This is a genomic window from Pseudomonas sp. RGM2987 (assembly GCF_022952855.1).
Taxonomy (GTDB): domain Bacteria; phylum Pseudomonadota; class Gammaproteobacteria; order Pseudomonadales; family Pseudomonadaceae; genus Aquipseudomonas.
In genome coordinates, this window is record NZ_JALJDX010000182.1 from 1 (window position 1) to 44,552 (window position 44,552).

44 protein-coding genes are annotated in these 44,552 nt (G+C 61.2%); 15 read left to right on the forward strand and 29 right to left on the reverse strand.

The window, feature by feature from the left end; translation table 11 throughout:
- Positions 1–134 precede the first annotated feature (134 nt).
- The 3 genes from ccoM to RGM2987_RS11130 form a co-directional block, all read right to left on the reverse strand.
- A complete protein-coding gene (gene ccoM / locus RGM2987_RS27545; protein WP_280639898.1) occupies positions 135–251 on the reverse strand; it encodes a cytochrome c oxidase subunit CcoM in 117 nt (38 codons plus the stop codon).
- Positions 252–396: 145 nt separating this feature from the next.
- Entirely contained in the window at positions 397–558 is a 162-nt protein-coding gene (locus RGM2987_RS11125; RefSeq protein ID WP_003184513.1) for a hypothetical protein, read from the reverse strand.
- An 83-nt stretch (positions 559–641) separates the two neighbouring features.
- On the reverse strand, positions 642–983 hold the full coding sequence (locus RGM2987_RS11130; protein ID WP_245140835.1) for an aspartate-semialdehyde dehydrogenase: 342 nt from the start codon (positions 981–983) through the stop codon (positions 642–644).
- A 248-nt stretch (positions 984–1,231) separates the two neighbouring features.
- Between RGM2987_RS11130 and rapA the strand changes: the two genes are divergently transcribed.
- On the forward strand, positions 1,232–4,078 hold the full coding sequence (gene rapA / locus RGM2987_RS11135; protein WP_245140837.1) for an RNA polymerase-associated protein RapA: 2,847 nt from the start codon (positions 1,232–1,234) through the stop codon (positions 4,076–4,078).
- Positions 4,079–4,305: 227 nt separating this feature from the next.
- Here rapA and RGM2987_RS11140 read toward each other — a convergent pair whose 3' ends face one another.
- The 4 genes from RGM2987_RS11140 to RGM2987_RS11155 all read right to left on the reverse strand — a co-directional run bounded on the left by RGM2987_RS11140 (position 4,306) and on the right by RGM2987_RS11155 (position 8,389).
- Positions 4,306–5,148 carry a cache domain-containing protein gene (locus RGM2987_RS11140; protein ID WP_245140839.1) on the reverse strand — a complete coding sequence of 281 codons (843 nt, stop codon included), beginning with the start codon at positions 5,146–5,148 and terminating at the stop codon, positions 4,306–4,308.
- 305 nt (positions 5,149–5,453) lie between these two features.
- Complete coding sequence (locus RGM2987_RS11145) at positions 5,454–6,326, reverse strand: ATPase (RefSeq protein ID WP_245140841.1); 873 nt, start codon at positions 6,324–6,326, stop codon at positions 5,454–5,456.
- Between the two features lie 107 nt (positions 6,327–6,433).
- Positions 6,434–7,426, reverse strand: a complete 993-nt coding sequence (locus RGM2987_RS11150; protein ID WP_245140844.1) for an NAD(P)-dependent oxidoreductase — start codon at positions 7,424–7,426, stop codon at positions 6,434–6,436.
- A 63-nt stretch (positions 7,427–7,489) separates the two neighbouring features.
- Entirely contained in the window at positions 7,490–8,389 is a 900-nt protein-coding gene (locus tag RGM2987_RS11155) for a LysR family transcriptional regulator ArgP (RefSeq protein WP_245140847.1), read from the reverse strand.
- Between the two features lie 96 nt (positions 8,390–8,485).
- On the opposite strand from RGM2987_RS11155, the gene RGM2987_RS11160 reads away from it, so the two are divergent.
- From RGM2987_RS11160 to RGM2987_RS11175, 4 genes are all read left to right on the forward strand, one after another.
- Positions 8,486–9,088 (forward strand): LysE/ArgO family amino acid transporter, encoded by a 603-nt coding sequence (locus RGM2987_RS11160; protein WP_245140850.1) that lies wholly within the window; start codon positions 8,486–8,488, stop codon positions 9,086–9,088.
- A 174-nt stretch (positions 9,089–9,262) separates the two neighbouring features.
- Complete coding sequence (locus RGM2987_RS11165) at positions 9,263–9,859, forward strand: Fe-Mn family superoxide dismutase (RefSeq protein WP_245140852.1); 597 nt, start codon at positions 9,263–9,265, stop codon at positions 9,857–9,859.
- Between the two features lie 305 nt (positions 9,860–10,164).
- Positions 10,165–12,216: a GGDEF domain-containing phosphodiesterase gene (locus tag RGM2987_RS11170; protein WP_245140855.1), complete on the forward strand. Its 2,052-nt coding sequence runs from the start codon at positions 10,165–10,167 to the stop codon at positions 12,214–12,216.
- 185 nt (positions 12,217–12,401) lie between these two features.
- A complete protein-coding gene (locus RGM2987_RS11175) occupies positions 12,402–13,745 on the forward strand; it encodes an imelysin family protein (protein WP_245140857.1) in 1,344 nt (447 codons plus the stop codon).
- A gap of 182 nt (positions 13,746–13,927) precedes the next feature.
- Here RGM2987_RS11175 and RGM2987_RS11180 read toward each other — a convergent pair whose 3' ends face one another.
- The 4 genes from RGM2987_RS11180 to RGM2987_RS11195 form a co-directional block, all read right to left on the reverse strand.
- Positions 13,928–15,163: an RNA polymerase sigma factor gene (locus tag RGM2987_RS11180; RefSeq protein WP_245140859.1), complete on the reverse strand. Its 1,236-nt coding sequence runs from the start codon at positions 15,161–15,163 to the stop codon at positions 13,928–13,930.
- Positions 15,163–15,639: an SRPBCC family protein gene (locus RGM2987_RS11185; RefSeq protein WP_245140862.1), complete on the reverse strand. Its 477-nt coding sequence runs from the start codon at positions 15,637–15,639 to the stop codon at positions 15,163–15,165. Before RGM2987_RS11185 ends, RGM2987_RS11180 begins: the two co-directional genes overlap by 1 nt.
- Before the next feature lie 27 nt (positions 15,640–15,666).
- Positions 15,667–16,011, reverse strand: coding sequence for a YciI family protein (locus tag RGM2987_RS11190; RefSeq protein WP_245140864.1), 345 nt, complete (start codon positions 16,009–16,011; stop codon positions 15,667–15,669).
- Positions 16,012–16,078: 67 nt separating this feature from the next.
- On the reverse strand, positions 16,079–16,513 hold the full coding sequence (locus RGM2987_RS11195; RefSeq protein ID WP_245140867.1) for a nuclear transport factor 2 family protein: 435 nt from the start codon (positions 16,511–16,513) through the stop codon (positions 16,079–16,081).
- Positions 16,514–16,654: 141 nt separating this feature from the next.
- Between RGM2987_RS11195 and RGM2987_RS11200 the strand changes: the two genes are divergently transcribed.
- Positions 16,655–17,143, forward strand: a complete 489-nt coding sequence (locus RGM2987_RS11200; protein WP_245140869.1) for a GNAT family N-acetyltransferase — start codon at positions 16,655–16,657, stop codon at positions 17,141–17,143.
- Positions 17,144–17,276: 133 nt separating this feature from the next.
- Here RGM2987_RS11200 and RGM2987_RS11205 read toward each other — a convergent pair whose 3' ends face one another.
- A complete protein-coding gene (locus RGM2987_RS11205) occupies positions 17,277–17,762 on the reverse strand; it encodes a GyrI-like domain-containing protein (protein WP_245140871.1) in 486 nt (161 codons plus the stop codon).
- Between the two features lie 78 nt (positions 17,763–17,840).
- The gene (locus tag RGM2987_RS11210; protein ID WP_245140874.1) at positions 17,841–18,503 is read right to left on the reverse strand and encodes a LysE family translocator; all 663 of its coding nucleotides are present in this window, start codon (positions 18,501–18,503) and stop codon (positions 17,841–17,843) included.
- A gap of 207 nt (positions 18,504–18,710) precedes the next feature.
- On the opposite strand from RGM2987_RS11210, the gene alaC reads away from it, so the two are divergent.
- Complete coding sequence (gene alaC / locus RGM2987_RS11215; protein WP_245140876.1) at positions 18,711–19,928, forward strand: alanine transaminase; 1,218 nt, start codon at positions 18,711–18,713, stop codon at positions 19,926–19,928.
- Positions 19,929–20,048: 120 nt separating this feature from the next.
- On the opposite strand, the gene RGM2987_RS11220 is transcribed toward alaC, so the two are convergent.
- Both RGM2987_RS11220 and RGM2987_RS11225 read right to left on the reverse strand, forming a co-directional pair.
- Complete coding sequence (locus RGM2987_RS11220; RefSeq protein WP_245140878.1) at positions 20,049–21,401, reverse strand: GntP family permease; 1,353 nt, start codon at positions 21,399–21,401, stop codon at positions 20,049–20,051.
- Positions 21,402–21,490: 89 nt separating this feature from the next.
- Positions 21,491–22,024, reverse strand: coding sequence for a gluconokinase (locus tag RGM2987_RS11225; protein WP_245140880.1), 534 nt, complete (start codon positions 22,022–22,024; stop codon positions 21,491–21,493).
- Between the two features lie 215 nt (positions 22,025–22,239).
- Between RGM2987_RS11225 and RGM2987_RS11230 the strand changes: the two genes are divergently transcribed.
- Together RGM2987_RS11230 and RGM2987_RS11235 are read left to right on the forward strand one after the other, a co-directional pair.
- Complete coding sequence (locus RGM2987_RS11230; protein WP_245140882.1) at positions 22,240–23,271, forward strand: LacI family DNA-binding transcriptional regulator; 1,032 nt, start codon at positions 22,240–22,242, stop codon at positions 23,269–23,271.
- A 119-nt stretch (positions 23,272–23,390) separates the two neighbouring features.
- The gene (locus RGM2987_RS11235; protein ID WP_245140884.1) at positions 23,391–23,813 is read left to right on the forward strand and encodes a GNAT family N-acetyltransferase; all 423 of its coding nucleotides are present in this window, start codon (positions 23,391–23,393) and stop codon (positions 23,811–23,813) included.
- Between the two features lie 128 nt (positions 23,814–23,941).
- Here the strand turns inward: RGM2987_RS11235 and def are convergent, their stop codons facing one another.
- From def to RGM2987_RS11250, 3 genes are all read right to left on the reverse strand, one after another.
- Complete coding sequence (gene def / locus RGM2987_RS11240; protein ID WP_245140886.1) at positions 23,942–24,481, reverse strand: peptide deformylase; 540 nt, start codon at positions 24,479–24,481, stop codon at positions 23,942–23,944.
- A 2-nt stretch (positions 24,482–24,483) separates the two neighbouring features.
- A complete protein-coding gene (locus RGM2987_RS11245) occupies positions 24,484–25,428 on the reverse strand; it encodes a YihY/virulence factor BrkB family protein (RefSeq protein WP_245140888.1) in 945 nt (314 codons plus the stop codon).
- 149 nt (positions 25,429–25,577) lie between these two features.
- On the reverse strand, positions 25,578–25,769 hold the full coding sequence (locus RGM2987_RS11250; protein WP_245140890.1) for a CsbD family protein: 192 nt from the start codon (positions 25,767–25,769) through the stop codon (positions 25,578–25,580).
- Between the two features lie 197 nt (positions 25,770–25,966).
- Here RGM2987_RS11250 and RGM2987_RS11255 point away from each other — a divergent pair, with 197 nt between their 5' ends.
- Positions 25,967–26,344 (forward strand): hypothetical protein, encoded by a 378-nt coding sequence (locus tag RGM2987_RS11255; protein WP_030139341.1) that lies wholly within the window; start codon positions 25,967–25,969, stop codon positions 26,342–26,344.
- A 185-nt stretch (positions 26,345–26,529) separates the two neighbouring features.
- Here RGM2987_RS11255 and fadD1 read toward each other — a convergent pair whose 3' ends face one another.
- Together fadD1 and fadD2 are read right to left on the reverse strand one after the other, a co-directional pair.
- Positions 26,530–28,221: a long-chain-fatty-acid--CoA ligase FadD1 gene (fadD1, locus tag RGM2987_RS11260; RefSeq protein WP_245140892.1), complete on the reverse strand. Its 1,692-nt coding sequence runs from the start codon at positions 28,219–28,221 to the stop codon at positions 26,530–26,532.
- 379 nt (positions 28,222–28,600) lie between these two features.
- Positions 28,601–30,289 (reverse strand): long-chain-fatty-acid--CoA ligase FadD2, encoded by a 1,689-nt coding sequence (gene fadD2, locus RGM2987_RS11265; protein WP_245140894.1) that lies wholly within the window; start codon positions 30,287–30,289, stop codon positions 28,601–28,603.
- 246 nt (positions 30,290–30,535) lie between these two features.
- Here fadD2 and RGM2987_RS11270 point away from each other — a divergent pair, with 246 nt between their 5' ends.
- Positions 30,536–31,480, forward strand: coding sequence for an alpha/beta hydrolase (locus RGM2987_RS11270; protein WP_245140897.1), 945 nt, complete (start codon positions 30,536–30,538; stop codon positions 31,478–31,480).
- Positions 31,481–31,520: 40 nt separating this feature from the next.
- Positions 31,521–31,991, forward strand: a complete 471-nt coding sequence (locus tag RGM2987_RS11275) for a MaoC family dehydratase (RefSeq protein ID WP_003227420.1) — start codon at positions 31,521–31,523, stop codon at positions 31,989–31,991.
- Positions 31,992–32,158: 167 nt separating this feature from the next.
- On the opposite strand, the gene RGM2987_RS11280 is transcribed toward RGM2987_RS11275, so the two are convergent.
- The 4 genes from RGM2987_RS11280 to RGM2987_RS11295 form a co-directional block, all read right to left on the reverse strand.
- Positions 32,159–33,022, reverse strand: coding sequence for an HlyD family secretion protein (locus RGM2987_RS11280; RefSeq protein ID WP_245140900.1), 864 nt, complete (start codon positions 33,020–33,022; stop codon positions 32,159–32,161).
- A 9-nt stretch (positions 33,023–33,031) separates the two neighbouring features.
- Positions 33,032–33,238, reverse strand: coding sequence for a DUF1656 domain-containing protein (locus RGM2987_RS11285; protein ID WP_003198565.1), 207 nt, complete (start codon positions 33,236–33,238; stop codon positions 33,032–33,034).
- Entirely contained in the window at positions 33,225–35,225 is a 2,001-nt protein-coding gene (locus RGM2987_RS11290; protein ID WP_245140902.1) for an FUSC family protein, read from the reverse strand. The genes RGM2987_RS11285 and RGM2987_RS11290 overlap by 14 nt, the downstream gene beginning before the upstream one ends.
- Before the next feature lie 328 nt (positions 35,226–35,553).
- On the reverse strand, positions 35,554–36,021 hold the full coding sequence (locus tag RGM2987_RS11295) for a PA2169 family four-helix-bundle protein (protein WP_245140904.1): 468 nt from the start codon (positions 36,019–36,021) through the stop codon (positions 35,554–35,556).
- A 205-nt stretch (positions 36,022–36,226) separates the two neighbouring features.
- On the opposite strand from RGM2987_RS11295, the gene RGM2987_RS11300 reads away from it, so the two are divergent.
- Together RGM2987_RS11300 and RGM2987_RS11305 are read left to right on the forward strand one after the other, a co-directional pair.
- The gene (locus RGM2987_RS11300; RefSeq protein ID WP_245140906.1) at positions 36,227–36,463 is read left to right on the forward strand and encodes a DUF3820 family protein; all 237 of its coding nucleotides are present in this window, start codon (positions 36,227–36,229) and stop codon (positions 36,461–36,463) included.
- Between the two features lie 12 nt (positions 36,464–36,475).
- Positions 36,476–37,663, forward strand: a complete 1,188-nt coding sequence (locus RGM2987_RS11305; RefSeq protein WP_245140908.1) for an aminotransferase class V-fold PLP-dependent enzyme — start codon at positions 36,476–36,478, stop codon at positions 37,661–37,663.
- Positions 37,664–37,903: 240 nt separating this feature from the next.
- Here RGM2987_RS11305 and RGM2987_RS11310 read toward each other — a convergent pair whose 3' ends face one another.
- The 3 genes from RGM2987_RS11310 to zwf are packed head-to-tail and all read right to left on the reverse strand — an operon-like array spanning position 37,904 to position 40,756.
- Positions 37,904–38,569 (reverse strand): bifunctional 4-hydroxy-2-oxoglutarate aldolase/2-dehydro-3-deoxy-phosphogluconate aldolase, encoded by a 666-nt coding sequence (locus RGM2987_RS11310; protein WP_245140910.1) that lies wholly within the window; start codon positions 38,567–38,569, stop codon positions 37,904–37,906.
- Between the two features lie 17 nt (positions 38,570–38,586).
- Positions 38,587–39,300: a 6-phosphogluconolactonase gene (gene pgl / locus RGM2987_RS11315; protein WP_245140912.1), complete on the reverse strand. Its 714-nt coding sequence runs from the start codon at positions 39,298–39,300 to the stop codon at positions 38,587–38,589.
- Positions 39,287–40,756, reverse strand: a complete 1,470-nt coding sequence (gene zwf / locus RGM2987_RS11320) for a glucose-6-phosphate dehydrogenase (protein WP_245140914.1) — start codon at positions 40,754–40,756, stop codon at positions 39,287–39,289. Before zwf ends, pgl begins: the two co-directional genes overlap by 14 nt.
- A 196-nt stretch (positions 40,757–40,952) precedes the next feature.
- On the opposite strand from zwf, the gene RGM2987_RS11325 reads away from it, so the two are divergent.
- Complete coding sequence (locus tag RGM2987_RS11325) at positions 40,953–41,813, forward strand: MurR/RpiR family transcriptional regulator (protein ID WP_172679636.1); 861 nt, start codon at positions 40,953–40,955, stop codon at positions 41,811–41,813.
- 130 nt (positions 41,814–41,943) lie between these two features.
- Here the strand turns inward: RGM2987_RS11325 and RGM2987_RS11330 are convergent, their stop codons facing one another.
- Together RGM2987_RS11330 and RGM2987_RS11335 are read right to left on the reverse strand one after the other, a co-directional pair.
- Positions 41,944–42,798: a D-hexose-6-phosphate mutarotase gene (locus tag RGM2987_RS11330; protein ID WP_245140917.1), complete on the reverse strand. Its 855-nt coding sequence runs from the start codon at positions 42,796–42,798 to the stop codon at positions 41,944–41,946.
- A 243-nt stretch (positions 42,799–43,041) separates the two neighbouring features.
- Positions 43,042–44,388, reverse strand: coding sequence for a carbohydrate porin (locus RGM2987_RS11335; protein ID WP_245140919.1), 1,347 nt, complete (start codon positions 44,386–44,388; stop codon positions 43,042–43,044).
- Positions 44,389–44,552 lie beyond the last annotated feature (164 nt).

Consider the following 44,552-nt stretch of genomic DNA (forward strand, 5'->3'; position numbering starts at 1 on the left):
CATTACATGCGTGACTGACACTGCGCCTTCGCGAGCAAGCCCGCTCCCACAGGAGGTATGCGTAAACTGAGATAAAAAAAAGGGCGACCGAAGTCGCCCAAAATGCCTTGCGTGCTCGTTGTAGCCGGAAAGACCTACGGCTTTTTGCGCTTGTGTGCGTCTTTCCAGATGAATAATCCAAAGCCGGCGAAAAACACGAACATGAGGCTGACCGTCAACACACCGGCAAACACCACATTATCGATAAACATGACTGGCCTCCTGGTCTTGCCCCTGTTGCGATGGGTTCAAGTTAACCAATCAGGCCCGCAAGGAAATTGACCAGGGTCAATAACGCCCACGACGGGGCGCAAAGGTGGGGAAATAACTGATCTGTATCAATGGATCGAGGGGGAGTCAGCGCTTTTTCGGTTTGTTCTTGGGTTTCTTCTTGGGCTTACCCAAGGGCATGGCCTGTTCGAAAGCCTGGCGGACTTCGTTGAGGCGTTTTTCATTGAGGTCATGAACGCGCTTGGCGCGCTCGGCGCTGAGGTCGATCAACTTGTCGTCTTGGCTCATGGCGTGTCGGCATCGTGCAGTGAATTGCGGATGCGCCCATGATGCGGGCTGCGCGCGGCGTTGACCAGCCTGCGTGCGTTGGATCAGATCTGGATATCGACCCACAGGCCCTGGCGCGACTCTTCTTCCATCAGCGGCACCACCGGCACGGTGTTGTCAGCGTTGAGTTCGGTGCCCGGCACGGCCAGATGTTCCTCGGGGTCTTCATCGGCTTCGCGGCGGCGCTTGTCGCGATCCTGCCGGCGTTGCTGCTCCTCGCGCAGCAACAGTGCAGCCTCTTCCGGATCACGCTTTTGCAGGTCGATGGTGCTTTCACTGGAGCTTTCCTGCACCGGGACCACGGGCGGTATGTCCGGTCGCTGGCGAACCGGATCCTGCTGCGCGGTGATGGGTACGGCGCTCAATGGGAGCGTAGGTATCAACATAGGAATCTCCTCTCTTCAAGCTGTCGGCTGCAAAGGGGGCAACTTGAACCGCCGGTCTGAAACTTGTGACCCAGTTGGCATTGCCGTAAGACTCAGGTCCAAGCCTGTTGGATCATCAGACAGGCTTAAGTTCCGTGCCATCCGCTCCCCAATCGCCCCGATGGCACCCCGGAACGTGCGTAAGTCCTTTGGTCTGAAGGATCATTCCGTTAAGATAATCGGCTTTTTCAAGGCGGGAGTCAGGCAGCATGGCGCAGCAGTATCAACCGGGGCAACGCTGGATCAGTGACAGCGAAGCCGAGCTGGGTTTAGGCACCGTTCTGGCACAGGATGGCCGCTTGTTGACCGTGCTCTACCCGGCCACTGGCGACACTCGCCAGTACGCGCTACGGAATGCGCCCCTCACCCGTGTACGGTTTTCGCCGGGCGACGTGATCACTCACTTCGAAGGCTGGAAAATGACCGTGCGCGAAGTCGACGACGTCGATGGATTGCTGGTCTATCACGGCCTCAATGGGCAGAACGAAGTCGTCACCCTGCCGGAAACCCAACTGTCGAACTTCATCCAGTTCCGCCTGGCGAGCGACCGTCTGTTTGCCGGCCAGATCGACCCGCTGGCCTGGTTTTCCCTGCGTTATCACACCCTGGAACACACCAGCCGCCAGTTGCAGTCTTCGCTCTGGGGCCTTGGCGGCGTGCGCGCCCAGCCGATCGCCCACCAGTTGCACATCGCCCGTGAAGTGGCCGACAGGATTGCACCACGGGTCTTGCTCGCCGACGAAGTGGGCCTGGGCAAGACCATCGAGGCCGGCCTGGTCATCCACCGCCAGCTGCTTTCCGGCCGCGCCAGCCGCGTGCTGATCCTGGTGCCGGAGAACCTCCAGCACCAGTGGTTGGTGGAAATGCGTCGACGCTTCAACCTGCAGGTTGCGCTGTTCGACGAAGAGCGCTTCATCGAAAGCGATGCCAGCAACCCGTTCGAAGACACCCAACTGGCGCTGGTCGCGCTGGAATGGCTGGTGGACGACGAGAAGGCCCAGGATGCGCTGTTCGCCGCCGGGTGGGACCTGATGGTGGTCGACGAGGCCCATCACCTGGTGTGGCACGAAGATCAAGCCAGCCCGCAATATGCGTTGGTGGAACAGCTGGCCGAGACGATCCCCGGTGTGCTGTTGCTGACCGCGACCCCGGAGCAATTGGGCCAGGACAGTCACTTCGCCCGCCTGCGCCTGTTGGACCCGAACCGTTTCCATGACCTCAAGGCGTTCCGCGCCGAGAGCGAAAACTATCGCCCGGTGGCCGAAGCGGTGCAGGAGCTGCTGGACAAGGGTCGTCTGTCGCCCGAAGCCCACAAGACCATCCAGGGTTTCCTGGGCAACGAAGGCGAAGCCCTGCTGACCGCCGTCAATGATGGCGATGTCGAAGCCAGCGCCCGCCTGGTGCGCGAACTGCTGGACCGCCATGGCACCGGCCGCGTGCTGTTTCGCAATACCCGCGCCGCCGTGCAGGGCTTCCCGGAGCGCAAGCTGCACGCCTACCCGCTGCCGTGCCCGGACGAATACCTCGAGCTGCCGTTGGGCGATCACCCCGAGCTTTACCCGGAAGTCAGCTTCCAGGCCCAGCCGGACGCCAATGAAGAAGAGCGCTGGTGGCGCTTCGACCCGCGGGTCGAGTGGCTGATCGACACCCTGAAAATGCTCAAGCGCACCAAAGTGCTGGTGATCTGCGCCCACGCCGAAACCGCCATGGACCTGGAAGACGCCCTGCGCGTGCGCTCCGGCATCCCGGCCACGGTGTTCCACGAGGGCATGAACATCCTGGAGCGTGACCGCGCCGCGGCCTATTTCGCCGACGAAGAGTTCGGCGCCCAGGTGCTGATCTGCTCGGAAATCGGCAGCGAGGGTCGTAACTTCCAGTTCGCCCATCACCTGGTGCTGTTCGATCTGCCGGCGCACCCGGACCTGCTGGAGCAGCGCATCGGTCGCCTGGACCGGATCGGCCAGAAGCACACCATCGAGCTGCACGCGCCATATCTGGAAAACAGCCCGCAGGCGCGGTTGTTCCAATGGTATCACGAAGCCCTGAATGCGTTCCTCAACACCTGCCCGACCGGCAACGCCCTGCAACATCAGTTCGGCCCGCGCCTGCTGCCGTTGCTGGAAGAAGCCGACGATGGCCAGTGGCAAGCGCTGATCGACGAGGCCCGCGCCGAACGCGAACGTCTGGAAGCCGAGCTGCACACCGGTCGCGACCGTTTGCTGGAGCTCAATTCCGGCGGCGCGGGAGAAGGCGATGCGCTGGTGGAAGCGATTCTGGAGCAGGATGACCAGTTCGCCCTGCCGATCTATATGGAAACCCTGTTCGATGCCTTCGGTATCGACAGCGAAGACCATTCGGATAACGCGCTGATCCTCAAGCCGAGCGAAAAAATGCTCGACGCCAGCTTCCCGCTGGGCGACGACGAAGGCGTGACCATCACTTACGACCGCAACCAGGCGTTGTCCCGCGAAGACATGCAGTTCATCACCTGGGAACACCCGATGGTGCAAGGCGGCATGGACCTGGTGTTGTCCGGCTCCATGGGCAACACCGCCGTGGCGCTGATCAAGAACAAGGCCCTCAAGCCAGGCACCGTGCTGCTGGAACTGCTCTACGTCAGTGAAGTGGTCGCCCCGCGCTCGTTGCAACTGGGCCGTTACCTGCCGCCAGCCGCCCTGCGCTGCCTGCTGGATGCCAATGGCAATGACTTGGCGGCCCGGGTTTCGTTCGAGACCCTGAACGACCAGCTCGAAAGCGTGCCCCGCGCCAGCGCCAACAAGTTCATCCAGGCCCAGCGCGACCAGCTGACGCCGCGGATCAACGCCGGCGAACAGAAGATCGCCCCACGTCACGCCGAACGCGTGGCCGAGGCCCAGCGCCGCCTGGCGGCCGACACCGACGAGGAACTGGCCCGCCTGACCGCCCTGCAAGCGGTCAACCCGACCGTGCGCGACAGCGAACTGGTGGCGTTGCGCAAACAACGCGAGCAAGGCCTGGCGATGCTTGAAAAGGCAGCGTTGCGGTTGGAAGCGATCAGGGTGTTGGTGGCGGGCTGATTGCCTTGAGCTACACAAGAAGCCCGCAGCGATGCGGGCTTTTTTTGTGTCATGTCTAGCGCACAACCTGTGGCGAGGGGATTTATCCCCGCTGGGCTGCGAAGCAGCCCCCCATGATCACGGACCACCGCGACGTATCAGTCAAATGCAGAGGTTGCTGCGCAACCTAGCGGGGATGAATCCCCTCGCCACAAAGGATTCCATTCAACCGGCAGACCTATTCAGCCTCAAGGACTGTAATACCCCACCGCCACCAGGAAATGCCCGACCTTCTTCAGGTACGCGTGCTTGTCCTCGACCTTGCCAGTCACCGGGTTCTTCCAGCGATACTCGTATTCCCCCGCATCCTGCTTGCCGATCAGCGCCAGGATCGGCTCGCCCACCGGCTTGCCGTCCGGATCCTTGATCTTGGCGAAGTCGGTATTGATCAATCGCAGGTTGGTGCCATGGGCGACATAGCGTCGGGTAGCAAGGTCAACGACAAACACATACAGGTCATCCTGCAAATACCCGCCCTTGAGGGAGTTGATCGCCGTCAACGTGGCTTTTTCGTTCTTCTGCAGGTCGCTTGACGCCTTGTCCAGCAACGCCCTGGCCTGTTCGGCAGAGGCCCGCGGCAGGTAGTAACCGACCGCCAGGATCCGCTCGCCGACCCGCTGGAAATACACATGCTTGCGTTCGACTTTGCCATCCGTCCAGTTCTGCCACCGGTACTCGGCTTGCTGGATACCGCTGGCTTCCGGGGTCTGCAAGGCGTCCTTGAAGGCCTTGCGCAAATCCGGCCCCAACACTTCGGAAACGTCGCGCCCGATCAGCGCCGCCGACGGGCCACCGCTGGCGAGCATCACCCCTTTGGTGTCCACCACGAACACATAGCGATCCTGGTCGACAAACTCGCCTTGACGGCTGAACACAGCCAAAGCCTTGTCGCCGTTATCGTGGTAATAGGCCAGGGCCTTTTCCAAGAGCGCCCGGGCCGCCTGGCCATCGTCCGGCGTCGTGGCGTGCGCCTGACCCAGCCCCAGCAACAGCATTGCGGCCAACCAGGCCATCCTGTGAAGAAACCCCATGCGTGCGCCCTCGTTCTTGTTGGTGGTTCAAGAGCTTAGACGGGATGGAGGCAATATAGAAGTATTCAGGGGGATTGCTGGGGTAATACGCGTTCAGAAGAAAACGTTGGGTCAGTCAGTACTGGATTGCCTGCCAGACCACCTTCGCGAGCAAGCCCGCTCCCACACTGGATCGTGGCGTGCGCGAAGCTTGAGTCATGCAGGATCAAATGTGGGAGCGGGCTTGCTCGCGAAGGCGGCTTTAAGTCGCTACCTTTGACAAGCCTGCCATAGCCATCGCGAGCAGGCTCGCTCCCACAAAAGAACTATTGAGCCCGAGCGCTGAGCTGCTGTTGCAGGTGCTGGATCTGCGCCTGCAAGGTGTTGATGTTGCGGGTGACCTGGCCGCGGAAGGCGTCGAATTCGGCGGTGTTGCCGTTATCCTGCTGGCTCTTGAGCACGATGATTTCTTGTTCCAGGCGTTCAATGGCCGAGTTGGAGGTGGCTCTTTTCAGGGCGGTGATGTCAGCGCCGATGCTCTTGAGCTGGGCATCCAGCGCACCACCCTCACCCTGGTTCTTCAGGACGGTCACTTCAGCCGCCAGCGTCTTGACCTGGGCCTGGAGCTCCTTGTTGGCCGCTTGCAGTTGCGTGTTGGTGTTCTGCTGTTCAGTGGCCTGGGCAATGAGCTGGGCCAGTTCCTTGTCCAGGTCGGCGGACGGACCGAACGTGGCTTGTTGCAATTTGTACTGCTCCTGCAGCTTGCCGTCGAATTGCCGGCCCTGTTCCTGCAACTTGGTGTCCAACTGTTTGATCTGCAATTTCAAGGCTTCACTGTCACTCATGACATTGGACTGGCCGGCAACCACCTTGCCGGAAATGTCCTGCAAGCGCCCCGCTGCGTCTTCGCTGATCCGGGCGAAGCTTTCCTGAGTCGCCACCAGTTGCTGTTCCATCAGGGTAATCTGCTGGAAGCTCCACCAGGCCAGGAAGCCGAGCGCGCACAGCAAGGCACCGACCAATGCCCACAACGGCCCGGTGCTGGGACCCTTGACCTTGACCGCTGCAACGGGTGCCGGGCGCGCTTGTACGTGGGGCGCGCGGTTGGGCAGGAAGTCATCGTCATCGGGGACGTCGGCGCGCATCCGCAGGCTCGGTACATCATCGAAGTCGTCATGTTCATCGTTACGCGTGGGCATGGGTTCAACCTTTGAGAAACCGGTGTTGGCTTGATGCGGCGAGTATAACCCCATCGTCCGCCGCACCGATTGACCTCGAACCCGGGAGTCGGTTCATGACGGGCCGATCAGCGGGCGTCCTGGGCTTTCCACCAGACACAGAACTCATCGAGCGCGGTCCACAGGCTGACCTTAGGATCGTAATCGAGATGATGCCGGGCGCGGCCGATGTCCAAGGTGAAATTTTTGTTCATGACCTGCATGCCCAGGCGCGACAGCGTCGGTTCGGGGCGACCCGGCCACAGCTTGCAGAAGCCTTCGTTCAGGGCAGCGACACTGTAAGCCAGGCCGTAGGAGCGATAACGCCTGACCTGCGGGACTTGCATCTGGCGCATCACATAATTGACCACATCCCACAGCGGAACCGGCGCGCCATTGCTGATGTTATAGGCCTTACCCAGGGCAGAATCGGTGGCCAGCAGGCTGCTGAGCAGCGCTTCGTTGAGGTTCTGCACGCTGGTGAAATCCACTTTGTTCAAGCCATTGCCAACAATCGACAAACGACCCTTGCGCTGCATCTTCAGCAACCGCGGGAAAATGCTCATGTCACCGGCACCGGTCACGAAGCGCGGGCGCAAGGCCAGCACTTCGAGGCCGAACTCCTGGGCGCCGAAGACTTTCTGCTCGGCCAGGTACTTGGTCGCGGCGTAAGGGTGCTTGAAGCGCTTGGGCACTTGTTCTTCCTTCAGCCCAAGGTGGTCACCGCCGTCGAAGTAGATTGACGGCGACGACAGGTGCACCAGCCGCCGGACCTTCTGCTTCAGACACGCTTCGACGACGTTTTCCGTGACCTGGACATTGCCCTGGTAAAAATCCTGATAACGCCCCCAGAGCCCGACGGATCCGGCGCAATGCACCACCGCCTCGACATCCAGGCACAGATCGCGGGCCAGCAATGGATCGTTCAGGTCCCCCTGGACAAATTGCGCACCACGCCGCACCAGGTGCTCCACGCTCTCGGCCCGGCGGCCGGTGACCCGTACATCCAGGCCCTGCTCCAGGGCGAAACGCGCAAAGCGCCCGCCAATGAAGCCGCTCGCGCCGGTGACCAGAATTTTCATGCATGCTCCTGAGCTACAACCTGCCAATTGATTCGTGTGCCGCTTTAACTTGCAGCTTGACGTCTATTGCGGCGTCCAAGGCACCAACCACTGCCGGGACGAACGGATCAATTGCTCGGTCAACAAGCCGAGCAATTGCCCACCATTGCGCCAATGATGCCAGTACAGCGGCACATCGATCGGTTTATCCGCGAGCAATTCCAGTAGCGCGCCTCGCTCCAGTTGCTCGCGCACTTGCAACTCCGGCACCAATCCCCAGCCAAGCCCGGCTTCGGTGAGGCGGATAAAGCCTTCGGACGAGGGGCATAGATGGTGCTCGAAACCGCCTTCGACGCCCAGGGACGCCAGGTAGCGGTGTTGCAGGAAATCATCCGGACCGAACACCAGTGCCGGCGTGCGCGCCAGTTGTTCGGCCCGCACGCCGCCGGGAAAGTGCCGGGCGATGAACGCCGGACTGGCCAGCGCCCGGTAACGCATGGCCCCCAGTAACACGCTGCGGGCGCCGGCCACCGGACGCTCGCTGGCACAGACACAGGCGGCCACTTCGCCGGCACGCATGCGCTTGAGCCCGACGGTCTGGTCTTCCACCACCAGGTCGAGCAGCAGATGATGTTCGGCGCAGAAATCCCCCACCGCAGCGGCCCACCAGGTCGCCAGGCTGTCGGCGTTCAACGCAATGCGCAAGCGTTCGGGCAGGCCCTCCTCATCGAGCGCCGGCACCAGACTTTGCAGGTCGCGTTCCAGTAGCCGGACCTGTTGCACGTGGTTGAGCAAACGGCGGCCAATCTCGGTGGGGCCCGGTGGCGTCGCCCGTATCAGCACAGGCTGGCCAACCCGCGCCTCCAGCAGCTTGATGCGTTGGGAAATCGCCGACTGCGACAACCCCAGCACTTGGGCGGCACGCTCGAATCCGGCCTGTTCGACCACCGCGGCCAGGGCAGAAAGCAGTTTGTAATCGAACATCAGTTTTCCTAATGAGCAATCAGCAGTATTGGTTTTTCTTATACAGCTTCGCCCCCGAGAATGGCCAGCATTCAGACACTGATCGGGAAACAACTTATGTGGCAAAGCTATGTGAACGGGCTATTGGTGGCCCTCGGGCTGATCATGGCCATCGGCGCCCAGAACGCCTTTGTACTGGCCCAGAGCCTGCGTCGCGAACATCACTTGCCGGTGGCGGCGGTGTGCGTCACGGCGGATGCGCTGCTGGTGGCTGCCGGTGTCTTCGGCCTGGCGACATTGCTGGCCCAGAGCCCGTTGCTGCTGTCGATTGCCCGCTGGGGCGGCGCGGTTTTCTTGCTCTGGTACGGCAGCCTGGCCTTGCGCCGGGCCTTTTCCAGGCAGAGCCTGCAACAAGGTGAGCACCAGGCCGTGCGTTCGTTGCGCGCCGTGCTGCTCAGCGCGCTGGCGGTGACGCTGCTCAACCCTCACGTCTATCTCGACACCGTGCTGCTGATCGGCTCCCTCGGTGCCCAGCAGAGCGTGCCCGGCGCCTATGTGGTAGGGGCGGCAAGCGCCTCGCTGCTGTGGTTCTTCACCCTGGCGCTCGGCGCCGCTTGGCTGGCGCCCTGGCTCGCCCGCCCCAGCACCTGGCGGATCCTCGACCTGTTGGTGGCGACGATGATGTTTGCCGTGGCAGCGCAATTGATTGTCAGCGGCTGATTATTGCGAACCGCTCTGGAACCTCTATTCCACACAGTTGTTGCGTGGTTATGCCGCACCCCCGGTGCTATGATCCGAGTCTTGCGCCGCAAGGAGTACAAACTCCCGGCGCTAGTCTGGCCGCCCGTGATCGGCCTTGCGCTCACCGCAACTGACCTGATTAGGAGAATCACCATGGCTTTCGAATTGCCGCCGCTGCCTTACCCACACGATGCACTGCAGCCGCACATCTCCAAAGAGACTCTGGAATACCACCACGACAAGCACCACAACACCTACGTCGTGAACCTGAACAACCTGGTGCCTGGCACCGAGTTCGAAGGCAAGACCCTGGAAGAAATCGTCAAGACTTCCTCGGGCGGTATCTTCAACAACGCCGCTCAGGTCTGGAACCACACTTTCTACTGGAACTGCCTGGCGCCAAACGCCGGCGGTCAACCAACCGGCGCGCTGGCCGAAGCCATCAACAAGGCCTTCGGTTCGTTCGACAAGTTCAAGGAAGAGTTCAGCAAAACCTCCATTGGCACCTTCGGTTCCGGCTGGGGCTGGCTGGTCAAGAAAGCTGACGGTTCCCTGGCCCTGGCCAGCACCATCGGCGCCGGCAACCCGCTGACCAGCGGCGACACCCCGCTGCTGACCTGCGACGTTTGGGAACACGCCTACTACATCGACTACCGCAACGTTCGCCCGAAATATGTCGAGGCGTTCTGGAACCTGGTCAACTGGAAATTCGTGGCAGAGCAGTTCGAAGGCAAGCCTTTCACCGCTTGAGCCTGATTGCCAGACAAAGAACCCGGCGCCTTGCCGGGTTTTTTTTGCGCGCTATAAATGACCGGTCATCGACTCGACGGCGCATTACCACACGTCTTGGATCCAAGAAAAAAACACCGAGGGCCTCAAGTTGCGGTGCCTCGCAACCGACACAATAGTCGTAGAGCAATCACTCTGAAAAAACCGTATATCTGCCATGATCCAGGCGAAACCCCTTGTGTTTGATTGTCCCTTTGACTGACATCACAGGATTGCCAATACTCATGGCAACTTGACGCTACCCGCACGGAACAAGGAACCACTCTTTGAAGCTGGAACTCAAGAACAGCTTGTCTGTGAAGTTGCTCCGGGTCGTGCTCCTCTCGGCATTGGTCGTTGGCGTGCTGTTGAGCTGCGCCCAGATCGTATTCGATGCCTACAAGACCAACCAGGCCGTCGCCAGCGACGCCCAGCGCATCCTCGACATGTTCCGCGATCCGTCGACCCAGGCCGTCTACAGCCTGGATCGGGAAATGGGCATGCAAGTGATCGAGGGCCTGTTCCAGGATCGCGCCGTGCGCATGGCCTCCATCGGTCACCCTCGCGAAACCATGCTCGCTGAAAAGACCCGGCCCTTGCAGGAATCGGAAAGCCGCTGGCTGACCGACCTGATCCTGGGCAAGGAACGGACGTTCACCACCCAACTGGTGGGTCGTGGGCCCTACAGTGAATACTACGGCGACCTGAGCATCACCCTCGACACCGCGACCTATGGCGAGGGGTTCATTGTCAGCTCCGTGGTCATCTTCATCTCCGGCATGCTGCGCGCCCTGGCCATGGGCCTGGTGCTGTACCTGGTCTACCACTGGCTGCTGACCAAGCCGCTGTCGCGTATCATCGAGCACCTGACCGAGATCAACCCCGACCGCCCCAGCGCCCACAAGATCCCGCAGTTACCGGGGCACGAGCAAAACGAGCTGGGCCTGTGGATCAATACCGCCAACCAGTTGCTCGAATCCATCGAGCGCAATACTCACCTGCGCCACGAAGCGGAAAACAGTCTGCTGCGCATGGCCCAATACGATTTCCTTACCGGGCTGCCCAATCGACAGCAGTTGCAGGAGCAACTGGACAAGATTCTGGTCGACGCCGGGCGCCTGCAACGCCGGGTGGCGGTGCTGTGCGTGGGGCTGGATGACTTCAAGGGCATCAACGAGCAGTTCAGCTATCAGACCGGCGACCAGTTGCTGCTGGCGCTGGCGGACCGGTTGCGCGCCCATAGCGGTCGCCTCGGCGCCCTGGCGCGGTTGGGCGGCGACCAGTTTGCCCTGGTCCAGGCCGACATCGAGCAGCCGTATGAGGCGGCCGAACTGGCCCAGAGCATTCTCGATGACCTGGAGGCACCGTTCGGCATCGAAGACCAGCAGATCCGCCTGCGGGCCACCATCGGCATCACGCTCTTCCCGGAGGACGGCGACAGCACCGAGAAGCTGTTGCAGAAAGCCGAGCAGACCATGACCCTGGCCAAGAGCCGCTCGCGCAACCGCTATCAGTTCTACATCGCCAGCGTCGACAGCGAAATGCGCCGCCGCCGCGAACTGGAAAAAGACCTGCGCGAAGCCCTGATCCGTGAACAGTTCACCCTGGTGTACCAGCCGCAGATCAGCTATCGCGACCTGCGGGTGGTGGGCACCGAAGCCCTGATCCGCTGGCATCACCCCGAACACGGCCTGGTGCCGCCGGACCTGTTCATTCCCCTGGCCGAGCAGAACGGCACCATCATCGCCATCGGCGAATGGGTGCTGGACCAGGCCTGCCGGCAATTGCGCGAATGGCACGACCAGGGCTTCGTCGACCTGCGCATGGCCGTCAACCTGTCGACCGTGCAACTGCACCACTCCGAGCTGCCACGGGTGGTGAACAACTTGCTGCAAATGTACCGGCTGCCCCCTCGCAGCCTTGAGCTGGAAGTCACCGAAACCGGCCTGATGGAAGACATCACCACCGCCGCCCAGCATCTGCTGAGCCTGCGCCGCTCCGGGGCGCTGATCGCCATCGACGACTTCGGGACCGGCTATTCGTCCCTGAGTTATCTCAAGAGCCTGCCGCTGGACAAGATCAAGATCGACAAGAGCTTCGTCCAGGACCTGCTCGACGACGAAGACGACGCCACTATCGTCCGGGCCATCATCCAACTGGGCAAGAGCCTGGGGATGCAGGTCATTGCCGAGGGCGTCGAGACGGTCGAGCAGGAAGCCTACATCATCGCCGAGGGCTGCCACGAAGGTCAGGGGTACTACTACAGCAAACCGCTGCCGGCGCGGGAATTGAGCGCTTATCTGAAGCAGGCTGAGCGCAGCAAGGCCTTCATTCTCTGATTGCCGGAAGATCGTAGCCCTGGGCGGCACCGGCAAGCGGTGCCGAAGGTCACGGTCGGCAATTATTAAATAAGAAATATTTCCAGCCGCGACCCTTTACACATAATGCAAATCTTTCGCATTATGTCGCAGTTTTTGCGCACCCTCGCGCCTGTCCCATCCATTTCCGAAGCAGGATGTTCGCCATGATTCGTATGCCTCTGGCTACCGCCAGTCTGCTGGCCATCGCTATTTCCCTCGCCGGTTGCGGCGAAGGCAAAGACAAGGCCGCCGCGCCGCAAGCGCCAACGCCTGCCGCCAGCACTGCGGCACCGGTCGCCCCTGCTGCCGCCGGCAAGGTCGACGAAGCCGCCGCCAAGGCTGTGGTCGCGCACTATGCCGACATCGTCTTCGCCGTCTACAGCGATGCCGAATCCACCGCGAAAACCCTGCAAACCGCCGTCGACGCATTCCTGGCCAAGCCGAACGCCGACACCCTGAAAGCCGCCCGCGCGGCCTGGGTTGCCGCCCGCGTGCCTTACCTGCAGAGCGAAGTGTTTCGCTTCGGCAACACCATCATCGACGACTGGGAAGGCCAGGTGAATGCCTGGCCCCTGGACGAAGGCCTGATCGACTACGTCGACAAGTCCTACGAACACGCCCTGGGCAACCCGGGCGCGACTGCCAACATCATCGCCAATACTGAAGTCCAGGTCGGCGAAGACAAGGTCGACGTGAAAGACATCACCCCGGAAAAACTTGCCAGCCTCAATGAGCTGGGCGGTTCCGAGGCCAACGTTGCCACCGGCTACCACGCCATCGAATTCCTGCTGTGGGGCCAGGACCTCAACGGCACCGGCCCGGGTGCGGGCAACCGCCCGGCTTCCGACTACCTGCAAGGCGCTGGCGCTACCGGCGGGCACAACGACCGTCGTCGTGCCTACCTCAAGTCCGTGACCCAACTGCTGGTCAGCGACCTGGAAGAAATGGTTGGCAACTGGAAGCCGAACGTGGCTGACAACTACCGCGCCACCCTGGAAGCCGAACCGGCCGAAAGCGGCCTGCGCAAGATGCTGTTCGGCATGGGCAGCCTGTCCCTGGGCGAACTGGCGGGCGAGCGCATGAAAGTGTCCCTGGAAGCCAACTCGCCAGAAGACGAGCAGGACTGCTTCAGCGACAACACCCACAATTCGCATTTCTACGACGCCAAAGGCGTGCGTAACGTGTACCTGGGCGAATACACCCGCGTCGACGGCACCAAGATGACCGGCGCCAGCCTGTCATCCCTGGTCGCCAAGGCCGACCCGGCGGCGGACACCGCCCTCAAGGCGGACCTGGCCGACACCGAAGCCAAGATCCAGGTCATGGTCGATCACGCCAACAAGGGTGAGCACTACGACCAGTTGATCGCCGCCGGCAACACCGCCGGCAACCAGATCGTGCGCGACGCCATCGCTGCATTGGTCAAGCAGACCGGTTCGATCGAACAGGCCGCTGGCAAACTGGGCATCAGCGACCTGAACCCGGACAACGCCGATCACGAGTTCTGATCGACGCAGGCAACTGAAAAGGCGACCTTCGGGTCGCCTTTTTTGTACCTGGAGAAATCACAACAACGGTGGGAGCGGGCTTGCTCGCGAAAGGGTCGTTACATTCAACCTCTCTGTTACTGATCCACCGCCTTCGCGAGCAAGCCCGCTCCCACAGTTGGTGTCTAGGCACAGGTATTTCATCACTGTAATCCGGCGAGTCGCCCTTCGATAAACCGTCGCTCCGGCAATTGTTGCGTCAGCTCAAGGGCGCGGCGATACGCGGCCCTCGCCTCATCATTTCGCCCCAGCTGACGACAAAACTCCGCCCGCGCCGAGTATGCGAGGTGGTAGTCCAGCAACTCGCCACGCCCCAGGATCCCGTCGATCAGATGCAATCCCGCCAGCGGCCCGTCGCGTTTGGCCAGGGCGGCGGCGCGGTTGAGTTCGATCACGGGCGACGGCACGGCGCGCAGCAGTACGTCATACAGCCCGACAATCTGCGGCCAATCGGTGTCCTGAGCCGTCGGTGCTTCGGCGTGCACCGCTGCAATCGCCGCTTGCAGGCAGTACGGCCCAAACCGCCGGGTGCTCAGCGCGGCTTCCACCAGGGTGCAACCCTCGGCGATCAGCTCGGCGTTCCACTCGGTTCGATCCTGTTCATCCAGCAGGATCAATTCGCCAGTGGACGAAGTGCGTGCCGGGCGCCGGGATTCGTGCAGCAGCATCAACGCCAGCAACCCCATGACCTCGGCTTCGGGCAGCAACTCCATCAGCAACCGCCCGAGCCGTATGGCTTCGCGGGTCAGATCTTCGCGAGTCAGCTCGGCGCCCATCGAGGCCGAGTAGCCTTCGTTGAACACCAGGTAGATCACCCGCAGGACGCTGTCCAAGCGTTCGGGCAACTCCGCCCGGGAAGGCACCTGATAGGGAATTTTCGCGTCGCGGATCTTCGCCTTGGCCCGCACGATGCGCTGGGCGATGGCCGCCGGGGCGGCGAGGAACGCCCGGGCGATTTCCTCGGTGGTCAGGTCGCAGACTTCCCGTAGCGTCAGCGGCACCTGGGCATCCGCCGCCAGGGCCGGGTGACAGCAGGTAAAGATCAGCCGCAGACGATCATCTTCCACGTCTTCCTCACTCCAATCGGCCTGCTCCAGTTCTTCGAGCTGGGCGATCAACATCGGTTGGGATGCGGCAAAACGCGCGCGCCGGCGCAAAACGTCGATGGCCTTGAAGCGCCCCGCCGAGACCAGCCAGGCCCGTGGGTTGTCCGGCACACCGTCGCGCTGCCAGCGTTCGACCGCGATGAAGAAAGCCTCGTGCAAGGCCTCTTCGGCCAGGTCGAAATCCCCCAGCAAGCGGATCAGTGTCGCCAGGATTCGTCGCGAGTCCTGCCGGTAGACCTGCTCGACCCGCGCCTTGACCTCTTCAGCCGACATCAGTCCGGCATGCCTTGGGTGACCAAGGTTTCCAGCCGGTCGAGGCTCTGGCCCCAGCCGTCGTGGAAACCCATGGCCTCGTGAGCCTGGCGATCCTCATCGTTCCAGTGCAACGCCCGGGCGGTGTAGCGGGTCTTGCCGTCGAGTTCTTCAAGCAGCACTTCAGCGGTCATGAACGCCTTGCCCGACGGTATCCAGCCGGGCAGGAACGCATCGGTGAATACCAGGCGCTGCGGGGCGAAGATTTCCAGGAACACGCCCATGGTCGGGTATTCACTACCATCGGGGGCGCGCATCAGCGTGCGAAACTGACCCCCGACCCACAGATCCATTTCGCACTCCGGCGTGGTCATGCCATGGGGGCCCCACCACTGGACGAGCAAGGCCGGCTCGGTCCAGGCGCGGAAGATCTTCTGGCGCGGGGCATCGATGATGCGGCTGATGGACAGCGCGTGAGCAGCAGGCATGGGGTTCATGGGCGAAATCCTGTTTTTGATTGTTGTTCAGGGGTTCAGTTGGCGGACCGGTCGCACTTCGACGCAGCCGACGCGGGCCGCCGGAATATGGCCGGCAACCTGGATGGCTTCGTTCAAGTCCTTGGCGTCGATCAGGTAGAAGCCGGCCAACTGCTCCTTGGTTTCAGCGAACGGCCCATCAGTGATCGACAACTTGCCCGCGCGCATGCGCACCGTGGTAGCGGTCTGTACCGACTCCAGGGCTTCGGCGGCGAGCATCCGCCCGCTGCCCTGGACCGATTCGGCATAGGCCATGCACTCGGCATCCTCCGGGCTGTCAGGAGAGTCGTGCAGCACCTGTTCGTTGCTATACACCAGGCATAAATACTTCATGGAAAGCTCCGTGATCGGACTGATCAACTATGGACGGCTGAGAGACAGCAGGCGAAAAAACCGACGATCAGGGCTGCAGGTCGAAAATTGTCGTTCCGGTCATCGGATCGAACGGAGCCGACCAATGCTCGTGGACGATCTTCCACTGCCCCGCCACCCGCTGGTAGCAGGCCGTTACGCGCATCCAGCAGGCTTGCTCCTCACCCTTGTCGTTGGTGCCGCCGCAATAGGCCAGCCAGTGGGCAAAGGCGACATCGTCGGCGGGGGTGATCGTGACTTGATGGAAATCGAACTTGTGCGGACCGGGGCACATTTCCATACAGGCCTGCCAATGGGCCCGGTAGGCGACCTTGCCCTTGAATTGCAAGGCCTGGATGGCGTCGAACGAGACGATGGCCTCGTCGTACAACGCCATGACCTTTTCAACATCCTTGCTCATGACGGCCTGGCGATAAGTGTCGATCAGCGCCTGGATTTCACGCTCGGTGGCTTGGGTATTCATGATGATTCTCCGCAGGTTTTTGTTAGAGACATCCTTTGTCGTTTGGAGAAGCGGCGAATCGACAGTCCGGACAAAAATAACTCAAAGAAAAAAATTCGCTAGAATCCATACCCATTTTGCCGGCAGACAACGGACGTTTTTGTGACCGCACAGCTCGTACCCTATCAAGACCTGACCCCGCTCCAGCGCGAACAGGTGCAAGCCATCGAAATCCACCCGGACCAGGTGAAATTCTCCGGGGATATCCATGGTGCGCTGCACACGCTGCTGTCCAAGCCAGGCCCGGGGGTCAAGGGCTTTGCACTGTTGGCCGACGATGTACCGGTGGCCTTCCTGCTGCTCAAGCGCCCACCGGTGCTGCCGGACTGGGCCAACGAACATAGCGCCACCCTGCACGCCTTGCAGGTCGACTACCGGGCCCAGGGCAAAGGTTATGGCAAGGCCTGCCTGCAAGCGCTACCGGCCGCAGCACGAGCGGCCTGGCCGGAAATCAGGGGGCTGGAACTGTCGGTGGACGCCGATAACGCCTCGGCCATTGGCTTGTACACCCGGTTGGGTTGGGTCGACAGTGGTGAGGCTTACAAGGGCCGGATCGGTTATGAACGGCGGATGGGGTTGGTGTTCGGCTGATTCCTCGAGGGCAGATCACCGTCCAATGTGGGAGCGGGCTTGCTCGCGAAAGCGGCCGGTCAGTCAATAGGAATGTCGGATGTGAAGCCGCCTTCGCGAGCAAGCCCGCTCCCACAGGATCAGCAGCGATCAACTATGGCTTGAGCGGCACCCAGATCTCCAGGCTGCCTTCCCCTGTCCTGGGGTTGAAATCTTCGCTGTAGCGCTCGAATTCCGGTTCGTCCGCGGCTTCGTGGCCGGACTGTGGCAGCCATTGCTTCCAAATGTACTGGAATGTCTGCGGGAGTGTCTTCAACGGCCCCTGGTGTTGGAACACGGCATAGCGTCCGGGCTGCAGTTCGATCCAGCGGTACTGCTGCGGCAGATCATCGAGCCGGCTGATTTCCACCCCGGCGATGTACTCGAACCCGCCCTTCCCGTCCGGGTTGCAACACACGCCATAGGTCACATCGTCTTTCTGCCCTGGCACCTCACCGAGCCAGGGCAGGAACTTTTCCCAGAGCAAGGGGATGTCCTGGGCAGTGTCCGGGGTAAAACGCGCGCCAAAGCCAGCAATCAGCAGAAAACGTCCCTGCTCGAAGCGAGGTTCGGCTGTGTAATCGCGCTTGTGCTTTTCCATGCGTCAACACTCCGCAAACGTGAAGTCGGGCTTTGCAGTATAGAAGCCTAACCGTGATTGCCAGGTCCGTTTCGTTTCTCAAAAGCCGGGCGCGCCGCTATGAACGGCTTTGGCGACAAACTCGTTGTACCCGGAAACGATCACGTAGACCGCGAAATAGCAGAAGATCGCCGCGGATGCCCAATACGAATAGCGCAACAATTTATCACCCAGCAGCTTGCCACCCTGGGTCGCCGCCAGGCACAACGCCGCGGACCACAGCAGCCCGGCGCAGAGAAACCCGCCCAGGAACAGCGCCGAACTGAGCAGTGTCCCGCCCCCTGACCGGGCGATCAGCGTGCCGCCCACCGCCGCAAACCAGAGGATGGCACTGGGCGAGGACATCGCCAGGAAGATTCCGCGGAAAAACTCCTGGCGCGAGGAACTGCCCTGCACCTCATCCGCCTGCGCCAGTACCTCGCTGTGATAAATCGCCGAATGAATCATCTTCGCGGCGAAGTACAGCAGTAGCAGCGAGCCGCCAATCCACAGCACCCAACGCACCGCTTCGTATTGCAGCAAAACTGTCATGCCGGCCAGGGCCAGGACCGCGTAGACCAGATCGCCGACGCAGGTGCCCAGCCCCAGGGCGAAGCCTTGGAAGTAGCCGCGCTGCATCGCCAGGGTGATCATCGCGATGTTGGCCACGCCGATGTCCAGGCACAGCGAAAGGCTCAATAGAAAGCCACTGGAAAATTCCATCATTGAAATCCATTCGATCAGGTTTGAAGCATCGGTCTGGGCCCTCCGGTCAACGATGACGGTGGGACGGGCCCGACAGTGTCGTCGAAAATAGTTCCGGGCCGCTACTGGACAACGGCCCGCCGGCGCCTTTATCGTGCGCCCAGGCCACCGCAGTGGCCAACGTCGCTCGGACGGTTCCGGGCGCTCACGTATCTCGAGGCAACAATGGCCGAACAAGGTTCGCCGCGCCGCTTTGCGCGCATCGATCGACTCCCCCCTTACGTTTTCAATATCACTGCCGAGCTGAAGATGGCTGCGCGTCGGCGCGGCGAAGACATCATCGACTTGAGCATGGGTAACCCCGACGGCGCCACGCCCCCGCACATCGTGGAGAAACTGGTCACCGTCGCCCAGCGTGAAGACACCCACGGCTACTCCACGTCCAAAGGCATCCCGCGCCTGCGCCGCGCCATTTCGCGCTGGTACAAGGACCGCTATGAAGTGGACATCGACCCTGAAAGCGAAGCCATTGTCACCATCGGTTCCAAGGAGGGCCTGGCGCACCTGATGCTGGCCACCCTGGACCAGGGCGACACGGTGCTGGTGCCCAACCCCAGCTACCCGATCCACATCTACGGCGCAGTGATCGCCGGCGCCCAGGTGCGTTCGGTACCGCTGGTGCCGGGTGTGGATTTCTTCGACGAACTGGAGCGTGCCATCCGCGGTTCGATCCCCAAGCCGAAGATGATGATCCTGGGCTTTCCGTCCAACCCCACCGCGCAGTGCGTGGAGCTGGATTTCTTCGAGCGGGTCATCGCCCTGGCAAAACAGTACGACGTGCTGGTGATTCACGACCTGGCGTATGCCGACATCGTCTATGACGGCTGGAAAGCCCCGTCGATCATGCAGGTGCCCGGCGCGAAGGACATCGCGGTGGAGTTCTTCACCCTGTCCAAGAGTTACAACATGGCCGGCTGGCGCATCGGTTTCATGGTCGGCAACCCGGAACTGGTCAGCGCCCTGGCGCGGATCAAGAGCTACCACGACTACGGCACCTTCACCCCGTTGCAGGTGGCCGCTATCGCCGCCCTGGAAGGCGACCAACAATGCGTGCGCGACATTGCCGAGCAGTACCGCCAGCGCCGTAATGTGCTGGTCAAGGGCCTGCATGAGCTGGGCTGGATGGTGGAAAACCCCAAGGCGTCGATGTACGTCTGGGCCAAGATTCCCGAAGCCTATGCGCACCTGGGCTCGCTGGAGTTCGCCAAGAAGCTGCTGGCCGAAGCCAAAGTCTGTGTCTCGCCGGGTGTAGGGTTCGGTGAATACGGGGATGATCACGTGCGCTTTGCACTGATCGAGAACCAGGACCGGATCCGCCAGGCCGTGCGCGGGATTCGGGCGATGTTCCGGGCGGATGGGTTGGTCAGCAAACCCAACGCCTGATGCAAATCGAAATGTGGGAGCGGGCTTGCTCGCGAAGGCGACGTGTCAGACAACATTGCTTTGTCTGAGACACTGCTTTGGCGAGCAAGCCCGCTCCCACATTGGGTTATGCGTTGTTGCTTATACCACCAGCGACAACAACAGGATAAAGATCAACCCCACCACCGACAGGATGGTTTCCATCGCGGTCCAGGTCTTGAAGGTTTCGGCCACGGTCATGTTGAAGTACTGCTTGACCAGCCAGAAGCCCGCGTCGTTGACGTGGGACAGGATCAACGAACCGGCACCGGTCGCCAGCACCAGCAGCTCACGGTTCACACCCGGGATCATCCCGACCACCGGCACCACGATCCCGGCACCGGTAATGGTCGCGACGGTGGCCGAACCGGTGGCGATGCGAATCACCGCCGCCACCAGCCAGGCCAGCAGGATCGGTGAAATCTGCGCGCTCACCGCCATGTTGCCGATCACCGTACCCACGCCGCTGGTGACCAGCATCTGCTTGAAGCCACCACCGGCACCGATGATCAGGATAATCGCGGCGGTCGGCGCGAGGCTCGCGTCCAGCCACTTGAGCATCTGGTTGGAGCCGATGCCCTGCTTGTAGCCGAAGGTGTACAGCGACAGCAACAAGGCCAGCAGCAGTGCGGAGATCGGGTGGCCGATCAGGTCCATGAAGGTGCGGAACAGATTGCCCTCGGGCAACGCCACGTCGGCGAACGTCTTGAGCAGCATCAGGAACACCGGCGACAGCACCGTGATCAGGGTGATGCTGAAGCTCGGCAGATCGTCGGCGTTAGTCTCGCGCGCCAGTTGGTCCACCAGCTCCTGGTTCGGATGACCTGGAATGTGCTTGGCGATGAACGTACCGAAGATCGGACCGGCAATGATGGCGGTTGGCAGAGCCACGATCAGGCCATAGAGAATGGTCTTGCCGATATCGGCACCGAACACGCCAATCGCCAGCAGCGGCCCCGGGTGCGGTGGCACCAGGCCGTGCACGGCGGACAGGCCGGCAAGCAGCGGGATACCGATCTTGATGATCGACACGCCGGTGCGCCGCGCAACGATGAACACCAGCGGGATCAGCAACACGAAGCCGATCTCGAAGAACAGCGGGATGCCCACCAGGAACGCGGCGAACATCATGGCCCACTGCACCTTGTCCTTGCCGAAGGCGCGGATCAGGGTCTGGGCAATCTGGTCCGCCCCGCCCGACTCGGCCATCATCTTGCCGAGCATCGTGCCCAGCGCGAGGATGATCCCGACAAAGCCCAGCACGCCACCGAAGCCGTCCTGGAAGGCCTTGATGATGGTGCCGATGGGCATGCCGGAAGTCAGGCCCAGAAACGCCGCCGCGATGGTCAACGCGATGAAGGGATGGATCTTGAACTTGGTGATGAGGACGATAAGTCCGATCACCGTGACCACTGCATCAAGCAGTAGAAAGGTTTCGTGGGACATGCCGAACATGGGGTGTCTCCTGATTTGTTGTTGTTATTGAAGCAGTTAGGGGTAAGCCGTCGAGATAGCGCTATCTTTCTGACGCAAAACTGTAAAATTCAGCTGGCAATCCTCAATCCGTGGTCCAGCCACCAGACGTACGCTTGCCGGGCCAGCTCATCGACACTGTGGCTGGATGCGTCCAGAGCCAGGGTCAGGGGCTCGCCGACAGGGGATTGCAGGGTGGCAAACTGGCTGTCGATCAAGGTCGACGGCATGAAATGACCAGGACGATGGGACACTCGGTCGGCGGCCACTTCCGGGGTCAACTCCAGGAATACGAAGCCCAGGCCCGGCAAGGCGCTGCGCAGACGCTCGCGATAACTGTGCTTGAGGGCCGAGCAGGTCAGCACCGGGCGTTCGCCCGTGGCGTCGACACGGCGCAACTCCTCGCACAGGCTGTCGAGCCAGCCGGCACGGTCGTCGTCGTTCAGGGGAATACCGGCGCTCATCTTCTGGATGTTGGCCGCAGGATGGAAAGTGTCGCCTTCAATGGCGGTGGCGCCGCTCAACTGGCACAGGGCCTGGCTGACGCAAGTTTTGCCGCAACCGGCAACGCCCATGATGACCAGGGCGGTGATGGGATTGTTCATGTAACACCTCAGCGCGCAGACAGCGCTACCTTTGCCAGTTATGACACCGCAGCAAAAGCAGAAGTTGCCGACGCCTTCTTGTCATTTTTGTGGTTGCAGCATGTTCGTTCACGACACCAACGGACGGGATTCAGGCAAACCCCACTCGCGCATTTGCAGCCGCGTCGAGACAGCGCTACCTTAGTGCCTTGATTTTTGTTTGGCAAGCCGCCCTGATGACTGCCCCTAAAAACGATAAGAATACTCGCACCACCGGTCGTCCGACGCTCAATGAAGTTGCACGTCTGGCCGGGGTCAGCCCCATCACCGCCTCCCGTGCGTTGCGCGGGGTCAGCACCGTTGCCACTGAACTGGTAGAAAAAGTCCGCCAGGCCGCCGTGGAACTCAACTACGTGGTTAACCCGGCCGCCCGCGCCCTGGCTTCGGCCCAGAGCCACTCGGTGGTGGTGCTGGTGCCGTCGCTGTCCAACCTGTTGTTCATCGACACCCTGGAAGCCATCCATCGCGTGCTGCGGCCCAAGGGCTTCGAGGTGGTGATCGGCAACTACCACTATTCCCGGGACGAAGAAGAAGACCTGCTGCGTAACTACATGGCTTATCAGCCGCGCGGTTTGCTGCTGACCGGTTTCGACCGCACCGAAAGCGCCCGGCGGATGATCGAGGCCAGCAATATTCCTTGCGTGTACATGATGGAACTGGACCCCGGCGCGGGTCTCAATTGCGTCGGTTTCTCCCAGCTCAAGGCCGGCGAGACGGCGGCCGGGCACCTGATCTCCAAGGGTCGCAAGCGCCTGGCCTACATCGGCGCGCAACTGGACCAACGCACCCTGGCCCGTGGTGAAGGCTTCCGCCGGGCCTTGCAGAAAGCCGGTCTCTACGACCCGGACCTGGAACTGCTGACGCCACGCCCATCATCGGTGGGCCTGGGTGGCGAGTTGTTCCTGCAACTGCTCGACAGCCATCCGGATGTCGATGCGATCTTCTTTGGCAACGACGACCTGGCCCACGGCGCATTGTTCGAAGCGCTGCGCTGCGGCATCAGGATCCCGGAGCAGATCTCGGTCCTGGGCTTCAACGACCTGCCCGCCTCGGCCCACATGGTGCCGCGCCTGAGCAGCATCAGCACCCCACGAGAAGCCATCGGCCAGCGCGCCGCCGAACAGATGCTGACGTTGCTGGCGGGCAATCGCATCGCCCAGCCGGTGGTGGACATGGGCTTTGAACTCAAGGTTCGCGAAAGCACCTGAAGGTCCTTCTTGCAGCACCGGTCGATCCACGTCTTGCCAGCAGGATTGACCGCTCACCCGACGCATTCGTCCGTAGCTTCTCTTATAATCGCCGGCCCTGACCGCGTCGCGTTCCCGCCATGTCCGAAATCCATTACACACAGCTCGAAGCACCGCTATGGCCGCTGATGAACAAGTTTTATCGCGCCCACCAATCCTCGATGAAAGCCGTGCGCGAGGCCCGGCTGTGGGTGGCACGGCGCGACGAAATCGTGGCCGCCCTGTGCCTGCGGCCGGTGGCGGGCGGGCATTGGTTGACGGGGCTGTTTGTCGACCCGGCGCACCGCGCCCAAGGTATTGCGGCGCGGTTGATCGCCGCAGCGGTAAAAGATCTGGAGGAGCCTGTGTGGTTGTTCTGTCATCCGGACTTGCGTGGGTTTTATGAGCAGCGCGGGTTCAGCTTCGACCCGGCCTTGCCCTATGCGATGGCGGAACGCTTGAGCCGGTATGCCCGGAGCAAGCCGATGATTGCGATGGGATTGGAACCGAAAGTCCAATCCTGAAGTTCTGCACAGATCTCCTGTGGGAGCGGGCTTGCCCGCGAAAGCGGTGGGTCAGTGGGCATAGATGTAACTGCCCGACGCCTTCGCGAGCAAGCCCGCTCCCACAGGGGTTATGTGTGGTTATCTGATTAATCGTCCGCCGCAGGATCCAGGTCCGGAAACATCACCTCGGTAAATCCGAACTTGCTGAAGTCGGTGATGCGCGACGGGTACAGGCGCCCGATCAGGTGATCGCATTCATGCTGCACCACCCGCGCATGGAAGCCCGACGCCACGCGGACGATCGGTTCGCCCTTGGGGTCGAAGCCTTCGTAGCGGATCTGCCGGTAACGCTGCACCGCGCCGCGCAGGCCCGGTACCGACAGGCAACCTTCGAAACCCTCTTCCATCCCGGGCCCCAGCGGGGTGATCAGCGGGTTGATCAGGATCGTCTGGGGTACCGCCTCGGCGTCGGGGTAACGCTCGCTGTGCTCGAAGCCGAAGATCACCAGTTGCAGGTCCACGCCGATCTGCGGTGCCGCCAGGCCGACACCGCCGACGCTTTCCATGGTCTGGAACATATCGTCGATCAACTGCCACAACTCGGGGCTGTCGAACATTTCGGGCGGCACTGGCGGGGCGATGCGCAGCAGGCGTTCGTCGCCCATCTTCAGGATTTCACGAATCATGGTCAGGCTTCGTCAGGGTGATTGTGGTGGATGGAGTGATCGCGGCCCAGGCCTGACACATGTTGTTTTTCATGCTGGCCCGGGTGCTTTTCGCCAGGGTCCTTGCCCTCGGCGGACATGTGTTCGATCACCGCGTTCATCTCCGCGCCGAGCAACAGCACCGCCGAGGAAATATAGAAATACAGCAACAACACAATGATCGCGCCGATACTGCCATACATGGCGTTGTAGTTAGCGAAGGTCTTCACATAGAACGCAAAGCCCAGTGAGGCGATGATCCAGACCACCACCGCCAACACCGAACCCGGGGTGATGAAGCGAAACTCCTGCTTGACGTCGGGCATCACGTAATAGATCAGCGCCACCGCCACCATCAACAGGATCACGATCACCGGCCAGCGCACGATGGTCCAGAGCGTGACGATGAACTCTTCCAGCCCGACCTGGGCCGCGATCCATTCCATCACCTGCGGACCGAGCACCATCAGCGCGGCCGCGATCAGCAGCATGCCGGCGATGCCAACCGTGTAGAAAATCGACAGGGGAAAACGCTTCCAGGCCGGACGGCCCTCGACCACGTCGTACGCGGCGTTCATGGCGCTCATCATCAACCGCACACCGGCCGAGGCCGTCCACAACGCGATGACGATACCCACCGACAACAATCCGCCCTTGGACTGCTGGAGCTGGTCGATCACCGGGTTGACCTGTTCCAGGGCCTGGGGCGGCAATACCAGCTCCGACTGCAGGCGCAGCCAGGAGAAGAAGTCCGGCAGATGCAAGAACCCGATCAGCGCGATCAGGAAGAGAATGAAGGGGAACAACGAGAACAGCATCTGGTAGGCCAATGCCGAGGCGTAGGTCGACATCTCGTCGTCGAGAAACTCGGTTACGGTGCGCATCATCACACGATGCAAAGGTAAGCCTTTCAAGGCCGGGAACACCATGTGCGTCTCCTTTCGCCGCAAAAAGGGGGCCGTTATCTATAACAAAGTAACCTGTTTGGCGTGTTTGGGACAATTTTGCCGTGCAACCTGCAGCCAACATGAAAACGGCCACCCGCAGATGGCCGTTCCGGACAATGCCCGATGAGTCGCTACGCCTTGTCGGCGCCGTTTTTGACCGCGTCCTTGACCTTACCCACGGTTTGCTGCGCCTCACCTTTTTTCTCTTGCACGACACCTTCGGCCCGCAGCCGGTCATTGTCTGTCGCCTTGCCAACGCCTTGCTTGATATTACCGACGGCTTCGTTGGCCACGCCTTTTACTTTATCTCCAGTGCTGCTCATGTTGTCTCTCCTGTGAACAATTGCCGGAAAACTCGTTACATAAGGTTGACCGGGTGAGTTCGCGGGGAGTTTCATTTCTTTTTCAGCGGCGCATTGGGTCGGTGATTGCAAGTTGGGCTTTATGTTTGCCAGCCAACCCCCGAGAATGCGCCACGTATTCAGGCGCAGGCCTGAAGCTCCAATCCCGTAGGAACGTTATGAAACTCGACAAGAAACAGGCCATCGCCCGTCGCAACCAGGAACTGGGCGGCGCCGTACTGGGCGTCAACAACTGCCACTTCAGCGAATTGAACCGTAACCGCAACATTTTCTGGTTCGACATTCCCGTGGCGCGCCTGGCCATCGGTCAGTACGAATGGATTCACCTGCTGCTGCACACCCCGGCCACCGATGAACTGTTGCATCTGAAGGTGCCGACGGTGTTCCTGCGCGAGAAAATGGAAGGCCTGGAAGTACGCAACCAGGGCAAGCGCAAGGCCGCCCTGAGCCTGGAACTGAGCGCGGATAAGGACTCGTATCTGCAGGATATGCGGCCGGGCGGGACTAACCTGGATTTTGCGCAGTTCAGGTTGTAACTCGGATCACCGATACCCGTGGCGAGGGAGCTTGCTCCCGCTGGGCTGTGCAGCAGCCCCTTTCGGTGGGCGCTGCGCACCCAAGCGGGAGCAAGCTCCCTCGCCACGAAAAGCTTTCGGCTCCAGAAGTCGCTGCAAACAGAAAGCCCCGCTTCGGCGGGGCTTTGTTTTATAGCGTGTCTTACTTACTTCTTCACGCCCAGCTTCCTGAGCTCTTCATCACGCAACTCGCGGCGCAGGATCTTGCCGACGTTGGTAGTCGGCAGTGCATCGCGGAATTCCACTGACTTGGGTACTTTGTAGCCGGTGACGTTGGCGCGCATGTGCTCCATCACCTGCTCCTTGGTCAACGTGACACCCGGGCGCGCGACGATGAAGATCTTGATCGCCTCGCCGGATTTCTCGTCCGGCACGCCGATGGCTGCGCATTGCAGCACACCGGGCAGGGTCGCCAGCACGTCTTCCAGTTCGTTGGGGTATACGTTGAAGCCGGAGATCAGGATCATGTCTTTCTTACGATCGACGATGCGCATGTAGCCATCGGGCTGGATCAGCGCGATGTCGCCGGTCTTGAGCCAGCCTTCGCTGTCGAGGATCTCGTCGGTGGCGTCCTGGCGCTGCCAGTAGCCTTTCATGACCTGCGGCCCCTTCACGCACAGTTCGCCGATTTCGCCCAATGGCTGTTCGACGCCCGCGTCGTTGATCACCTTGCACAGGGTCGAGGGAACCGGGATGCCGATGGTGCCGACCTGGATGTTCTGGATCGGGTTGACGGTTGCGACCGGGCTGGTTTCAGTCATGCCGTAGCCTTCGCAGATCGGGCAGCCAGTGACCGCTTTCCAGCGCTCGGCAGCGGCCAGTTGCAGGGCCATGCCGCCGGACAGGGTGACTTTCAGTGCAGAGAAATCCAGCTTGCGGAAGCCTTCGTTGTTGCACAGGGCCACGAACAAGGTATTGAGGCCGACGAAGCCGCTGAACTTCCACTTCGACAGTTCCTTGACCATTGCCGACAGGTCGCGCGGGTTGCTGATCAGGATGTTGTGGTTGCCGATCAGCATCATCGCCATGCAATGGAAGGTAAAGGCATAGATGTGGTAAAGCGGCAGCGGCGTGATCAGCACTTCGCAACCTTCATTGAGGTTGGAGCCCATCAGGGCCTTGCACTGCAGCATGTTCGCCACCAGGTTGCGATGGGTCAGCATCGCGCCCTTGGCTACGCCGGTGGTGCCGCCGGTGTACTGCAACACGGCCACGTCGTCGCTGGTGGGGTTGGCTTCGCTCACTGGCTGGCCATGACCTTTGCTCAGCACGTCGTTGAACTTGATGGCCTTGGGCAGGTGATAGGCCGGCACCATCTTCTTGACGTACTTGATCACGCTGTTGACCAGCAGGCGCTTGAGCGGCGGTAGCAGGTCGGCCACTTCGGTGACGATGACGTGCTTGACGCTGGTCTTGGGCACGACGGCCTCGGCCAGGTGCGCCATGTTCGCCAGGCACACCAGCGCCTTGGCCCCGGAGTCGTTGAACTGGTGTTCCATTTCCCGCGCGGTGTACAACGGGTTGGTGTTGACCACGATCAGCCCGGCGCGGATCGCACCGAATACGGCCACCGGGTACTGAAGAACGTTGGGCAATTGCACGGCGATTCGATCGCCGGGCTGCAAATCGGTATGCTGTTGCAGGTACGCGGCAAAGGCACCGGACAATTCGTAGAGTTCACCGTAGGTGAGCGTCTTGCCGAGGTTGCTGAACGCCGGCTTGTTGGCGAAGCGTTGGCAGGACTGCTTCAACACCGCCTGAATATTCGGATACTCGTCTGGATTGACGTCGGCAGCAATTCCAGCTGGGTACTTATCCTTCCAAAAGTCTTCAATCATGGAAGCCCACTCCTCAGCAACGCGAATTCTCAGCGCATTCGATGCGATTATTATTGGTGTGTTTGTTGGTGAATCTGGCTTGGGTAAAGGCCGAGAAGTCACAAAAGCGCGCCGAGAGTAGCAGCTTTGCCGAGGGTCGCCTAGAGCCAAAAGCGGGCTCCACAGTCACTAAGGTTACTCAAGAATATTTTATGGTCATTTTTAGAGTAAAAATTCTACACCTGCTGAAAAAGCGTCCTTACACGGTGTGAAACCAATGTGGGAGCGGGCTTGCTCGCGAAAGCGCTGGAGCAGTCACATCAGTGGTGGCTGAAGCACCGCCTTCGCAAGCAAGCCCGCTCCCACAGGGGTTGGTTTCTACTGGACGGACTGCTTAGCCTCAGGCGATATCCCGCAACTCCCGCCGCAGGATCTTGCCCACCGGCGTCATCGGCAACGATTCGCGCAGCACGATGTGCTTGGGAATCTTGTAGCCGGTGAAGTTCTCTTTGCAGTAGGCCTTGAGTTCTTCAAGGCTCACGCCCGCCTCACGGGCCACCACGAACAGTTTGACCGCCTCCCCGGAGCGCTCGTCCGGGACGCCGATGACCGCGCAGTTGGCGACCTTGGGGTGGGCCATCACCACGTCCTCGATCTCGTTGGGGTACACGTTGAAACCCGAGACGATGATCATGTCCTTCTTGCGGTCGACGATGCGCACGAAACCGTCCGGGTCGATCACCGCGATGTCACCGGATTTGAACCATCCCTCGCTGTCCAGCACTTCGGCGGTGGCTTCTGGCTTGTTCCAGTAGCCTTTCATGATCTGCGGGCCCTTGATGCACAACTCGCCACGCTCGCCCAGGGGCTGTTCGACGCCGTCATCGTTGATCACTCTCATCAGCGTGCCCGGTACCGGCAGCCCCACCGTGCCCAGACGGGTCTTGTTACCGTAGGGGTTCGCGCTCGCCACCGGCGAGGTTTCGGTCAGGCCGTAGCCTTCGGCAATGCTGCAACCGGTGAGTTGCTTCCAACGCTCGGCGGTGGCCTTGACCAGTGCGGTACCGCCGGAGTTGGTGACCTTGAGATGGGAAAAATCCAGGCTCTTGAAGTCCGGATGGTCCATCAGTGCCACAAACAACGTGTTCAGCCCCAGCAGCAGCGAGAAGCGCCAGTTCTTCAGTTCCTTGATGAACCCGCCGATGTCGCGCGGATTGGTGATCAATACGTTGTGGTTGCCGGTGACCATCATGCACATGCAATTCGCGGTGAAGGCATAGATGTGGTACAGCGGCAGCGGCGCAATCATCACCTCCTGGCCTTCGCGCAACAGCGGCTGGCCGTCGTCGCCGACCTGGCCCAGGCACGCCCGGGCCTGCTGCATGTTGGCGACCAGGTTGCCATGGGTCAGCATGGCGCCCTTCGCCAACCCGGTGGTGCCGCCGGTGTATTGCAACACAGCGATGTCATCAAGGCTGACCTTCAGCGGCCGGATGGCCTGGCCACGTCCAAGACGCAAAGCGCTCTTGAAGGAAATGGCCTGGGGCAGCGAATACTCCGGGACCATCTTCTTGACCTTGCTCACCAGGGTATTGACCAGCCAGCCCTTGGCGGTGGGCATCAGGTCGCCCATTTTCGCCTCGATCAGGTATTGCAGGTCGGTATCGGGCAGCACTTCCTGGACTTTCTGCCCGAACAGATTCATGTACACCAGCGCCCGGGCACCGGAATCCTTGAACTGATGACGCATTTCCCGCGGGGTGTACAGCGGGTTGGTGTTGACCACGATCAGCCCGGCGCGCAGGGCACCGAATACCGCGATGGGGTATTGCAGGACGTTGGGCATCTGCACCGCGATACGGTCACCGGGTGCCAGGTCGGTATGGGCTTGCAGGTAACCGGCGAAGGCTGCGCTATGGCGTTCGAGTTCGGCATAGGTGAGGGTCACCCCCATGTTGCTGAACGCCGGACGGTCGGCGAATTTCTTGCAGGAACGCTCGAACACCTCAATGACCGACTTGTAGGCCCCCAGGTCTATATCCAGGGGCACGCCGGCCGGGCGTTTGTCATTCCAGAAATCAGGCTGCATTGTTTTTATCCTCTTACCTGAGCGTATCCGGGCCGCTTCTGTGTCGCTTGCACAGGCGGAGCTCTTGGGACACTAGCAGCTATGGCCAATCAGGCAAATATGGCAGCCTGCGTCATAGATCGTGTGAATCTTCCTGCCTCGGCGTAGCCTGATCAGGCGAGACGCAACGGATGGGCTATACAATGCAGCGAGATTGCGTAGGACGTTGTGTACGCCTCTGTGTAGGCCTCTGGGAAAGGAACCACCATGATCCACCAAACGTTCACGCTGACCGCGACCGACCACAGCCGCCTGTTCGTCAACCTGTGGCTGCCGGACACCGCGCCGTCCGCGGTGATCCTGCTGGCCCACGGCATGGCCGAACACAGCGGCCGCTATGAACGGCTGGCCCAGTCGTTGTGCGAAGCAGGCTACGGCGTCTACGCCCCGGACCTACGCGGCCACGGGCATACTGCCGACAACACGATCCTCGGACACTACGCCGACCAGGACGGCTGGGCCAAGGTCGTGGGCGATCTGGCCAGCCTCAACCATCACATCGGCCAGCAACATCCCGAAACACCAATTGTGCTGTTGGGCCACAGCATGGGCAGCTATATCGCCCAGGGTTACCTGCTGCATCACAGCGCCAGCCTGCACGGGGCGATCCTCAGCGGCTCGAACTTTCAACCGGTGGCGCTCTACCGCGCCGCCCGCCTGATCGCCCGCTTCGAGCGCCGACGCCAGGGAGCCACGGGGCGCAGCGCCTTGATCGAGTGGCTGTCGTTCGGCAGTTTCAATAAAAAATTCAAACCCACCCGCACGCCCTTCGACTGGCTAAGCCGCGATCCGACGGAAGTCGACAAATACGTCCGCGACCCGCTGTGCGGCTTTCGCTGTACCAATCAGCTGTGGATCGACCTGCTTGGCGGGTTGCAGCAAATCAGCAAAGCGTCCAATCTCGCCCAGATCGATCCGGGCCTGCCGTTGCTGGTGATGGGCGGTGAATGTGATCCGGTGAGCGAAGGCAAGCGTCTGAAGGATCTGGCCGACGCCTTGCGCGCCGCCGGCAGCCGGCACCTGCAATTGACTATTTACCCGCAGGCCCGCCACGAACTGTTCAATGAAACCAACCGCGATGAAGTGACCGCCGACTTGCTGGCCTGGATTGCCCAGGCCCTGAACCACAAGCGGCCGCCACGAAGCGAGTAGGTTGGCCGCGTTTTTTTACCCGTCACAGGATTTGAGACAGATGACCCAGGTTACCAACATTCCTTACGAAGCCCTCGAAGTCGGCCAGACCGCCAGCTACAGCAAGACCGTCGAAGAGCGCGACATCCAGCTGTTTGCTGCGATGTCGGGCGATCACAACCCGGTGCACCTGGACGCCGAGTTCGCCGCCGCCAGCATGTTCAAGGAGCGTATCGCCCACGGCATGTTCAGCGGTGCGCTGATCAGCGCAGCAGTGGCTTGCGAGCTGCCTGGGCCGGGCACCATCTACATCGGCCAGCAGATGAGCTTCCAGAAGCCGGTGAAAATTGGCGATACCCTCACCGTGCGCCTGGAAATCCTCGAGAAACTGCCGAAATTCCGCGTGCGCATTGCCACTCGCGTGTTCAACCAGCGCGACGAATTGGTGGTGGACGGCGAAGCCGAGATCCTCGCACCGCGCAAACAGCAGACCGTGACCCTGCCGACATTGCCGGCGATCAGCATTGGCTGATTGAACGGAAACACACCCTGTGGCGAGGGAGCTTGCTCCCGCTCGGCTGCGAAGCAGTCGCCAGATTCATCGCGTCTGATCAGACAGGAATGCCAGGCCTATCCGGGGGCGCTGCGCGCCCAGCGGGAGCAAGCTCCCTCGCCACAGGTTGTTCAGTGTTTCCTCGGTTATTGATGGCCGTCCCGCACCTGCACACTCGCCGTCATCCCGGCGCTCAGGTTGACCCCGTCCGGCACCTTGTCCAGCTTGATCCGCACGGGGATCCGCTGGGCCAGGCGCACCCAGCTGAAGGTCGGCTCGACTTCGGCCAGCAATTGCGCGTCCGGATTGGTGTTGCGGTCGGTGATACCGCGACTGACGCTTTCGATGTGCCCCTGCAACGCATGATCGGCGCTCATCAGCCAGACCTTGACCGGATCGCCCACGTGGATCCTCGGCAGCTTGGTTTCTTCGAAATAGGCTTGCACGTAGAACGTCGAATCGTCGATCAGCGCCATGACCGGTTGCCCGGCGTTCACGTAGTTGCCTTCGGCCAGGCGCAGGTTGGTGATATGACCGCTGCGTGGCGCCAGGACCTGGCTGCGGGCCAGGTTGAGCTCGGCGACCTTGGCCTCGGCCTGGGCTTCGCGCAGTTCGCCCCGGGCGATACCGGCGTTGATCTGAGCATTTTCCCGCAACTCGGCGCTGATGGCCTGGGGCCCCAGGGCGGCGCGACGGCTGGCTTCGTGTTCGCGCAGGCTCAGTTGTTGCTGACGGGTCTGGACCACCGCCCGTGCCTTTTCCACCGCCGCTTCAAAGCGCTCGCGATCGATGCTCAACAACAGATCCCCGGCTTTCACCTGCTGGTTATCCACCGCCTTGAGCTCACGCACCCAACCCGACACATCGGGTGCAATCACCACCACGTCGGCACGGATTCGCGCATCGCGGGTCCAGGGCGTGAGCATGTAGTACTGCCACAGATGAAACCCGGCGAAGATCGCCACGGCCACCACACACAGCGTGACGGCGACACGTACAGAGGTACGCATGTTCAACTCCTATAGCGGTCCGAGGACCACGGTAATGACAGTCAAGACGCAGACATACAGGGCGCAGTCGAACAAGGCCTCGTGCCAGATCCAGCGCCCGGCCGGCACCAGGCTGAGCAGCAGGCGCAGCGCGCCGGTCACCAGCAAGGCCAGCACCACATAAATCAGGAACGGGCTGAGCAACACGCCGCCAATCGACCATTCACGCAAGCCCATGGCTGTGCTCCTGTCGTTCAGGTTCGTGCTGGCGGCACCAGGCGCGCCAGCTGTTTTGCAATTGGACCACCGCGCCCTGGGCCAGCTTCAAGGCATCGCTGGCAGGCTGGGCCGACAGCACCTCCAGGAATTGGTCACTCGCCGAACTCAATGCATCGGCCTGGTCGCCTGCCGGACCGCGTTCGAGCACCTGCTCCAGCGCTTCGAAGTAACGGCGCTGCGCACGGTTACCGGCCACCTGGGCGACGGCCAGGCTCAAGCGCAAATGCAACAGTTCATCGCCGATGTCCAGGCCGAGCAAACCATCGTCCCACCGGCTGCGCGCCGGGACCGGCAGTTCGGGGTAATGCCGCGCCAGTTGCAGCAAGCGATCGGCCATGCGCCCGCCAAACCAGCTCTCGGCGCCTCGCAGGCTGCGGTGGGTCAGGCGCACCAGATCGTCGAGGGTCGCCGCCAGCAACCGACGGCTGTGCCAGGCCGGATTGCGCAGAATCAGTAGATTGAACGCCAGCACCGCCGCGCCGACGCCGATCACCATCGCCTGGGCATTGTTGAAGAACGCCGCGACGTCGTACTTCATGAGGTTGAGCGGCGACACCAGGACCATGAAGTGCAGGCAGAACGAGGTGGCCGTGGCGAAAATCGGCGGCTTGGCCATGCCCAATGCGCCAAAGAACAACGGCACGCCCATGGCCAGGCAGAGCATCGCAAAACTGCTCCATTGCGGCAGCACGATCTCGCCGATCACAAACGCCGTCGGCACCGCCAACAGAATGCCACGCATGAAACTCATGCCGATCTGCGCACCGTTCTCGCGACTGGCGAACAGGCTGCACACCACGCAGGTAAGCACCAACGCGCCCGATGCCGCAGGCCAAGCGGTGGCCAGCCAGAAACAGGCGACCGCCAGGAATGCCAGGGCACTGCGGGCGCCGAACACCATGGCCAGCGACAAGTCCCGGTGGGGCGTCAGCGTCCGCGGGGGATCCGCCGCTTCCCTGCCCTCCTGCACCGCCGTCAGCGCAGCGCAAGCGGCCAGGGCGGTGTCGAGCAACAAGGCAAACCGCGCCAGGCAATAGCTTTGCGCCGGGCTGATATTAGGGTCGTGGGAGGCGTCCAGCACCCGTGGCCGCAAGGCTTGCAGCGTCGCGCTGTCGGCGTCGAGGGCTTGCTGCACTTCGCTCATCCACGGTTGCAGGGCCTGGGCCTCTTGCGGTTCGAGTTGTTTCCATTGCCGGCGCACCGAGCGGGCGATGCGCAGCAGCATCAACAGTTTCTGGCTCAAGCCGCTGATGGCCCGGGAGCGCTGGCGGCCCAGGCGACCTTCGAACCAGGCGTGCTCGCGCTGGGCATCTACCGCAACGATCTTGCCGAGGATTTCCAGCAGGCCCTTGCGCGCCTGGGCATCGCCGGCCAGTGTGGCGCGCGCCGCCTGCATGCCACTGTCCCAGGCCGCACGGGCCTGGCCGGCCAATTGCCGCTCGACCCGTAACGGCCAGAGCAAGGCACTGGTCACCGTGGCGCAGACGATCCCCAGGCTGATCTCGGTGCAGCGTGCGACCGCCTGCTCGAACACCCCCAGCGGATGGGAAATCGCCGGCAAGGCGATGATTGCCACTGTGTATCCGGCGAGCACGAATGAGTAGGACCAGGCGCTGCGCAGCAGCGTCGAACAGGCCGTGCACAGGCCCAGCCATAGCGCCAGCGCCAACAGGAACAACCACGGCGCCTGGGCGAACAGCGCCATGAACACCACGGACATGACCGTGCCCACCAAGGTGCCGAGCAATCGCGCCAGCCCTTTCTGCATCACCATCCCGGACAGCGGTTGCGCCACGATGATCGCCGTCATCAATGCCCACGATGGCTGCTCCAGCCCCCAGCGCAAGGCCAGCCACAGCGCCAGCCCACCGCCGAGCACGGTCTTGATGGCGAACTGCAAAGCGAGGCGGTCGGGGGCAAACAAGGCCTGCAGGGTAATGGGCACGCGAAAAACTCTTCTGGGGATGCAGTAACGATAGATGGATTGGAGGCGATCGACGGGTGTAATTATTAGCTGGCTATCTATTTCAGTCCAGAGGGGATTTGGAGTGGATTTGACAACACACTTTTGCCCAATGGCGTTTATCCAGCTTCAACGGCGCTTTTGTGGCGAGGGAGCTTGCTCCCGCTGGCTGCGCAGCAGCCCCAAAAAATCGAGGGTCGCTACGCAACCCAGCGGGAGCAAGCTCCCTCGCCACAACTGTGTTCATCCAGGTGAATGGCAGCCACAAAAAACGCCAGGCAAGCTGGCGTTTTTTTGTACCACCGCGCATTTACGAATTAGCGCGCGCCTGGTTACGCAGGGCCTTGACCTGGTCATGGTTGCGCTGCACGCCATGGTACTGACGCTCCACCAGATCACGGATGCCTACCAGATTATGTTTGTTGATCTTCTCGATCGCCTCGCGATAAGCCTTGAGGGCGTGGTCTTCACCGCGCTCGGCTTCGTTGAGCACGGCTTCTTCGTCCTTGCCGGTGAACATCGATTTCACGTCTACCCAGCGGCGATGCAAGTCACCGGCGACACTGGTGGAGGTCTCTGGATCGCCACCCAGGGAACGAACAGCCGCTTGCAGTTCGGCGGCAGCGGTGGCGCAGTCGGCAGCACGTTGTACAAACAACGCTTTGAGTTCTGGATGCTTGATGTCTTCAGCGCAGGTCTTGAACCCTTCCTGGCCATCCTTGCTGGTCTCGATCAGGTCGTTCAAGACAGAGATGGATTCTTTGTTGATGTCGGTCATTTTTCAGTTCCTTTGCTGGTGAATAAAAAACCTGCAAGGAATATTGCATCGGCCATGCCAGCCGCAGCCAAAAACAAAAACCATTAAAAATCAATAGATTAACCACGAACAGGAAATCTGTATCCGCGCTATTTGCATGATCTGTCAATTGGCCTGCATGCAGAATGCCTGTATTTTCAGGGCTGTTTGAATCAAGACACTCATCATGAATCCGGAAAAACTTGAACTGCTGGTCACGCGCCAGATGCCCTTCGGTAAATACAAGGGGCGAATCCTTGCCGACCTGCCTGGTCCATACTTGAATTGGTTCGCCCGTGAAGGCTTTCCCCACGGAGAACTGGGCGGTTTGCTGGCGTTGATGCAGGAAATCGACCACAACGGCCTGTCCGACCTGCTCGACCCCTTGCGCGCCAAGCACGGCAAGCCCAAGCCACGCCACTGACCGAGTCTTCCCATGCCCGAGAACACGCTACGCGCCCACGATGAAGCTTTCTGGCAGACCTTCGTCGGTCGCTACGATGTCGATCCCAAGGGACCATTGAATTTGGAGAACGGCTACTTCGGTCGCATGTCGCGGACCGTGGTGGAGGAATACCAGCGCAATATCGAATTCATCAACCGTGGCAACTCGGTGTACGTGCGCCAGCAGTTCGACCGCGAACATGGGGAGGCGATTCGCCGGCAGGTGGCGCAACTGATCCACGCCTCACCCGACAGCGTGGCGATGGCGACCAGTGCAGTGGACGCCCTACAAGCATTGATCCGCAACTACAACGGCCTCAAGCCGGGCGACCAGGTGCTGATCTGCGACCTGGAGTACGAGTCGGTCAAGAGCGCGATGCGCTGGCTGGCACGCCGGCGTGGCGTGGAGGTGATCGAACTGGTCCACCAGCACCCCGCCAGCTTCGACAACCTGGTCAGCACCTATCGCGAAGCGTTCATTCGCTACCCACGCCTCAAGCTGATGGCGTTGACCTATGTCAACCATCTCACCGGGCTGGTGATGCCGGTACGGGCCATCGCCGAGACCGCACGGGAGTTTGATGTCGACATCATCCTCGACGGCGCCCATGCCCTGGGCCAGATTCACTTTGACCTGAAGAAGCTGGGCATCGAGTTCGCCGGGTTCAACCTGCAGAAGTGGATCGGTGGCCCGCTCGCCCTGGGCTTCATGTACATCGCCCCGCATCGGCTGGCCGACATCGACCCGGACATGGACGAAGGGCATTATCCGGCCACCGACATTCGCTCGCGCACGCCCCACAGCACACCCAACATCCCCGCCCTGCTGACCCTGCCGCTGGTGTTCGAAGAACACCGCGCCCTGGGCGGTGCACTGGCCAAGGGACCACGGCTCAATTATCTGCGGGACATGTGGGTCAGCGCGGTGCGCGATGTACCGGGCATCGAAGTCATGACGCCGGACGATCCGCGCCTCTACTGCGGCATCACCGCCATGCGTTTCACCAACCACGCGGACCAACAGGCGATGGCCGACCGATTGCTCAACGAATACGGGATCTTCACCGTGGTGCGCCAGACCAGCGTCGGGCCGTGCATTCGGATCACGCCGGGGTTGATTACTTTGGCGAGCGATATCAAGCGATTGACCCAGGCGCTTATTGATTTGAGCCGAACATAGCCCCCCTGTGGCGAGGGAGCTTGCTCCCGCTGGGTTGCGAAGCAACCCCAAACCCAAACACCGCAGTGTTTCAGACCTATCTGAGTCAACTTACCAAGGGCTGTTGCGCAGCCCAACGGGAGCAAGCTCCCTCGCCACGATGGGGGGGTGATCCTATAGGCATTTATTCCAGGCAAAAAAAAACGGTGCGCCGACCAAGCGCACCGTAAAGCCGTAGAACACCCAACGAAGTCCGGTCGATCAGTCCAGCAGTGCCAAAGCCTCGGCGGTGCATTCCTGAATGCGGGCCCAATCGCCGTTCTTGATCCACTGCGGATCAAGCATCCAGCTGCCGCCCACGCACATCACGTTCTTCAACGCCATGTAGCTCTTGATGTTGGCCGGGCCGACGCCGCCGGTCGGGCAGAATTTCACTTCGCCGAACGGGCCGCCCAAGGCCTTGATAGCCGCGACGCCACCACTGACTTCCGCCGGAAACAGTTTGAAGCGGCGATAGCCCAGGCCGTAGCCCTCCATGATGCCCGAGGCGTTGCTGATGCCAGGCAGCAGCGGGATCGAGCTGTAGACACTGGCCTCAAGCAGGTCACGAGTGATGCCCGGCGTGACGATAAACTGCGAACCGGCCGCTTCGGCGGCTGCCAGCATGTGGCGGTCGAGCACCGTACCGGCACCGGTCACCAGTTCAGGGCGCTGCTCGCGCAGCACCTGGATCGCCTTGAGACCGAACTCGGAACGCAAGGTCACTTCCAGCGCTGTCAGGCCACCGGCGGCCAGGGCATCGGCCAGCGGCAGGATGTCCTGTTCACGGGCGATGGTGATCACCGGCAGGATCCGCGCCTTGGCGCAGAGGCTGTCGATCAGGGCAACTTTGTCCGCCATGGAAACGGTCGGGGATGGGTTTGTCATAGCGGCTGATCCTTGGTTCATGGGCACCAGTAAATCTCTAACGTAGGTTGCAAAAACGCGCGGATCGGCATTTCGGCGACGTTGTCACCGGCCACCGCAGCGTTCAGGGTGGTCAGTTTCGACTGACCGGAAATCGACAGCACTTTGTGTTTTGCAGAGGCCAGCAAGGCGCGACTCATGGTCAGGCGCTGGTGTGGCACGGTTGGCGCAAGCATCGGCCAGCAACGACGAGTGCCGTTGGTATCCAAGGCTTCAGCCAGGTTAGGGCTGTCGGGAAACAGCGACGCGGTGTGTCCGTCATCGCCCATGCCCAATACCAGTACATCGATGGACGGCAACTCGCCCAGCAGACGATCCGCCTGCTCGGCCGCCGCTTCCAGGTTGGCGCTGGCGCTGTAGAGGCTGAGGAACTGGGCCTTGGCCGCAGCGCCTTGCAGCAAGTAACGCTTGAGCAGGCCGGCGTTGCTGTCGGCGTGTTCAACCGGTACCCAGCGCTCGTCTGCCAGGCTCACCACCACCTTCGACCAGTCCAGGGCCTGTTTGGCCAGGCTCTGGAAAAATGCCACCGGGCTACGGCCGCCGGACACCACCAGCACCGCCGCGCCACGCGCATCGATTGCCTCGCGCAGTTGCTCGGCTACCTTCAACGCCAGCCCTTCGGCCAACAGCACCGGGCTCTTGAACGCCTGGGCGCTAACGCCCTGGGGCAGTTTGACTTCAGATATCGCCATACCATGACCTCCCATCCCGCGTGATCAGTGCAATGGAGCTCATCGGCCCCCAGGACCCGGCCGCGTACGGCTTGGGCGCATCACCGGATTTCTTCCATCCGGCGATCAACTGGTCACACCATGTCCACGCGGCTTCGATTTCATCTTTACGGACAAACAGGTTCTGATTGCCGTTCATGACTTCCAGCAACAGCCGCTCATACGCATCGGGAATCCGTGCGCTGCGCCAGGTGTCGGAAAAGTTCAGTTGCAACGGACCGCTGCGCAATTGCATGCCCTTGTCCAGGCCTTGCTCCTTGGTCATCACCCGCAGGGAAATCCCTTCGTCCGGTTGCAGGCGGATGATCAGTTTGTTGCTGATCTGCAAGCGTTGTTCCGGCGCGAAGATGTAGTGGGACGGTTCCTTGAAGTGAATGACAATCTGCGACAGCTTCTGCGGCATGCGCTTGCCGGTACGCAGGTAAAACGGCACCCCGGCCCAGCGCCAGTTACGGATGTCGGCGCGCAGGGCGACGAAGGTTTCGGTGTCACTCTGGGTATTGGAGTTGGGCTCTTCCAGATAGCCCGGTACGGCCTTGCCTTCGCTGTGGCCAGCAATGTATTGGCCGCGCACCACCTGGGTGGTGAGACCTTCCGGACTGATCGGCGCCAGGGCCTTGAGCACCTTGACCTTCTCGTCGCGGATGCTGTCGGCGGACAGGTCGGCCGGCGGGTCCATGGCGATCAGGCAAAGCAGCTGCAACAGGTGGTTCTGGATCATGTCCCGCAGCTGGCCGGCCTTGTCGAAGTAGCCCCAGCGGCCTTCGATGCCGACCTTCTCGGCCACGGTGATTTCCACGTGGGAAATGTAATTCTGGTTCCACTGGGTTTCGAACAGGCTGTTGGCGAAGCGCAGCGCGATCAGGTTCTGGACGGTTTCCTTGCCCAGGTAATGGTCGATGCGATAAGTGCGGTTCTCCGGGAAGAACTGCGCCACCGCGTCGTTGACCTTGCGCGACGATTCCAGGTCCGAGCCGATGGGTTTTTCCAGCACCACCCGGGTGTTTTCGCTCAAGCCCACCTTCGCCAGGTTCTCGCAGATCGCCCCGTAGACCGCAGCCGGGGTGGCGAAATAGGCGATGACCTGCTGGGACGAGCCGGCCAGTTCGGCCAAGGCGAGATAATCGTCGGCCTTGAGAAAGTCCACATGCAGGTAGGTCAGTCGGGCCAGGAAGCGTTCGACCACGGCCTCGTCCAGGTCCTTGTCGCCCACGTAGCGGCGCAGTTCGGTGGCAATGAACGCCAGATGCTGCTGCTCGCTGCCGGGTTCACGGGCCAGCGCGATGATTCGCGTGTCCTCGTGCAGCAGTTGCGCGCCGTCGAGTTGATAAAGGGCGGGAAACAGCTTGCGCAAGGCCAGGTCGCCCAACGCGCCGAACAAGGCAAAGGTGCACGGTTCAACCGTAATCGAATGCATGATGTTTGTTCTTTTATCAAGTTAAGCTACAAATACCTTTTTTCAAGGTATCACTCAAGGAAAAATGTAGTAATAACCACAACATTTTCCGAAAATACCGATTCCGAGTGGTGGTCCGCCGGAGCCAACAGTAGGATAGGCCACCGCAAAGGGTCGTATCAAAGACCCGTCTTTCTAGGAATCTTGTATGGACCGCGTGCGAAATTTACTGGAGCAGATCCAGAGTCGCCTTGAAGACCTGAACAAGGCCGAACGCAAGGTGGCCGAGGTGATCCTGCTCAACCCACAGCAGGCCACCCGTTTCAGCATCGCCGCCCTCGCCCAGGCCGCGTCGGTCAGCGAACCCACGGTCAACCGTTTCTGCCGCTCATTCGGCGTCAGCGGTTATCCGGAACTCAAATTGCAACTGGCCCAGAGCCTGGCCAGTGGCGCCGCTTATGTAAGCCGTGCGGTAGAAGCCGACGACAACCCGCAGGCCTACACCCAGAAAATCTTTGGCAGTGCCATTGCTTCGTTGGACAGCGCCTGCCAGGCCCTTGATCCAAATTTGATCAGCCGTGCCGTGGATCTGCTGATCCAGGCCCGGCAGATCCACTTCTTCGGGCTCGGGGCCTCGGCTCCGGTGGCGCTGGACGCCCAGCACAAGTTTTTCCGCTTCAACCTGGCGGTGACCGCCCACGCCGATGTGCTGATGCAACGGATGATTGCGTCGGTGGCCCACACCGGCGAACTGTTCGTAATCATTTCCTACACCGGGCGCACCCGTGAACTGGTGGAGGTGGCGCGCATCGCCCGGGAAAACGGCGCTTCGGTGCTGGGCCTGACCGCCGAAAACTCACCATTGGCCAAGGCCAGCACCCTGAGCCTGAACATCCCATTGCCCGAGGACACCGATATCTACATGCCGATGACCTCGCGGATCATCCAGCTCACCGTGCTCGATGTGCTCGCCACTGGCATGACCCTGCGCCGGGGCGTGGACTTCCAGCCGCACCTGCGCAAGATCAAGGAAAGCCTGAACGCCAGCCGGTATCCGGTGGGGGATGAGTTCAACTGATTCGGCTCAGGTACTTTGGCGCCTGATAGTCCGTCTTCGCGAGCAAGCCCGCTCCCACATCTGAAATGCATTCCCTTGTGGGAGCGGGCTTGCTCGCGAAGAGGCCGGCAGCACCACTACAAATCCTGAATCAAGCCCCCGCCCACGCCTGCAAACTCAAATGCGCCCGCTCCCCCGGCGCCAGGCACAGGCTGTCGGTGCCGCCACTGGCCGCTTCGACGCATACGAACTCGTTGACCTCATCCCAACTGACCCCCAACAACGGCCGAGCGCCGGGATGCCAGACCACCGTGTCGGCGCTGTCGCCAGTGTCGATGCACAATTGACGCTGCCAGGCGTGGTCCTTGAGCTGCAACTCGCCTTCGTGCTGGAACACCCGCTGACAACCGCCATCGACCCGCAACTCCCCTTCCTGCTGGCAAACCGCACGGTTCAGATGGTCATAACCCTGGGCGCCTTCAAGCCCAGACAGCGCTACCTCACCAACGTCACCAATACGCCAATAGGCATGCAACGCCTGGCTCAACTGGCAAGGCAGGCTGTCCTGATGCTCGGTGCTCAGGCGCAGTTCCATGCGTTCGCCCAGGTCTGCATGCAAGTCCACTTGCCAGTCGCACAGTTGCAACTGCCAGTGCAGATGCACACCGTCGTCGTCACTGCGACTGTCGAGCAGCTTCCAGTCGATCAAGCGCGCCCAGCCATGGGACGGCCAGGCATTCTCGCTGGGATGACGCCCATACCACGGCCAGCACACCGGCACCCCACCGCGGATCGCACCGACCTGCGGCCATTTGGCGGCGCACCACAACCAGGGCTTCTGCCCGCGTGGCTGAAAGTGCAGCAACTGCGCGCCCTGGCGACTGAACACCGCTTGGCACAGCGGATGATCGATCACCAGCACATCGCGCTGCCGATAGCGCTCCCACGCAAACACCGGGCGCTCGCGCAAGGATCTGAAGAAGCGTTGTAGCGGATGCTCATGCATGGGCCGCGGTCCTGGAAATCATTCGATACTCAACTGGCTAATTGTGGCGAGGGAGCTTGCTCCCGCTGGGCTGCAAAGCAGCCCTTTCTTTTGCGATTGCTGCGCAATCGAGCGGGAGCAAGCTCCCTCGCCACAAAAGCTGCTTGTCAAAGGTCTGCACCCGCCAGGCACGCCCAAAAAAAAGCGGACAGCCTTGGCTGTCCGCAAATATGCGCACATAGAGAGGAGCTTATCGCAACAACGTTAGAACACCGACTGAATTTTCAGGCCGGCCACCAGGGCGTTGTCGACTTCATCCACGCCACCTGGGTGGGTGATGTATTGCAGGTTCGGGCGTACGGTCAGCCAGTTGGTCACGTGGACCCCGTAGTTGATCTCGTAGTTGTACTCGGTGCTGCGCAGCGGTGCGAACAGCGGGTCGTTGTAGTCGGTGACACCGTTGGCCGCGTTGGTCAGCTCAGCGTTTTTCTTCACGTCTTCGTTGACATGGATGCGGGAGAAACCGATGCCGACGTCATCTTTAGGACGCGCGTCGAACGGCCCCTTGTACACGAACATCAACGACTGGTAGTTGTCGACGACGTTGGTGTCCTTGTCGTGGAAGGTCGCGTTGGCGGCGATGTTCAGGCCGCGGGACGCATCACCGTTGTGGGTGGTCAGCTGTTGTTGCGCCACGAACCAGTAGCCGTGCTTGCTGTTGTGGCTGCGGTAGGCGTTACCGGTGGTGGCGGCGTCGTCGCCATTGTCGTCTTCGCGTACGTCATTGGCATCGGCCGTGCTCTTGTAGTAACCGACGCGGTATTCGCCCGGCAGGCTGTTGACCTTCGGCGACCAGACCAGCTCGACCGGGATCACGGTGCCCTTGGTACCGCTGCCGCTGAGTTTGAAGCCGTTACCGTGTTCCAGTTGCGATGGGTTCTGGTTGTACGCGCCGATCTGCGCATAGAACTCAGGCGTGAGGTTGTACTTGACGCGGATCGCGGCCTGGCTGACTGGCCAGTTGTACCAGATGCCGGTCGCCCAGTTACCCACCTGGGAGCCGCAGAACGCCAGGTTCTGGAATTCGCACGGGAAGGTGTTGAAGTCTTCGCCTTCGCCGAAGTAACCGGCCTTGACGTCCAGTTTGCCGTCGAGGAACTGGTGCTTGATCCACAGTTGGGTCAGACGGACCATGTGACCACGGCCGTAGACTTCCTGGGAGGAGCTCAAGGTGCCGGCACGCGGATCGCCCACGCGGTCGTTGGAGATGTTCTGGCCGTTACGATTGGTCAGTTGGATCTTGGCCTGGGTGTTATCCCAACCCCAGAGTTTTTGCAGGTCCAGCGCCACGCCCAAACCGAACTGGTCGGCATAACGCGCGGTCTTGTCGTCGTTGTAGCCACCGTGCAGGTTGCCACCCACTTCACCGACATAGTCAGCCTTGATGTCGATACCCTGCTCGATCAGCCGGGTCCGCTCGCCACCCCAGTCACCCGTCATCCACTGCGAATCGGCGCTGAACGCGTCGGCAGCCTGTGCGCTACCCACCAGCATCATCGCCGCAACGGCTGACAACTGGCAGATGAGCTGGGCATTGTTTTTCTTCTTCATCCCTACATCCTCGTCTTTATTGTTATGAACTGTTTTTATTTTTTCTAACGCGGTTTACAACGATTGCGGTGGATGGTTTCCCATTCACCGCATACCTCTTTGTGGGAGCGAGCCTGCTCGCGATAGCGGTGTGCCATTCACCCGTACGACGGCAGGCACACCGT

Excerpts from the sequence above, each read along its gene's own strand:
- RGM2987_RS11270 (WP_245140897.1), top strand. The coding sequence starts at position 30,536 with ATGATCCACCAAACGTTCACGCTGACCGCGACCGACCACAGCCGCCTG.
- RGM2987_RS11335 (WP_245140919.1), bottom strand. The coding sequence starts at position 44,388 with ATGAAGAAGAAAAACAATGCCCAGCTCATCTGCCAGTTGTCAGCCGTT.
- RGM2987_RS11280 (WP_245140900.1), bottom strand. The coding sequence starts at position 33,022 with ATGCGTACCTCTGTACGTGTCGCCGTCACGCTGTGTGTGGTGGCCGTG.
- rapA (WP_245140837.1), top strand. The coding sequence starts at position 1,232 with ATGGCGCAGCAGTATCAACCGGGGCAACGCTGGATCAGTGACAGCGAA.
- RGM2987_RS11255 (WP_030139341.1), top strand. The coding sequence starts at position 25,967 with ATGAAACTCGACAAGAAACAGGCCATCGCCCGTCGCAACCAGGAACTG.
- RGM2987_RS11150 (WP_245140844.1), bottom strand. The coding sequence starts at position 7,426 with ATGAAAATTCTGGTCACCGGCGCGAGCGGCTTCATTGGCGGGCGCTTT.
- RGM2987_RS11310 (WP_245140910.1), bottom strand. The coding sequence starts at position 38,569 with ATGACAAACCCATCCCCGACCGTTTCCATGGCGGACAAAGTTGCCCTG.
- RGM2987_RS11295 (WP_245140904.1), bottom strand. The coding sequence starts at position 36,021 with ATGACCGACATCAACAAAGAATCCATCTCTGTCTTGAACGACCTGATC.
- RGM2987_RS11125 (WP_003184513.1), bottom strand. The coding sequence starts at position 558 with ATGAGCCAAGACGACAAGTTGATCGACCTCAGCGCCGAGCGCGCCAAG.
- RGM2987_RS11160 (WP_245140850.1), top strand. The coding sequence starts at position 8,486 with ATGTGGCAAAGCTATGTGAACGGGCTATTGGTGGCCCTCGGGCTGATC.
- RGM2987_RS11285 (WP_003198565.1), bottom strand. The coding sequence starts at position 33,238 with ATGGGCTTGCGTGAATGGTCGATTGGCGGCGTGTTGCTCAGCCCGTTC.
- alaC (WP_245140876.1), top strand. The coding sequence starts at position 18,711 with ATGGCCGAACAAGGTTCGCCGCGCCGCTTTGCGCGCATCGATCGACTC.
- RGM2987_RS11140 (WP_245140839.1), bottom strand. The coding sequence starts at position 5,148 with ATGGGGTTTCTTCACAGGATGGCCTGGTTGGCCGCAATGCTGTTGCTG.
- RGM2987_RS11180 (WP_245140859.1), bottom strand. The coding sequence starts at position 15,163 with ATGTCGGCTGAAGAGGTCAAGGCGCGGGTCGAGCAGGTCTACCGGCAG.
- RGM2987_RS11245 (WP_245140888.1), bottom strand. The coding sequence starts at position 25,428 with ATGGTGTTCCCGGCCTTGAAAGGCTTACCTTTGCATCGTGTGATGATG.
- def (WP_245140886.1), bottom strand. The coding sequence starts at position 24,481 with ATGATTCGTGAAATCCTGAAGATGGGCGACGAACGCCTGCTGCGCATC.
- RGM2987_RS11210 (WP_245140874.1), bottom strand. The coding sequence starts at position 18,503 with ATGGAATTTTCCAGTGGCTTTCTATTGAGCCTTTCGCTGTGCCTGGAC.
- RGM2987_RS11185 (WP_245140862.1), bottom strand. The coding sequence starts at position 15,639 with ATGAACCCCATGCCTGCTGCTCACGCGCTGTCCATCAGCCGCATCATC.
- RGM2987_RS11175 (WP_245140857.1), top strand. The coding sequence starts at position 12,402 with ATGATTCGTATGCCTCTGGCTACCGCCAGTCTGCTGGCCATCGCTATT.
- RGM2987_RS11205 (WP_245140871.1), bottom strand. The coding sequence starts at position 17,762 with ATGGAAAAGCACAAGCGCGATTACACAGCCGAACCTCGCTTCGAGCAG.
- RGM2987_RS11250 (WP_245140890.1), bottom strand. The coding sequence starts at position 25,769 with ATGAGCAGCACTGGAGATAAAGTAAAAGGCGTGGCCAACGAAGCCGTC.
- RGM2987_RS11220 (WP_245140878.1), bottom strand. The coding sequence starts at position 21,401 with ATGTTCGGCATGTCCCACGAAACCTTTCTACTGCTTGATGCAGTGGTC.
- RGM2987_RS11195 (WP_245140867.1), bottom strand. The coding sequence starts at position 16,513 with ATGAATACCCAAGCCACCGAGCGTGAAATCCAGGCGCTGATCGACACT.
- fadD1 (WP_245140892.1), bottom strand. The coding sequence starts at position 28,221 with ATGATTGAAGACTTTTGGAAGGATAAGTACCCAGCTGGAATTGCTGCC.
- fadD2 (WP_245140894.1), bottom strand. The coding sequence starts at position 30,289 with ATGCAGCCTGATTTCTGGAATGACAAACGCCCGGCCGGCGTGCCCCTG.
- RGM2987_RS11225 (WP_245140880.1), bottom strand. The coding sequence starts at position 22,024 with ATGAACAATCCCATCACCGCCCTGGTCATCATGGGCGTTGCCGGTTGC.
- RGM2987_RS11330 (WP_245140917.1), bottom strand. The coding sequence starts at position 42,798 with ATGCATGAGCATCCGCTACAACGCTTCTTCAGATCCTTGCGCGAGCGC.
- RGM2987_RS11300 (WP_245140906.1), top strand. The coding sequence starts at position 36,227 with ATGAATCCGGAAAAACTTGAACTGCTGGTCACGCGCCAGATGCCCTTC.
- RGM2987_RS11190 (WP_245140864.1), bottom strand. The coding sequence starts at position 16,011 with ATGAAGTATTTATGCCTGGTGTATAGCAACGAACAGGTGCTGCACGAC.
- RGM2987_RS11235 (WP_245140884.1), top strand. The coding sequence starts at position 23,391 with ATGTCCGAAATCCATTACACACAGCTCGAAGCACCGCTATGGCCGCTG.
- RGM2987_RS11145 (WP_245140841.1), bottom strand. The coding sequence starts at position 6,326 with ATGCCCACGCGTAACGATGAACATGACGACTTCGATGATGTACCGAGC.
- RGM2987_RS11275 (WP_003227420.1), top strand. The coding sequence starts at position 31,521 with ATGACCCAGGTTACCAACATTCCTTACGAAGCCCTCGAAGTCGGCCAG.
- ccoM (WP_280639898.1), bottom strand. The coding sequence starts at position 251 with ATGTTTATCGATAATGTGGTGTTTGCCGGTGTGTTGACGGTCAGCCTC.
- RGM2987_RS11230 (WP_245140882.1), top strand. The coding sequence starts at position 22,240 with ATGACTGCCCCTAAAAACGATAAGAATACTCGCACCACCGGTCGTCCG.
- RGM2987_RS11305 (WP_245140908.1), top strand. The coding sequence starts at position 36,476 with ATGCCCGAGAACACGCTACGCGCCCACGATGAAGCTTTCTGGCAGACC.
- RGM2987_RS11155 (WP_245140847.1), bottom strand. The coding sequence starts at position 8,389 with ATGTTCGATTACAAACTGCTTTCTGCCCTGGCCGCGGTGGTCGAACAG.
- RGM2987_RS11130 (WP_245140835.1), bottom strand. The coding sequence starts at position 983 with ATGTTGATACCTACGCTCCCATTGAGCGCCGTACCCATCACCGCGCAG.
- pgl (WP_245140912.1), bottom strand. The coding sequence starts at position 39,300 with ATGGCGATATCTGAAGTCAAACTGCCCCAGGGCGTTAGCGCCCAGGCG.
- zwf (WP_245140914.1), bottom strand. The coding sequence starts at position 40,756 with ATGCATTCGATTACGGTTGAACCGTGCACCTTTGCCTTGTTCGGCGCG.
- RGM2987_RS11165 (WP_245140852.1), top strand. The coding sequence starts at position 9,263 with ATGGCTTTCGAATTGCCGCCGCTGCCTTACCCACACGATGCACTGCAG.